The 57,671-nt window shown below is 71.8% G+C and carries 45 protein-coding genes and 1 pseudogene (2 of these 46 running past the window's edge); 25 read left to right on the top strand and 21 right to left on the bottom strand.

All coding sequences use genetic code 11. From position 1 onward, the window contains the following. Positions 1 to 92: the 3' portion of a hypothetical protein gene (locus ACFYMU_RS05000; RefSeq protein WP_388367896.1), read on the top strand. It extends 1,879 nt beyond the left edge of the window; only the last 92 of its 1,971 coding nucleotides appear in the window; its start codon lies off the left edge, out of view; it ends in the stop codon at positions 90 to 92. A gap of 48 nt (positions 93 to 140) precedes the next feature. On the opposite strand, the gene ACFYMU_RS04995 is transcribed toward ACFYMU_RS05000, so the two are convergent. Continuing rightward, complete coding sequence (locus ACFYMU_RS04995) at positions 141 to 488, bottom strand: hypothetical protein (protein WP_388367894.1); 348 nt, start codon at positions 486 to 488, stop codon at positions 141 to 143. An 801-nt stretch (positions 489 to 1,289) separates the two neighbouring features. On the opposite strand from ACFYMU_RS04995, the gene ACFYMU_RS04990 reads away from it, so the two are divergent. After that, on the top strand, positions 1,290 to 4,562 hold the full coding sequence (locus ACFYMU_RS04990) for a GH92 family glycosyl hydrolase (RefSeq protein WP_388367891.1): 3,273 nt from the start codon (positions 1,290 to 1,292) through the stop codon (positions 4,560 to 4,562). Between the two features lie 81 nt (positions 4,563 to 4,643). Here ACFYMU_RS04990 and ACFYMU_RS04985 read toward each other — a convergent pair whose 3' ends face one another. Then, a complete protein-coding gene (locus ACFYMU_RS04985) occupies positions 4,644 to 8,447 on the bottom strand; it encodes a GH92 family glycosyl hydrolase (RefSeq protein WP_388367888.1) in 3,804 nt (1,267 codons plus the stop codon). A gap of 462 nt (positions 8,448 to 8,909) precedes the next feature. On the opposite strand from ACFYMU_RS04985, the gene ngcE reads away from it, so the two are divergent. From ngcE to ACFYMU_RS04935, 10 genes are all read left to right on the top strand, one after another. Then, positions 8,910 to 10,358, top strand: a complete 1,449-nt coding sequence (gene ngcE / locus ACFYMU_RS04980) for an N-acetylglucosamine/diacetylchitobiose ABC transporter substrate-binding protein (protein WP_388367885.1) — start codon at positions 8,910 to 8,912, stop codon at positions 10,356 to 10,358. 76 nt (positions 10,359 to 10,434) lie between these two features. Continuing rightward, positions 10,435 to 11,370, top strand: a complete 936-nt coding sequence (locus ACFYMU_RS04975) for a carbohydrate ABC transporter permease (protein ID WP_388367882.1) — start codon at positions 10,435 to 10,437, stop codon at positions 11,368 to 11,370. A gap of 15 nt (positions 11,371 to 11,385) precedes the next feature. After that, a complete protein-coding gene (locus tag ACFYMU_RS04970; RefSeq protein ID WP_388367879.1) occupies positions 11,386 to 12,321 on the top strand; it encodes a carbohydrate ABC transporter permease in 936 nt (311 codons plus the stop codon). Positions 12,322 to 12,416: 95 nt separating this feature from the next. Further along, a complete protein-coding gene (locus ACFYMU_RS04965; RefSeq protein WP_388367876.1) occupies positions 12,417 to 12,710 on the top strand; it encodes a hypothetical protein in 294 nt (97 codons plus the stop codon). Between the two features lie 435 nt (positions 12,711 to 13,145). Beyond that, on the top strand, positions 13,146 to 14,345 hold the full coding sequence (locus ACFYMU_RS04960; RefSeq protein WP_388367873.1) for an ROK family protein: 1,200 nt from the start codon (positions 13,146 to 13,148) through the stop codon (positions 14,343 to 14,345). 133 nt (positions 14,346 to 14,478) lie between these two features. After that, a complete protein-coding gene (locus ACFYMU_RS04955; protein ID WP_388368008.1) occupies positions 14,479 to 15,576 on the top strand; it encodes a substrate-binding domain-containing protein in 1,098 nt (365 codons plus the stop codon). Positions 15,577 to 15,754: 178 nt separating this feature from the next. Beyond that, the gene (locus tag ACFYMU_RS04950; protein WP_388367870.1) at positions 15,755 to 16,546 is read left to right on the top strand and encodes an ATP-binding cassette domain-containing protein; all 792 of its coding nucleotides are present in this window, start codon (positions 15,755 to 15,757) and stop codon (positions 16,544 to 16,546) included. Then, on the top strand, positions 16,543 to 17,838 hold the full coding sequence (locus tag ACFYMU_RS04945) for a sugar ABC transporter permease (RefSeq protein ID WP_388367868.1): 1,296 nt from the start codon (positions 16,543 to 16,545) through the stop codon (positions 17,836 to 17,838). The genes ACFYMU_RS04950 and ACFYMU_RS04945 overlap by 4 nt, the downstream gene beginning before the upstream one ends. 384 nt (positions 17,839 to 18,222) lie before the next feature. Further along, positions 18,223 to 20,145 carry a 1-deoxy-D-xylulose-5-phosphate synthase gene (dxs, locus tag ACFYMU_RS04940; protein WP_388367865.1) on the top strand — a complete coding sequence of 641 codons (1,923 nt, stop codon included), beginning with the start codon at positions 18,223 to 18,225 and terminating at the stop codon, positions 20,143 to 20,145. A 149-nt stretch (positions 20,146 to 20,294) separates the two neighbouring features. Next, the gene (locus tag ACFYMU_RS04935; protein WP_388367863.1) at positions 20,295 to 21,818 is read left to right on the top strand and encodes an amino acid permease; all 1,524 of its coding nucleotides are present in this window, start codon (positions 20,295 to 20,297) and stop codon (positions 21,816 to 21,818) included. Between the two features lie 75 nt (positions 21,819 to 21,893). On the opposite strand, the gene ACFYMU_RS04930 is transcribed toward ACFYMU_RS04935, so the two are convergent. Next, positions 21,894 to 22,265 (bottom strand): NTP pyrophosphohydrolase, encoded by a 372-nt coding sequence (locus ACFYMU_RS04930; protein ID WP_388367860.1) that lies wholly within the window; start codon positions 22,263 to 22,265, stop codon positions 21,894 to 21,896. Between the two features lie 65 nt (positions 22,266 to 22,330). On the opposite strand from ACFYMU_RS04930, the gene ACFYMU_RS04925 reads away from it, so the two are divergent. Beyond that, positions 22,331 to 23,344 carry a hypothetical protein gene (locus ACFYMU_RS04925; protein ID WP_388367858.1) on the top strand — a complete coding sequence of 338 codons (1,014 nt, stop codon included), beginning with the start codon at positions 22,331 to 22,333 and terminating at the stop codon, positions 23,342 to 23,344. A gap of 89 nt (positions 23,345 to 23,433) precedes the next feature. On the opposite strand, the gene ACFYMU_RS04920 is transcribed toward ACFYMU_RS04925, so the two are convergent. From ACFYMU_RS04920 to ACFYMU_RS04900, 5 genes are all read right to left on the bottom strand, one after another. After that, positions 23,434 to 25,563 (bottom strand): 3-hydroxyacyl-CoA dehydrogenase NAD-binding domain-containing protein, encoded by a 2,130-nt coding sequence (locus tag ACFYMU_RS04920; RefSeq protein ID WP_388367855.1) that lies wholly within the window; start codon positions 25,561 to 25,563, stop codon positions 23,434 to 23,436. Further along, a complete protein-coding gene (locus ACFYMU_RS04915) occupies positions 25,560 to 26,777 on the bottom strand; it encodes a thiolase family protein (protein WP_388367853.1) in 1,218 nt (405 codons plus the stop codon). Before ACFYMU_RS04915 ends, ACFYMU_RS04920 begins: the two co-directional genes overlap by 4 nt. Positions 26,778 to 27,082: 305 nt before the next feature. Further along, a complete protein-coding gene (locus ACFYMU_RS04910) occupies positions 27,083 to 28,351 on the bottom strand; it encodes an HRDC domain-containing protein (protein ID WP_388367849.1) in 1,269 nt (422 codons plus the stop codon). A gap of 268 nt (positions 28,352 to 28,619) precedes the next feature. Beyond that, complete coding sequence (locus ACFYMU_RS04905; RefSeq protein ID WP_388367846.1) at positions 28,620 to 29,282, bottom strand: LuxR C-terminal-related transcriptional regulator; 663 nt, start codon at positions 29,280 to 29,282, stop codon at positions 28,620 to 28,622. Between the two features lie 265 nt (positions 29,283 to 29,547). Further along, a complete protein-coding gene (locus ACFYMU_RS04900) occupies positions 29,548 to 30,216 on the bottom strand; it encodes a DUF3000 domain-containing protein (protein ID WP_388367844.1) in 669 nt (222 codons plus the stop codon). 198 nt (positions 30,217 to 30,414) lie between these two features. On the opposite strand from ACFYMU_RS04900, the gene hemE reads away from it, so the two are divergent. Beyond that, positions 30,415 to 31,482: a uroporphyrinogen decarboxylase gene (hemE, locus tag ACFYMU_RS04895; RefSeq protein WP_388367841.1), complete on the top strand. Its 1,068-nt coding sequence runs from the start codon at positions 30,415 to 30,417 to the stop codon at positions 31,480 to 31,482. 82 nt (positions 31,483 to 31,564) lie between these two features. Here the strand turns inward: hemE and ACFYMU_RS04890 are convergent, their stop codons facing one another. Continuing rightward, positions 31,565 to 32,383, bottom strand: coding sequence for a rhomboid family intramembrane serine protease (locus tag ACFYMU_RS04890; RefSeq protein WP_388367838.1), 819 nt, complete (start codon positions 32,381 to 32,383; stop codon positions 31,565 to 31,567). 125 nt (positions 32,384 to 32,508) lie between these two features. On the opposite strand from ACFYMU_RS04890, the gene ACFYMU_RS04885 reads away from it, so the two are divergent. Then, positions 32,509 to 32,850, top strand: a complete 342-nt coding sequence (locus ACFYMU_RS04885) for a hypothetical protein (protein WP_388367835.1) — start codon at positions 32,509 to 32,511, stop codon at positions 32,848 to 32,850. Positions 32,851 to 32,903: 53 nt separating this feature from the next. Here the strand turns inward: ACFYMU_RS04885 and ACFYMU_RS04880 are convergent, their stop codons facing one another. Together ACFYMU_RS04880 and ACFYMU_RS04875 are read right to left on the bottom strand one after the other, a co-directional pair. Then, positions 32,904 to 34,304 carry an FAD-dependent oxidoreductase gene (locus ACFYMU_RS04880; RefSeq protein ID WP_388367832.1) on the bottom strand — a complete coding sequence of 467 codons (1,401 nt, stop codon included), beginning with the start codon at positions 34,302 to 34,304 and terminating at the stop codon, positions 32,904 to 32,906. Positions 34,305 to 34,331: 27 nt separating this feature from the next. After that, positions 34,332 to 35,305, bottom strand: a pseudogene (locus ACFYMU_RS04875) (DUF4349 domain-containing protein). Positions 35,306 to 35,463: 158 nt separating this feature from the next. On the opposite strand from ACFYMU_RS04875, the gene hemG reads away from it, so the two are divergent. Continuing rightward, the gene (gene hemG / locus ACFYMU_RS04870) at positions 35,464 to 36,921 is read left to right on the top strand and encodes a protoporphyrinogen oxidase (RefSeq protein WP_388367829.1); all 1,458 of its coding nucleotides are present in this window, start codon (positions 35,464 to 35,466) and stop codon (positions 36,919 to 36,921) included. Between the two features lie 4 nt (positions 36,922 to 36,925). After that, entirely contained in the window at positions 36,926 to 37,657 is a 732-nt protein-coding gene (gene hemQ / locus ACFYMU_RS04865; protein WP_388367825.1) for a hydrogen peroxide-dependent heme synthase, read from the top strand. 128 nt (positions 37,658 to 37,785) lie between these two features. Here hemQ and ACFYMU_RS04860 read toward each other — a convergent pair whose 3' ends face one another. The 3 genes from ACFYMU_RS04860 to ACFYMU_RS04850 form a co-directional block, all read right to left on the bottom strand. Next, positions 37,786 to 39,102, bottom strand: a complete 1,317-nt coding sequence (locus ACFYMU_RS04860; RefSeq protein ID WP_388367823.1) for a DUF692 domain-containing protein — start codon at positions 39,100 to 39,102, stop codon at positions 37,786 to 37,788. 254 nt (positions 39,103 to 39,356) lie between these two features. Continuing rightward, on the bottom strand, positions 39,357 to 40,097 hold the full coding sequence (locus ACFYMU_RS04855; RefSeq protein WP_388367821.1) for a peptidyl-tRNA hydrolase: 741 nt from the start codon (positions 40,095 to 40,097) through the stop codon (positions 39,357 to 39,359). A gap of 103 nt (positions 40,098 to 40,200) precedes the next feature. After that, complete coding sequence (locus ACFYMU_RS04850) at positions 40,201 to 41,031, bottom strand: polysaccharide deacetylase family protein (RefSeq protein ID WP_388367818.1); 831 nt, start codon at positions 41,029 to 41,031, stop codon at positions 40,201 to 40,203. 252 nt (positions 41,032 to 41,283) lie between these two features. Here ACFYMU_RS04850 and ACFYMU_RS04845 point away from each other — a divergent pair, with 252 nt between their 5' ends. Beyond that, positions 41,284 to 41,895, top strand: coding sequence for a hypothetical protein (locus tag ACFYMU_RS04845; protein ID WP_388367815.1), 612 nt, complete (start codon positions 41,284 to 41,286; stop codon positions 41,893 to 41,895). A gap of 67 nt (positions 41,896 to 41,962) precedes the next feature. Here ACFYMU_RS04845 and ACFYMU_RS04840 read toward each other — a convergent pair whose 3' ends face one another. The 5 genes from ACFYMU_RS04840 to zapE form a co-directional block, all read right to left on the bottom strand. Continuing rightward, the gene (locus ACFYMU_RS04840) at positions 41,963 to 42,823 is read right to left on the bottom strand and encodes a PPK2 family polyphosphate kinase (RefSeq protein WP_388367812.1); all 861 of its coding nucleotides are present in this window, start codon (positions 42,821 to 42,823) and stop codon (positions 41,963 to 41,965) included. Between the two features lie 180 nt (positions 42,824 to 43,003). Further along, a complete protein-coding gene (gene thrS / locus ACFYMU_RS04835) occupies positions 43,004 to 44,278 on the bottom strand; it encodes a threonine--tRNA ligase (RefSeq protein WP_388368005.1) in 1,275 nt (424 codons plus the stop codon). 196 nt (positions 44,279 to 44,474) lie between these two features. Further along, a complete protein-coding gene (locus ACFYMU_RS04830) occupies positions 44,475 to 45,380 on the bottom strand; it encodes a slipin family protein (protein WP_388367810.1) in 906 nt (301 codons plus the stop codon). 143 nt (positions 45,381 to 45,523) lie between these two features. Beyond that, positions 45,524 to 47,008 (bottom strand): SulP family inorganic anion transporter, encoded by a 1,485-nt coding sequence (locus tag ACFYMU_RS04825; RefSeq protein WP_388367807.1) that lies wholly within the window; start codon positions 47,006 to 47,008, stop codon positions 45,524 to 45,526. A gap of 527 nt (positions 47,009 to 47,535) precedes the next feature. Continuing rightward, on the bottom strand, positions 47,536 to 48,636 hold the full coding sequence (zapE, locus tag ACFYMU_RS04820; protein ID WP_388367804.1) for a cell division protein ZapE: 1,101 nt from the start codon (positions 48,634 to 48,636) through the stop codon (positions 47,536 to 47,538). A gap of 37 nt (positions 48,637 to 48,673) precedes the next feature. Between zapE and ACFYMU_RS04815 the strand changes: the two genes are divergently transcribed. The 5 genes from ACFYMU_RS04815 (at position 48,674) to ACFYMU_RS04795 (ending at position 53,778) form a co-directional block, all read left to right on the top strand. Beyond that, entirely contained in the window at positions 48,674 to 49,477 is an 804-nt protein-coding gene (locus ACFYMU_RS04815) for a pyrimidine reductase family protein (RefSeq protein ID WP_388367801.1), read from the top strand. 230 nt (positions 49,478 to 49,707) lie between these two features. Further along, positions 49,708 to 50,181, top strand: a complete 474-nt coding sequence (locus ACFYMU_RS04810; protein WP_388367798.1) for an indole-3-glycerol phosphate synthase — start codon at positions 49,708 to 49,710, stop codon at positions 50,179 to 50,181. 84 nt (positions 50,182 to 50,265) lie between these two features. Beyond that, positions 50,266 to 51,651, top strand: coding sequence for a UDP-N-acetylmuramate--L-alanine ligase (gene murC, locus ACFYMU_RS04805; RefSeq protein ID WP_388367795.1), 1,386 nt, complete (start codon positions 50,266 to 50,268; stop codon positions 51,649 to 51,651). Between the two features lie 13 nt (positions 51,652 to 51,664). Beyond that, on the top strand, positions 51,665 to 52,072 hold the full coding sequence (msrB, locus tag ACFYMU_RS04800; RefSeq protein ID WP_388367792.1) for a peptide-methionine (R)-S-oxide reductase MsrB: 408 nt from the start codon (positions 51,665 to 51,667) through the stop codon (positions 52,070 to 52,072). Between the two features lie 1,508 nt (positions 52,073 to 53,580). Continuing rightward, entirely contained in the window at positions 53,581 to 53,778 is a 198-nt protein-coding gene (locus tag ACFYMU_RS04795; protein ID WP_388367790.1) for a hypothetical protein, read from the top strand. A 28-nt stretch (positions 53,779 to 53,806) separates the two neighbouring features. On the opposite strand, the gene ACFYMU_RS04790 is transcribed toward ACFYMU_RS04795, so the two are convergent. Both ACFYMU_RS04790 and ACFYMU_RS04785 read right to left on the bottom strand, forming a co-directional pair. Continuing rightward, on the bottom strand, positions 53,807 to 54,805 hold the full coding sequence (locus tag ACFYMU_RS04790; protein ID WP_388367787.1) for an IPT/TIG domain-containing protein: 999 nt from the start codon (positions 54,803 to 54,805) through the stop codon (positions 53,807 to 53,809). Positions 54,806 to 54,951: 146 nt separating this feature from the next. Next, positions 54,952 to 55,737: an IPT/TIG domain-containing protein gene (locus ACFYMU_RS04785; protein WP_388367785.1), complete on the bottom strand. Its 786-nt coding sequence runs from the start codon at positions 55,735 to 55,737 to the stop codon at positions 54,952 to 54,954. 571 nt (positions 55,738 to 56,308) lie between these two features. On the opposite strand from ACFYMU_RS04785, the gene ACFYMU_RS04780 reads away from it, so the two are divergent. After that, positions 56,309 to 57,496 (top strand): sugar ABC transporter substrate-binding protein, encoded by a 1,188-nt coding sequence (locus tag ACFYMU_RS04780; RefSeq protein WP_388367782.1) that lies wholly within the window; start codon positions 56,309 to 56,311, stop codon positions 57,494 to 57,496. A gap of 20 nt (positions 57,497 to 57,516) precedes the next feature. Then, positions 57,517 to 57,671 carry the 5' portion of a sugar ABC transporter ATP-binding protein gene (locus ACFYMU_RS04775; RefSeq protein WP_388367779.1) on the top strand. The gene runs 1,408 nt beyond the window's last position, so the window shows 155 of its 1,563 coding nt (coding positions 1-155); its start codon is at positions 57,517 to 57,519; the stop codon falls past the right edge of the window.

Raw genomic sequence — 57,671 nt, 5'->3', positions numbered from 1 at the left:
ACTCACCTCTGGTCGACGAGCTCTACGACCATCTCGACGACTACGAGCACGAGTACTACGAGGAGGACAAGGACGGGGACGCCGAGAGGTAGGCGGACACCGAGGGCGAGGGGAGTGCAGGGACGGCGTCCCGGCACTCCTCAGATCCACCCGGCCGCCTGAGCGATCGCGAACGGCGCGGGGATCAGGGGCGTCAGACGGAGGTACTGGCCCAGCGGCCTGCCCTCCTGCCAGGGCACGAGGACATTCACCACCAGCGCCATCCCGAGGACGAACGCGCCGCCCAGCACCGCGCCCAGCGCCATGCCGACCGTGTTGTCGGGCGACCCCTTGGCACAGCCGGCCAGTACGTAGCGGCTCAGCAGCCACCGGGCACACACGCCCGGGACGATCGCGACCGCCCCGATCAGCAGGTTCGCCACCGCGCCCGCCCACCGGGAAGCGGCGGTGCCCTTGTCGTGGCCGCCGTCCGCGCCGGAACCGTGCACAGCCCGCCCTCTCACCGGTCGTTGCGTTCGTACGGGTAGATGACCACGAGAGCACTCGGGTTGCCCCGTGCGCCGCAGCGGGCGGCCGACACCGCCCCCACGGGTGACGTCCCGTGACCCTCCCCCTGCGCGTGCCTCGGGTGGGGGCGAACACGACGCCTCCGCCGCTCTCTTGTGCGGCAGGCGTTTACAGGGAGGGCGGTGCGCGCTAGCTTCACACAGCGGATGGGAGCGCTCCCATTGGCTCGCGGTCCCGGTGGACCGGAACCTGCCCGGATCGCGCGGGCGCGCTCCCGTCCGGCACCCCTTCTCGCGGAGCACGGGAACGGAGCGCTGGAGCCGGGGCGGGAGCGCGACGTCCGGACGGGTCGTCCGGGATGCGGGTGACCGTCCGGCCACCGGCCTTCCCGGCCAGGCGGGTCGGGGCGCTCGGGGCGCTCGGGGCGGACCGGGTGGCGGTGTGGTGCCACCCGGTCCGCGAGTCGTTCCGGCCCACGGGGGAGGGGGCCGGAACGGATGGAACATGGCTTGTGGGCGACCGGTGGGACGCGACAACGTTGTCGGACCGTGGTCTGTGGATGACTGTACCCCTTCAACGGACAACGATGTCAAGGGTGTTCGCCCGCACGGCTGACCCACCGCACGGTTTCCCGGACCGCCGGGTACGGGCCGGGCCGCCGGGTACGGGCCGGGCCGCCCGCAGGCCGGAGGTCTTCCGCGCCGCGGGGGGCGCACGCTACTGTCCCTGCGGCTTGTGCGACCCGTGGCGCGCGACCCGTCCGAAGGAGGAGGGGCCGCGTCATGCGCTTCCGTCCGACGTCCCTGCTGCTGGCCGCCGCCCTGGCGGTCGGCGGCGCCACTCCCGCGCTCGCCGCGGGCACCGCTCCGCCCGGCCTGGTCCGGGATCCCACCGTCTACGTCGACCCGCTCATCGGCACCAGGAACGGCGGCAACGTCTTCCCGGGCGCCGTCGTCCCGTTCGGCATGCTCTCCTGGAGCCCCGAGAACACCCGGGGCGACGCGACGAGAACGGCGGCGCCGGGCGGCTACCAGTACGACGCCACCCGCATCCGCGGCTTCAGCCTCACCCACATGTCCGGCACCGGCTGCGCGGGCGGCAGCGGCGACATCCCGTTCTTCCCGTACGCGGGCGAGGTGACCTCCTCCCCGGCGAGCGACACCAAGGACGCCGTGTACGCGGCCGACTTCACGCACGCCGACGAGACCGCCGAACCCGGCCACTACAAGGTGGGCCTGTCCTCCGGGGTCACGGCCGACCTGACGGCGACCGCGCGCACGGGGTCGGGCCGCTTCACCTTTCCCGACGACAAGCCCGCCTCGCTGCTCATCCGCACCGCCAACTCCGAGGTGGGGTCGACGGATTCCACCCTCACCATCGACCCGGCCTCCCGCACGGTCTCCGGGTCGGTCACGTCCGGCAACTTCTGCGGCTACCTCGATCCCGAGGGCCGGCGCAGCTACTACACCCTCCACTTCACGGCCCGCTTCGACCGCGCCTTCGCGGCCACCGGCACCTGGCAGGACGACAGGCTGAGCCCGGGGTCGACCCGGGCGAGCGGTGACACCGGCGGCTTCTCGCACGGCGGCATGCCCGTCGCGGGCAAGGGAGCGGGCGGCTACGTCCGGTTCGCGCCGGGCGCGGGCCCCGTGAACGTCAAGGTCGGCATCTCCTACGTCAGCCAGGCGGCCGCGGAGGCCAATCTCAGGGCCGAGAACCCGGACGGACGGTCCTTCGCGTCCGTCCGGGACGCCGCCCGTCGCGCCTGGCGCCACCGGCTGGCCGCGATCCGGGTGGGCGGCGGCACCGACGAGGAGCGCACCACCTTCTACACCGCCCTCTACCACGCCCTGCTGCACCCGAACGTGATCAGCGACGCGGACGGCCGCTACCGCGGCAGCGACGGCCGGGTCCACCGCGTGCGCCGCGGCCACCGGGCCCAGTACGGCACCGTCTCCGGCTGGGACGTCTATCGCGACCAGGTGCAGCTGCTGACCCTGCTGAGCCCGGACACCGGCTCCGACATCGCGCAGTCGCTGTACGAGCTGGCCCGGCAGAACGGGGGAGCCTGGGACCGCTGGCTGCACGGCGCGAGCGGCACGCACGTCATGAACGGCGACCCCTCGCCCACCGTCCTCGCCGGCATCCGCGCCTTCGGCGGCACCGGCTTCGACCTGCGCGGCGCGCTGGCGTCGCTGGTGAAGGCGGCGACCGTCCCCACGCAGCAGGACCTGTCGGCGGCCGGCAAACCGGTGCTGTCGGTGGGTCAGCGCCCGTCCCTGGACAGGTACCTGGCGCACCACTACATGCCGTCGGTCTCCAACGCCTGGGGCGGCGCCGCCGAGACCCTGGAGATGTCCGCGGCCGACTTCTCGCTCGCCCAGCTGGCCTCGGCGGCGGGGGAGAGGGACACCGCGGCGGCCTTCGTCCGCCGCTCCCAGTGGTGGCAGAACAACTTCGACCTCGCGGCCGATCCCGGCGGCGGCTACATCGCCAACCGCAAGGCGGACGGCAGCTGGGTCACGGGCTTCACCCCGGCGACCGGCAACGGCTTCGTGGAGGGGACGGCCGCCCAGTACACCTGGATGGTGCAGCACAACCCCGCGGGCCTGTTCGCGGCGATGGGGGGCAGGGACCGGGCACGGGCCCGCCTCGACGCCTTCTTCCACGACGCCGACGGCGGCTGGGCGTTCACCGGCAGCGGCGGCGACAAGTCGGAGCTGGACAACGAACCGTCGATCAACGTGCCCTACCTGTACGACTACGCGGGCGCGCCCCACAAGGCGCAGGAGACGGTACGGGCGGCGATGACCGCGCTCTGGTCGACGAAGCCCGAGGGCATCCCGGGCAACGACGACCTCGGTGCCATGTCGTCCTGGTACGTCTTCTCCGCGCTGGGCATGTACCCGCAGGTGCCGTCCCGGGCCGAACTCGTGCTGGGCTCCCCGCTCTTCCCGCGCGTGACGATCGACCGCCCGCACGGCAACGACATCGAGATACGGGCCGAGGGCGCCGGGACGGCGTCCCCGTACGTGCGGTCGCTGACGGTCGACGGCCGTCCCAGCCGTCGCCCCTGGCTGCCCGCCTCCTTCGTGCGGGACGGCGGACGGCTGGACTACGTCCTGTCCGCGGCCCCGGACCGCGGCTGGGGCACGGACCCCGCCGACGCGCCCCCGTCGTTCCGGGAGGGTGAGCAGCCGTACCAGATCGGCGTGGGACCGACCACGGCGACCCTCGCGCCCGGCGGCAGCACCGAGATCGACATCCGCGCGCTGGCGTTGAGCGGCGGCACGGGCCCCGAGGTGCGGTACACGGTCCGTACCCCCGACGGGGTGACGGCGAGCCCCGCGGCGGGCACCGTCACGGACGGCGCCCAGAAGATCACCCTGACCGCCGGCCGGGCCGCCCCGCAGGGCTTCTACGCGGCGGAGGTCACCGTGACCTCGGGCGACAGTTCGTACACACAGCCGGTGGCGCTGACCGTCGCGGCCCCCGGCACGCTCCTGGCCGCGTACAACAACACGGGCGTCTCGGACGACGAGGGGGACCACGACGAGGCCGACTACGACGGCGGCGGCTGGAGCTACTCGCGCCAGGCCCTGGCGGACGCGGGCCTGACGGCGGGCGGCCAGGGCACCGTGTCCGGACTGGCCTTCACCTGGCCCGGCTCCCCGCCGGCCCGCCCGGACAATGTGTCGGCGGCGGGTCAGACCATCGAACTGCCCACGCCCGCAGCGAGATTGAGCTTCATCGGCAGCGCGGTCAACGGCAACCAGCGGACGAAGGCGACCGTGACATACACCGACGGCACGACGGACACGGTCGACCTCTCCTTCACCGACTGGACGGTCGGCGGCGGCTCCGGCACGGTCCAGTACGGCAACGAGGTCGTCGCCAGGACGGCGTACCGCAATGTCGCGGGCGCCGACAAGGACCCGGTGGCGACCTACGTCTTCGCCACGAAGCCGTACGAGGCGCCGTCCGGAAGGACGATCAGGAGCGTGACGCTGCCGGACGACGCGGACCTGCACGTGTTCACCGTCGCGGTGGGCTGAGCGGCGGCCCGGGCGGCGGGCGCGCACAAGCGGGCGGGCGCGGAGGGATCTCCGCGCCCGCCCTTGTCGTCCGCCGGGCCGTCAGGCCAGCAACTCCACCTCCGCCAGGGTCGACTCCGCGTTCAGGACCAGGCGGTAGTGCGCGTACGCGCCGGGGTGCGGGACGGAGAACACCCGTGTCTGCCGGTCCCAGGTGAAGGGTTCGTCCGAGCGGCGGTCCACGGTCCTCCAGTGCGTGCCGTCCTGGGACGCCTCGAGGGTCCAGCCGGTCGGTGCCTTCGTGTGGTCCGCCGAGGACGTCAGGGTGTACTGCACGGCCTTCGTGCGGTCCGTGACCGGCAGGTCCACGCTCGTCACGGTCGCGTCCGTCGCCGACGTGTCGTCGACGAGGGGGCCGTCACCCCGGAGCACGTCGGCGCGCGGCGAGGGCACCTTGTCGTCCCGCGTGATCGACGTCGGTGCCGCGTTCTTCCCCGTGCCCCAGGCGGACGGCCGCGGACCCATGTCGAACTCCAGCACCCCGCCACGGGCGAGCAGCGCGTGCGGCAGCGCCGTCGACGTCCACCGGTGGCCGTCGACCTTCAGGCCCTGGACGTAGACGTTGCGCGCGCTGTTCCGCGGGGCCTTGATCACCAGGTCCCTGCCGTTCTCCAGGTGCACCGTCGCCTTGGTGAACAGCGGCGATCCGACGGCGTACTCGCCACTGCCCATCACCAGCGGGTAGAAGCCCAGCGCCGAGAACACGTACCAGGCCGACTGCTCGCCGTTGTCCTCGTCGCCGTGGTAGCCCTGTCCGATCTCGCTGCCGGTGTACAGACGGGAGAGGGCCTCGCGGACCGTCGCCTGGGCCTTCCACGGCTGACCGGCGGCGTCGTACATGTAGATCACATGGTGGGCGACCTGGTTGGAGTGCCCGTACATGCCCAGCCGGACGTCACGCGCCTCCGTCATCTCGTGGATGACGCCGCCGTAGGAGCCCACGAACTCCGGCGAGGCCGTCTCCGGCGTCGCGAAGTACCGGTCGAGCTTGTCCGCCAGCCCGGCGCGGCCGCCGTACAGGTTGGCCAGGCCCCGGCTGTCCTGCGGGGCCGTGAAGGCGTAGCCCCAGCCGTTCGTCTCCGTGTAGTCGTAGCCCCACACGCGCGGGTCGTACGCCGACGAGTCCACCCGCCAGTCGCCCCGGCCGTCACGGCCCTGGAAGAAGCCGGCCTTCGCGTCGAAGAGGTTGACGTAGTCCCGGGCGCGGTTGAGGAAGTACGCCGACTCCTCCTTGTAGCGCTGCGCGCCGGTCTTCTCGTACAGCGCCTGCCCCATCCTGGCGATGCCGTAGTCGTTGACGTAGCCCTCCATCGCCCAGGACAGGCCCTCGCCGGTGTCGGTGCTCGTGTAGCCGAGGAACGGCGAGGAGGCCATGCCCTTGCGGCCTACCCCGGACGACGGCGGGTCGACCGTCGCGTTCTTCACCGCCGCGTCGTAGGCGGCCTCGGCGTCGAACTTCACGCCCTTCACATAGGCGTCCGCGAACGCCACGTCCGACGAGGTGCCCGTCATCAGGTCCGCGTAGCCGGGCGAGGACCAGCGCGAGGTCCAGCCGCCGTCCTTGTACTGCTGCACGAACCCGTCGACCATCTCCCCCGCCTGCCCGGGGGTGAGGAAGGAGTAGGCGGGCCAGGTCGTGCGGTAGGTGTCCCAGAACCCGTTGTTGACGTACACCTTGCCGTCGACGATCTTCGCCCCGGTGTGGGTCGGTGTGTCCGGGCCCGTCATCGGGGAGAAGGGGGACGCGTACCGGTACGCCGATCCCACCTTCTCGAAGCCCGAGTTGGGGTACAGGTACAGCCGGTAGAGCGAGGAGTACAGCGTGGTGAGCTGGTCGGCCGTGGCGCCCTCCACCTCGATCCGCCCCAGCAGCCGGTCCCAGGCGCGCTGAGCGTGCGCCCTGACCGTGTCGAAGGACGTCCCCTCCGGGATCTCCTGGCGCAGATTGTCCTCGGCCTGGTCGATGCCGATGAGCGAGGTGGCGAGCCGGAGGGTCACGGTGTGGTCGGCGCCCGGCCGGAACCGCAGATACCCCTTGACCCCCGAGGACGCGCCGTCCGTCACGGGGGCGTCGAAGACGCCGTAGACGAACAGCCGGGTCGCCCCGGTCGACAGCCCGGACTTCACGTCCGAGAAGCCGGTGACGATCCCGTGCTCCTTGTCGAGGGTGAGCCCGGCCTGCTCCGTGACATTGTCGAACAGGACGCTCGCGTCGTCGCCGGGATAGGTGAAGCGCAGCACCGCCGCGTGGTCCGTCGGCGTCATCTCCGCCTTGAGGCCGTTCTCGAAGGTCACGCCGTAGTAGTACGGGCGCGCGGTCTCGTTCTCGTGCCGGAACGGCAGCGCTCGCGCGGCTCGGCCGGTGTCCGGGGTGCCGGTCGCGGCCGACGGCATCAGCTGGAACGTCTGCCGGTCACCCATCCACGGGCTCGGCTCATGGCTCGCGCTGAACGCCTGTATGGTGGGCAGATTGTCCGAGTTGTTGGCCCGTGCGTACTCGTACAGCCAGTTCAGCGAGCCCGCGTTGGTCACCGGTGTCCAGAAGTTGAAGCCATGCGGCAGCGCCGTGGCCGGGAAGGTGTTGCCGCGCGAGAAGGAGCCGCTGGAGTTGGTGCCGCGGGTCGTCAGCGCGTAGTCGGACAGATGCGCCGCGGGCCGCTCCGGCGGCACGGCCTTCAGGGAGATGTCGTCGAGCCAGCCCCGGAACCGCGCCGGCCCCTTCGGCGAGTCGTACGCCACCAGGATCCGGTCCACGGTCTTGCCGGCCGCGACCGAGCCGATCCGCGAGACCACGTTGTTCCACTGGTTGGTGTACAGCGCCTTCGACGCGCCCTGCCCCCGCGGGTTCAGCGGGAAGCCGTGCTGGTCCAGCGCTCCGAGGCCGCTGAGATAGGTGCCGTCGGTGAAGGCCAGGTCCACGGAGACGTTCGTGGCGTCGTAGTCGCGGTCCCCGTCCGCCATCGACGGGAAGACCCGGTACGACAGCCGGGTGTCCCGCGTGACCCCCACGTTCACGTCGAAGATCTTGTTGTACGAGTAGGCCCGTCCGTCCGCCTGGTGCGTTCCCGCGTACCGCAGCGCCCGCCTGCCGGTGAAACCGGCGCCCGCCTTGGCGGTGGGGGAACCGCTCGGTCCGCGGTCCACCAGTGAGCGCATGTCCTTGGGCGCGGGCTCGGAGCTGTCGCCCGTGGAGAACTGCACGTCGGCGAGCTGGAGTATGTCCGCGCCGTGGTTCTTGGTGAAATCGATCCGGAAGTGGGCGTACTGGGCTGGTTCGGCTAGATCATAAGTTTTCGTCTGGAAACGCTCCCCGAACGAGTCGCCGGAGCGCGTGTCGAGCGTCTTCCAGTCCTTGCCGTCCGTCGAGCCCTGGAGCGTCCAGTCGGCCGGGTCCCGCTCCGCGTAGTCGTTGGCCGACGTGAGCGCGTACCTCACGATCCTGACCGACGTGTCCAGGTCGAACTCCACCCAGCCCGTGGGTGCGAAGGTCAGCCACTTGGTGCCGGGCTCGCCGTCGACCAGGTTCTCCTTGACCTCGCCGGCGCCCGTGTTCTCCGAGCTGGCCCGGACGTCGGTGACCTCGTCGGTCACATTGCCCGGAATGCCCGTGGTGTACCCTCCGTCCACGCCGGATGCCCGCTTCGTGCCGTCCGCGGTCGTGTCCACCGTGTTCAGCCATGTCGGGGCCGGATCGTCCGGCTCGAACGAGGAAGCGAACTCCCGGTCGGCGGCCGCCGCTTGGGCGGGCAGCCCCACTGCCGCGCCCTGCCCGGCCGCCAGCAATGCGAAGGCGGCCGTTGCCACGACCGCCGCAGGAGACCATCTGTGCCGAGTTCTGTGCTGCATGCGCGAGCACCCTCCCTGCGCCGTAAGAGAAAATGGACAACGTTGTCAGTTCGTCGCGCAAGGACCAGTAGGTGCTCAAGTGGCCAGGGATGTCAAGGGTGTTGAGCGTGGCATTCGGGCTCTATGCGGTGGATATCCCGTTCGGGGGTCGTACTGGCATCCCGTATTTCCGCGAGGTCTCAACTCGGAAAAGCAAACCGCCAACCTTGCGTTCGATCTTGCTCCGTTGGCGGGAAGTGGACTATACCTGTCGGCGTCCGGACAGCCGTCACCAAGTCGTACGACGGCTGCGGACAAGGCACGACCGGGGGGAATTCGGGAGGCGGCGCACCGTTTCGGGCACGACCGGCTGCCGTTGCCGTACCACCGAATCCCTCGTGCACGACCCCAGCTTCACCATCACCGCGGTGCCGGGAGGATCCGGTTCACCGCCTGAGTCCTGGAGAAGGCGAGGACTTGAGCATGGGATCCACTTCCGGAGCGAACACCACCCCCGAGGGCGTAGGCCGCCGCGATCTGATCAAGCGGTCCGCGGCGCTCGGTCTGATCTCCGTCCCCACGATGAGCTTCCTGTCGGCGTGTGCCAGCGGGGGCGGGGACGACGGCTCGAGCACCAACGGGACCCAGGGGAAGACGTCGAAGACGAACCCCTTCGGTGTGGTGAAGGGGGGCAAGCTCGACGTCGTCATCTTCAAGGGCGGTTACGGCGACGACTACGCCAAGGCGTGGGAGGGCGACTACCAGAAGAAGCTCGGTATCACCTCGACCCACACCGGCACCCAGGAGATCACCGGCAAGCTGCAGCCGCGCTTCAACGCCGGCAACCCGCCGGACATCGTGGACGACTCCGGCGCCCAGCAGATCAAGGTCGACGTGCTGTACAAGAACGGCCAGCTGCTGGACCTCGCCGACGTCCTCGACGCGCCGTCCGTCGACGACCCGGCCAAGAAGGTCCGCGACACCCTCATCCCCGGCACCCTCGACCCGGGCGTCCAGGAGGGCAAGGTCGTCGCCCTGAACTACATCTACACGGTGTGGGGGCTGTGGTACTCCGGCAAGCTCTTCAAGGAGAAGGGCTGGACGGCGCCCAAGACCTGGGACGACTTCCTCGCCATCTGCAAGGACGCCAAGTCGCAGGGCATCGGCGGCCTCGCCCACCAGGGCAAGTACCCGTACTACATCAACGTCGCCATCATGGACCTGATCGCCAAGAAGGGCGGCATGGACGCCGTCAAGGCGATCGACAACCTCGACCCGAAGGCGTTCGTCGGATCCGACGCCGCGCAGGCGGCCGCCGAGGCGATCTACGAGGTGGTGGAGAAGGGCCTGTTGATGCCCGGCACCAACGGCCTCACCCACACCGAGTCGCAGACCCGCTGGAACCAGTACAAGGCCGCCTTCATCACCTGCGGCTCCTGGCTGGAGAACGAGCAGCTCAAGCAGACGCCGTCCGACTTCGACATGACGTTCCTGCCGATGCCGCTGCTGTCCGGCAGCACGATGCCCTTCGAGGCGATCCGCGCCGGCTCCGGCGAGCCCTTCATCATCCCCGCGAAGGCGAAGAACCTCCCCGCGGCCAAGGAGTTCATGCGCCACATGCTCTCCAAGGAGTGGTCGACGCTGTTCGCCAAGCAGGCCAACTCGCTGACCATCCTCAAGGACGGCGTCGACTCCAGCGTGACACTGCGCCCGGGCACGCAGTCCACGGTCGTGGCGTCCAAGGCCGCGGGTTCCCACACCTTCCGCTACCTCTACCCCGACTGGTACAGCGAGATGGACACCGCTCTCCAGAACGCGTCCAACGAGCTGATGGCCAAGCGCATCCAGCCCAAGGAGTGGCTGAAGCGCTGCCAGGCCGCGGTCGACAAGCAGGCCAAGGACCCGGCCAGCAAGAAGAACCACCACGACTGAGGCTCGCTCGACCGACCGCGTTCCGGGCCGGACGTGAGCGTCCGGCCCGGAAGGGCACACCAGGGGCAGGAACGCCATGCGCAAAGGGCAGTACAGGTTCGTCGCGGGATTTCTCTTCGTGCCCGTGGCGCTCTACCTGATCTTCGTCATCTGGCCGTACATCCAGACGTTCGGCTATTCGCTGACCGACTGGAAGGGGCAGTCGCAGACCTTCAAGTTCGTGGGCCTGGACAACTATCGGGCGCTCTTCCAGGACGATGTCTTCCTCCAGGCCATCTGGCACAACATCCTGTTCCTGATCTTCATCCCGGTGATCACCATTCTGCTCGCCCTGTTCTTCGCCTTCATGGTGAACGCGGGCGGGCGCAGCCGGGCCGGCGGTGTCCAGGGCGTCGCCGGATCCAAGCTCTACAAGATCATCTACTTTTTTCCGCAGGTCCTGTCGCTGGCGATTCTGGCCGTGCTGTTCAACGCGGTCTACCGCAGTGACGGCGGGGGCCTGCTCAACGGCTTTCTGATCAAACTCGGCCTGGTCGACGCGAACAGTCCCGTCGAATGGCTCAACGAGCCGAACATGGTGCTGTGGGCGCTGATCCTGGTCGTGGTGTGGCACGGCGTCGGCTTCTACCTGGTGCTGTTCTCGGCCGCCATGCAGTCCATCCCCAGGGACGTCTACGAGGCGGCCCTCATCGACGGCGCGAGCCGCTCCCAGTCCTTCTTCCGCATCACCCTGCCGCTGCTGTGGGACACCGTGCAGACGGCGTGGGTGTACCTGGGCATCGTGGCGATGGACATGTTCGTCCTGGTCTCCTCCATGACCCAGAACATGGGTGCCTACGGAGGCGGACCCGATCACCACAGCGATGTCATGTCCACCGTGATGATGCGCAACTTCCTCTACTTCGGGAAGAGCGGCTACGCCTGCGCCATGGGCGTCGTCATGCTGCTGCTCACCCTGATCCTGTCCGTGGTCACGCTGCGCGCCACCCGCCGCGAGCGCATCGAGTTCTGAGCGGGAGAGACGACGATGAGCGCACCCCTGAAGGAAACGCCCGCCACCGGCGGCACCGTCCCCCGCCGGCCCTCGGCCGGCAAGGCCCCCGTCCGCCCCGGTGACCGGCGCAGCGAGGGCGTCGTCCTGAACGCCTTCTCGCACGGCTTCCTCGCCCTGTGGGCCCTGCTGATCGTGCTGCCGCTGCTGTGGCTGGTGATCAGCTCGTTCAAGACCGACGCGCAGATCGGCGGCTCGGCCTTCGGCTGGCCGCACGCCTGGTCCTTCGACGTGTTCCGGCGCGCCTGGGACAAGGGCATCGGTGACTACTTCTTGAACACAGTCATCGTGCTGGCGTTCTCCGTGCCGCTGACCATGCTGTTCGGCTCGATGGCCGCGTACGTGCTCGCCCGCTACCGGTTCTGGGGCAACCGGCTCCTTTACTACTTCTTCGTCGCGGGCGCGATGTTCCCCGTGTTCCTCGCCCTGGTCCCGCTGTTCTTCATGGTCAAGCGGCTGGACATGCTGAACACCTACCAGGGGCTGATCCTGGTCTACGTCGCGTACTCGATGCCGTTCACGGTGTTCTTCATGCACGCCTTCTTCCGGACGCTGCCGACGGCGGTCTTCGAGGCGGCCGTCCTGGACGGGGCCTCGCACACCCGGACCTTCTTCCAGGTGATGCTACCGATGGCGAAGCCGGGTCTCATCAGCGTCGGGATCTTCAACACGCTGGGTCAGTGGAACCAGTTCATCCTGCCGACGGTCCTGATGCAGCCGCAGAGCGGCTCGGACCCGGAGCGCTATGTCCTCACCCAGGGCCTCATCCAGCTCCAGCAGCAGCAGGGATACGCCTCCGACCTGCCCGTGCTGTTTGCGGGCGTGACCATCGCGATGATCCCGATGCTGGTGGTCTACCTGTCCTTCCAGCGCCAGGTGCAGGCCGGTCTGACCTCGGCGACACTGAAGTAGCCGCGCGTTCGCTCTCTCCGGTTGCCGCCGGGAGGCGTTCGGCGCTTTCTGGAAGAGCGGGCGCAACGGGCCCGCTCGTCCAGGAGGAGCACGCCATGGGGCAACCGGTGGGCCGGCCGACGATCAGCCCTGAGCAGCTGAGCCGCGTGTGCGACGAGATCAGGGGCACGGCGGCGCCCGGCACGGACTCCCAGTCCGTCCGGGACTGTGCGCTGCGCATCGTGCAGACGCTGGGCCTGGCGCTCTCCACGGACGACCTGAACGGGCTCCTCACCGAGCTCATGGCCCCCGGGGCGGCCCCGCCGCCGGGGCATCCTCGGTACACCCGAGAGGCCATCCTGGACATGCCCGAGGAGCAGCCGGGAGAGGACGAAGGCCCGGTCAGATAGACCGGCCTTGTGGCCTTGGGGCCTTGTGGCCTTGTGGCCTTGTGGCCTTGGGGCCTTCGGACCTTCGGACCTTGAGATCTTCGGGCCTTCGGGCCTTCAAGCCTTGGGGGCGTCGGGCCTTCGGACCTTGGGGTCGACGGCCGGCGCAGGAGTCGGCGCGACGGCGCCCCCGCCAGCCCCCGGCGAGCTCGGACGACCATGCGATCCCCCCGCCGGTGTCCTTTCGGCGCACGCGGCGATGAACGGGGCCGGCGCCGACATTCGCGTGATCGCGTCCCGGTTCCTCCTCGATTTCCGTCAAGGACTTGACTGTGGTAACCCGTTCAGCGGAGCTTGGAGTTCATAACTTGTAAGTGACCCGGGTTCGTTGCCGTGATCCGGGTCACACGGGCGGCATCGAGGCCGCCGGTGCTGGAGGCAGGAGTGGATGGGTCGATGGAGACTCCGGGGTCGCAGTCGTCGCTGCACCGAGCAAATCTGGAGCGCGTCGTGCGTGCGGTGCGGCTCGCCGGGTCGCTCACACAGGCGGAGATCGCGAGGGCGACGGGCCTGTCCGCGGCCACGGTCTCCAACATCGTGCGGGAACTGAAGGAAGGCGGGACCGTCGAGGTCACGCCCACGTCGGCGGGCGGCCGCAGGGCGCGCAGCGTCTCCCTCAGCGGCGACGCCGGCATCGTCATCGGTGTCGACTTCGGCCACACCCATTTGCGCGTCGCGATCGGGAACCTCGCGCATCAGGTGCTCGCCGAGGAGTCCGAGCCGCTGGATGTGGACGCCTCCGCGGCGCAGGGCTTCGACCGGGCGGAAGAACTGGTCAGCAGGCTGATCGAGGCCACCGGCGTGGATCGGTCGAAGATCGCGGGTGTGGGTCTCGGTGTGCCCGGTCCGATCGACGTGGAGTCGGGCACCCTGGGCTCCACCGCCATCCTGCCGGGCTGGACCGGCGCCAAGCCCGCCGAGGAGCTGCGGGGGCGGCTCGGCGTGCCGGTGTACGTGGACAACGACGCCAACCTGGGTGCCCTCGGCGAACTGGTCTGGGGCAGCGGCCGCGGGGTCAAGGACCTGGCGTACATCAAGGTCGCGAGCGGTGTCGGCGCCGGACTGGTGATCGACGGCAAGATCTACCGCGGGCCCGGTGGCACCGCGGGAGAAATCGGGCATATTACTCTTGATGAATCGGGCCCCGTGTGCCGCTGCGGCAACCGGGGCTGTCTGGAGACCTTCGCGGCCGCGCGCTACGTCCTGCCCTTGCTCCAGTCCAGCCACGGCACGGATCTGACCATGGAGGGCGTGGTCAGGCTGGCGCGGGACGGTGATCCGGGCTGCCGTCGGGTGATCGCCGACGTCGGCCGTCACATCGGCAGTGGAGTCGCCAACCTCTGCAATCTGCTGAACCCCAGCCGAGTGGTCCTGGGCGGTGATCTCGCCGAGGCCGGGGAACTGGTTCTGGGGCCCATCAGGGAGTCGGTCGGCCGGTACGCGATCCCCAGTGCCGCACGTCAGCTCTCGGTGTTGCCAGGGGCGCTCGGAGGCCGTGCGGAGGTGCTCGGAGCGCTTGCTCTCGCACTCAGCGAGATGGGCGATTCGACCCTTTTGGACGGCACGCTTCCCGTGGCGGCCCCTGTCTTCACTTAGAGAACGGATGGCACCGTTGCCATCTCGTTAAGGATTTACTTCTTGACGTCGCACGTGTGGCCGAGTTGACTTCCAGCCACCTCGGCCGCAACGACGCGGCCTCGTCAGGGAGGTTTGTGAAGTGAACAAGCGCATGCGTCGTGCCGCCGTTGCCGTTGCCGCGGGCGCGATGGCCGTCACGCTGGCTGCCTGTGGCAGCGCCAAGGAGTCCGGTGGGGACTCCCCGTCCTCGGGCGCCAAGAAGAAGGGCGACGACATCAAGGTCGGTCTGCTCCTTCCCGAGAACCAGACGGCCCGCTACGAGAAGTTCGACCGCCCGCTGATCGAGAAGAAGATCAAGGAGCTGACGAACAACAAGGGCGAGGTCGTCTACGCCAACGCCAAGCAGGACGCGACCACGCAGAGCCAGCAGGTCGAATCCATGATCACGAACAAGGTGGACGTTCTGATCGTGGACGCGGTCGACGCCGCGGCCATCAGGGGCTCGGTGCAGAAGGCCAAGGACGCCGGCATCCCGGTCGTCGCCTACGACCGCCTCGCCCAGGGCCCGATCGACGCCTACACCTCGTTCGACAACGTCACCGTCGGCAAGACGCAGGGCGAGGCCCTCCTCACGGCCCTCGGCTCCAAGGCCAAGTCCGGCAAGATCGTGATGATGAACGGGTCCTCCACCGACCCGAACGCCGCCCAGTTCAAGCAGGGCGCCCACGCCGTGCTCGACGGCAAGGTCAACGTCGGCAAGGAGTACGACACCAAGGAGTGGAAGCCGGAGAACGCCAACGCCAACATGGAAGGCGCCATCTCCGCCCTCGGCAAGAACAACATCGTCGGCGTCTACTCCGCCAACGACGGCATGGCCGGCGGTATCATCACCGCCCTGAAGGCCGCGGGCATCAAGGTCCCGGTCACCGGCCAGGACGCGGAGCTCGCGGGTGTGCAGCGCATCGTCACCGGCGACCAGTACATGAGCGTCTACAAGCCGTACATCCCGGAGGCGGACGCCGCCGCCGAGATGGCCGTCGCGCTCGCCCAGGGCAAGTCCCTCGACTCGATAGCGAAGGACAAGGTCGACAGCCCGACCAACAAGCAGATCCCGTCGGTCCTGGTCCCGGTCCAGTCGCTGACCAAGGACAACATCAAGGACACCGTCATCAAGGACGGCGTCTACACGATCCCCGACATCTGCACCGCCCAGTACAAGGCGGCCTGCGACAAGATCGGCCTCAAGTAATCCGCTACGCGTCCTTTCCCCGTACGTGAATTCGCCCTTGAATCTCCGTACGGGGCCGACGCGCGAAGGCTCGTCCGGCGCCCCGTGTTCACCAGCCCCGCAAGCTCGTGCGGGGCGCCGGACGGAACACTCCCAAACTTCTTGTCACAACCTTCCGCCGGGTCAGGCGGCGAAGGAGATGGTTCACGTGTCCGCTACGCCCGTGCTGGCGTTGCGCGGGGTCTCCAAGCGTTTCGGTGCCGTCCAGGCGCTCACCGACGTAGAGCTTGAGGTCCACGCCGGTGAGGTGGTCGCCCTCGTGGGCGACAACGGCGCCGGAAAGTCCACGCTGGTCAAGACGATCGCCGGCGTGCATCCCATCGATGAGGGCGTCATCGAGTGGGAGGGCAGGCCCGTACAGATCGGCAAGCCGAACGACGCCCAGCACCTGGGTATCGCGACGGTCTACCAGGACCTCGCGCTGTGCGACAACATCGACGTGGTCGGCAACCTCTTCCTGGGCCGTGAGATCCGCAAGCGCGGTGTCCTGGACGAGGTGGAGATGGAACGCCGCTCCCGCGAGCTGCTCCAGACGCTGTCGATCCGCATCCCGAGCGTCCGCATCCCGATCGCCTCGCTCTCCGGCGGTCAGCGCCAGACCGTGGCCATCGCCCGTTCCATGCTCGGCGAGCCCAAGCTGGTCATCCTCGACGAGCCCACCGCGGCGCTCGGCGTGGAGCAGACCGCCCAGGTCCTCGACCTGGTCGAGCGGCTGCGCGAACGCGGTCACGCCGTGATCCTCATCAGCCACAACATGGCCGACGTGAAGGCCGTCGCCGACCAGGTGGCGGTGCTGCGTCTGGGACGCAACAACGGCGTCTTCGAGGTCAAGTCGACCTCCCAGGAAGAGATCATCTCCGCCATCACCGGCGCCACGGACAACGCCGTGACCCGTCGTGCGGCGCGCAGCAATGGGGAGATCAAGAAGTGAGCAGCATCGACAAGACCTCCACGCCCCCCGAGAAGCACATCGTGGAGAACCCGGAGGCGGCCAGCGGCGCCGACGTCGCCGTCGACCCGCGGCTGCTGGTGCGCGAGCGGGGCTTCGCGGGCTACCTCACCGAGTTCAAGCGCAAGATGAAGGCCGGTGACCTGGGGTCGATCCCGGTCGTCATCGGTCTGGCCGTCATCTGGATCATCTTCCAGAGCCTGAACTCCAACTTCCTCACCGCGGGCAACCTCTCCGACATCTCCGTCGCCATGGTCGGCACGGGCATGATCGCCGTCGGTATCGTCTTCGTGCTGCTGCTCGGCGAGATCGACCTGTCGGTCGGCTCGGTCTCCGGTGTCGCGGGTGCCACCTTCGCCGTCCTGAACATCACCCACGGCATGACCGAGTGGATGGCCTTCGTGCTGGCCATCCTCACGGGCACGGCCGCGGGCGCGATCCACGGCTTCTTCTTCGCGAAGATCGGCGTGCCGGCGTTCGCGGTCACCCTGGCCGGTCTGCTGTTCTGGAACGGCTTCATGCTCAAGATCCTGGGCGACAACGGCACGATCAACCTGAACAGCGACGGCCTGGTGGCCAAGCTGACCAGCTACTACTTCTCCGACGTGGCCGCCGCCTACGGGCTGGCCGTCGCGGTGACCGTGCTGTACTTCGTCAGCTCCTTCCTCGGCAACAGGCGCCGCGAGGCCGCCGGTGTGCCGTCCCGGCCGCTGAGCGAAACCATCCTGCGCACCGTGCTGCTCGCGATCGTCGCCTTCGCCGTCGCGGCGGTCTACAACCAGTACAAGGGTCTGCCGCTGGCCGTGGTGGTCTTCATCGGCATCCTGCTGATCACCGACTTCGTGCTCCGCCGCACTCCGTACGGGCGGAAGATCTTCGCGCTGGGCGGCAGCGTGGAGGCGTCGCGGCGTGCCGGTATCAACGTGGAGACGGTGCGGATCTCGGTCTTCGCGATCTCCGGCACCTTCGCCGCGGTCGGCGGTCTCTTCATCGCCTCGAAGATCGCGTCCGCCAACCAGGGCGCGGGCGGCGGCGACCTGCTGATGAACGCCATCGCGGCGGCGGTCATCGGCGGCACCAGCCTGTTCGGTGGCCGTGGGCGCACCTGGAACGCGCTGCTGGGCGTGCTGGTCATCGTGTCGATCCAGTACGGCCTCGCCCTGGAGGGCATCGCCTCGCCGGTGCAGTACATGATCACCGGTGGTGTTCTGCTGGCGACCGTGGTCATCGACGCCATCACCCGCAAGACGCAGAAGACGGCCGGCCGCGCGTAACGCTCCGCTGCCGGGCGCGTGCGGGGGAGGGCGCGGGTGCCCGCAGGCCGTCGGGCCCGCGCGGGAGTCCCCCACGGGGAGCGGCGCGGCCCGGATCCACGGCCAGGCGGCCGCGGGTCCGGGCCGCGCCTCGTGCGTCGGCCGCGTGCGGACCGGGCCCGCGGCGGGAGTCGGCTCCCGCCGCGGACCGGAGTGGGGAACGCCGCGGCGCGGCCGCGTCCGTCCGAGCCGTGCCCGGCACCGACGAAGGTGCCGGGCACGGGTTCGTCCGCGGCCGAAAGTGTCGCCCCGAAGGCGAGGGCCGTCCATGATCGGTGGGGACGGAACATTAGACTCGACGGGCCCGGCAAAAGCTCGACACAGCCCTACTGCAAGGAGGCACGGGTGCCGCTGCTGACCCGCATCAGGGGACCGCGCGATCTGGACCGGCTCAGCCTGGAGCAGCTTGACCGGCTGGCAGAGGAGATCCGGACCTTCCTCGTGGACGCGGTCTCCAAGACCGGCGGCCACCTCGGCCCCAACCTCGGCGTGGTCGAGCTCACCATCGCCCTGCACCGTGTCTTCGACTCGCCCCGGGACAAGGTCCTCTTCGACACCGGCCACCAGGCGTACGTCCACAAGCTCCTCACCGGCCGCCAGGACTTCTCGAAGCTGCGCAGCAAGGGCGGTCTGTCCGGCTACCCGTCGCGCGCCGAGTCCGAGCACGACATCATCGAGAACTCGCACGCCTCGACGGTCCTCGGCTGGGCCGACGGTCTGGCCAAGGCCAACCAGGTGCTCAAGCGCGACAGCCACGTCGTCGCCGTCATCGGCGACGGCGCCCTCACCGGCGGCATGGCGTGGGAGGCGCTCAACAACATCGCGGACGCCAAGGACCGCCCGCTGGTCATCGTCGTCAATGACAACGAGCGCTCGTACTCCCCGACGATCGGCGGTCTCGCCAACCACCTGGCCACCCTGCGCACCACCGACGGCTACGAGAAGTTCCTGGCCCGCACCAGGGAGGTGCTGGAGCGCACGCCCGTCGTCGGCAAGCCCCTCTACGAGACCCTGCACGGCGCCAAGAAGGGCCTGAAGGACTTCATCGCCCCGCAGGGCATGTTCGAGGACCTGGGCCTCAAGTACGTCGGTCCCATCGACGGCCACGACATCGAGGCCCTGGAGTCGGCCCTCGCCCGCGCCAAGCGGTTCGGCGGCCCGGTCATCGTGCACTGCCTCACGGAGAAGGGCCGCGGCTACAAGCCCGCCGTCGAGGACGAGGCCGACCGCTTCCACGCCGTCGGCGTGATCCACCCCGACACCGGCCTGCCCATCAAGGCAGCCGCCGCCAGCTGGACCTCCGTCTTCGCCGACGAGATGGTCAAGCTCGGCCGGGAGCGCGAGGACATCGTCGCCATCACCGCGGCGATGCTCCACCCGGTGGGGCTGAAGAAGTTCGCGGACGCCTTCCCGAACCGCACCTACGACGTCGGCATCGCCGAGCAGCACGGCGCGGTCTCCGCGGCCGGCCTCGCCACCGGCGGACTGCACCCGGTCTTCGCGGTGTACGCCACCTTCCTCAACCGCGCCTTCGACCAGGTGCTCATGGACGTCGCCCTGCACCGGTGCGGGGTGACCTTCGTGCTGGACCGGGCCGGCGTCACGGGCGACGACGGCGCCTCCCACAACGGCATGTGGGACATGTCGATGCTGCAGGTCGTGCCGGGCCTCAGGATCGCCGCCCCGCGCGACGCCGAGCAGCTGCGCGCCCAGCTGCGCGAGGCCGTCGACGTCGACGACGCGCCCACCGTGCTGCGCTACTCCAAGGGCGTCGTCGGACCGGCCGTCCCCGCGGTCGGCACGGTCGGCCGCATGGACGTCCTGCGCAAGGCCGATGCCCCCGTACCGGACGTGCTGCTGGTGTCGGTCGGCGCGCTCGCGCCCATGTGCCTGGAGATCGCCGATCTCCTCGACAAGCAGGGCATCTCCACCACCGTCGTCGACCCGCGCTGGGTCAAGCCCGTCGACGAGGCGCTCGCCCCGCTCGCCGAGCGGCACCGCGTGGTCGTCACGGTCGAGGACAACTCCCGCGTGGGAGGGGTCGGTTCGGCGGTCGCGCAGGCACTGCGCGACGCGGGCGTCGACGTCCCGCTGCGCGACTTCGGCATCCCGCCGCGCTTCCTCGACCACGCCTCCCGCAAGGAGGTCCTGGCGGAGATCGGCCTGACCGCGCCGGACATCGCCCGCCAGGTCACCGGACTCGTCGCGAAGCTCGACGGCCGGTTCGACCGTACGGCGGTGGACTCGGTGGAGCCCGCCCGCGACTGACGCGGCCGACGGACAGGTCTTCCCGGGCCGGTTCCGCCATCCATTGCGGTGGCGGAACCGGCCCGCTCGCGTGAATCCGCCCATGGCGGGGCACACGGTCCACACCCCCTTCCGATCATGTCGGGGACGACGAACGTGGGAGGCAGGCCGTGGGCAGCACCCTCTTCAGGACGAAGAAGATCGAACAGTCGATCCTGGACGCCGAGGAACCCGAGCACGCGCTCAGGAAGACGCTGTCGGCGCTGGACCTGACCGTGTTCGGCGTCGGCGTCATCATCGGCACCGGCATCTTCGTCCTGACCGGCAAGGTCGCCAAGGAGAACGCGGGCCCCGCCGTCTCCCTCGCCTTCGTCGTGGCCGCCGTCGTCTGCGCGCTGGCCGCGCTCTGCTACGCGGAGTTCGCCTCGACGGTCCCGGTCGCGGGCTCCGCGTACACGTTCTCGTACGCCACGCTCGGCGAGCTGCCGGCCTGGATCATCGGCTGGGACCTGGTCCTCGAGTTCGCGCTGGGCACGGCGGTGGTCGCCGTCGGCTGGTCCGGCTACATCCGGTCGCTGCTGGACAACGTGGGCTGGCACCTGCCCGCGTCGCTCGGCGGCCGGGACGGGGCCACCGGTTTCGGCTTCGACGTCCTCGCCGCCGGGCTGGTCCTGGTGCTGACCGCGATCCTCGTCGTCGGCATGAAACTCTCCGCCCGGCTCACCGCGGTCGTCGTCGCCGTCAAGGTGACCGTGGTGCTGATCGTGATCGTCGCGGGCGCCTTCTTCGTCACGGGCGCCAACTACCGGCCGTTCGTGCCGAAGGCCCAGGCGGTGGAGGCGGGCGGCACGCTCAAGGCGCCGCTGATCCAGCTGATGGCCGGCTGGGCGCCGGCCAACTTCGGTGTGATGGGCGTCTTCACGGCCGCGTCCGTCGTCTTCTTCGCCTTCATCGGCTTCGACATCGTGGCCACGACGGCCGAGGAGACCAGGAATCCGCAGCGCGACATGCCGCGCGGCATCCTGGGCTCCCTCTTCGTCTGCACGGCGCTGTACGTGGCGGTGTCCGTCGTCCTCACCGGCATGGAGCACTACAGCAAGCTGACCGTGGACGCCCCGCTCGCCGACGCGTTCAAGGCCGTCGGGCACCCCTGGTACGCGGGTGTGATCAGCTTCGGCGCCGCCGTGGGCCTCACGGTCGTCTGCATGATCCTGCTGCTCGGCCAGTCCCGGGTCTTCTTCGCGATGAGCCGGGACGGGCTGCTGCCCCGCTTCTTCTCCCGCGTCCACCCGCGCTTCAGGACCCCGCACCGGCCGACCGTCCTGCTCGGCACGGTCATCGCCGTCGTCGCCGGCTTCACCAGCCTCAGCGAACTCGCCGAACTGGTCAACATCGGCACGCTCTTCGCGTTCGTCGTCGTCGCGATCGGCGTGATCATCCTCCGCCGTACCCGCCCCGACCTGCACCGCGCCTTCCGCACCCCGTTCGTGCCCGTGGTGCCGGTGCTGTCGGTGTGCGCCTCGCTGTGGCTGATGCTGAACCTGCCCGCCGAGACCTGGCTGCGATTCGTGGTGTGGCTGGTCATCGGCTTCGCCGTGTACTTCCTCTACGGGCGCCCGCACAGCCTGCTGGGCCGCAGCGAGGAGCCCCGGGCGGGCGAGGCGGCGGGCCCGCCGGGCGGCCGGGCGCCGTGACGGCCGCCGCACGCGCGACCCCGGCGCGAGCCGGGCGCGGGCGGTGGCTGCTCAGCCGCTCAGCCGCTCAGCCGCTCAGCCGCGCACCGCGCGCGGCCCGGCGACCTGTGCGCCCAGCTCCGTCACCCTGCGCCGCAGCTCGCGGTCGGCCGTGACGACCAGACAGAGGCGGTGGCCGGCCGCGGCGACCAGCTCGACGATGCGGTCGTCCCCGCTGCCGGGCGCCGTCTCCACCCGGACCCCCGGCACGGAGGCCACACCGCGGGCAGCGCCCTCCACCACGAGGACGATCTCCACGGGGTCCCGGCGGCCGGGGACGCCGTCCGCCGCCAGCCGGTCCCGCAGCCGCTCCGCGGCCCCCTTCCTGTCCCGCCACCATCCGTCGGGCACCGATCCGACGACGTTGGCCGCGTCGACGATCGTGAGCAGGGGCGTGTCCTCGTCCATGGGGCAAGGGTGGCACGAGCCGGGCGGCAGCTCGGCGCGCGGTCCGTGACGCTTACAGTGATCCGGTGAACGGTGAATGGTTCATGCGCGGCTGTGACGGCCGGCTCAGTGTCTACATCCCCTCGGACGGGGCCGTCCTCTGCCGGGCCGAGCAGCACCCCGGCGGCCCCTGGGACGCCCCTCGCCGCGTGGGCGGCGAGCAGAGGCTGCACCCCGGGCCGGCCGTCGGCCGGGGCGCGGACGGCTACGCCCACCTGGTGTCCTGGCGGCCCACGGTGCCGGGCGAGTCCGGCCTGGTGCACTCCACGCACTTCCGCCCCCATCTGGCGGCGCTGGACTGGCTCCCCGTCGGTCACCCCAACAAGAAGGGCGACCGCACCGGCACGCCGGCCGTCGCGGTCGACGCCGAGGGGCGCGCCCACGTCTTCGTGCGCAACAAGGGCGGCGGGGTGAGCATGGTCGCCCAGAAGGAGAAGGGCGGCTGGGACCCGTGGCGTGATCTGAAGGGCAAGGACCTCCACGAGGACCTGGCGGCCGTGACGGGGGAGTCCGGGCGCGTGGAGCTGTACGCGGCCGCGTCCGACGGCATCCTGCACTGGCGGCAGGGGGAACCGGGGGCCCGGCCGGTCCTGGACGAGGAGATGGAGGTGCACGTACGCCCGGGCACGCTGTGCGCGCTCGCCACGTCCCCGGAGCGCACCACCCTCTTCTACACCGACGGATCGGGCGACCTGTGCGCATGGCGCCCCGGCGGCAAGCCGGTCGCCCTGCTCCCCGCCGCCGGTCCCGGCCCGGTCTCCGCCGTGCGCTGCACACTCGACGGCCACGACTGCACGCTGCTCGCCCAGCGCTCGGCCGGCGGACGCGTCGCCTTCGCCGCCTACCCCACCGAACAGGAGTCGTCCGGCGCCTGGTGGACCGATTCGGGCCCGCACCTGCCGACGGGCGCCCGGGTGGCGGTGGCCGAGGACGCCGAGGGGCGCGTCGTGGCGGCGTCGCTGACCCAGGACGGCGTACTCCGCCTGGCCCGTCAGAAGGACGAGCCGGGACTGGCGTTGGCCGCCTGGCAGACCGTCTGAGGGCGCGCCGGGCCGAGGCCGGCTCCGTCGGGACCCGCACAGCACGGAGCCCCCGCCACGGCGGGGGCTCCGCTCCTTGCGTGCGCTGCCTACGCGGGAACCGACGCCAGGCCCGGCGCCAGGAACCTCTTGCCGGTCACGCGCTCGGAGACGCCCTCGCGGTCCAGGTACGGCGTGATGCCGCCCAGGTGGAAGGGCCAGCCGGCGCCCGTGATCAGGCAGAGGTCGACGTCCTGGGCCTCGGCGACGACGCCCTCGTCGAGCATCAGGCCGATCTCCTGGGCCACCGCGTCCAGCACCCGGGCGCGGACCTGCTCCTCGGTGAGGACGGTGTCGCCCTGCTTCAGCAGCGCGGCGACCTCCGGGTCCAGTTCCGGCTTGCCGCTGTCGTAGACGTAGAAGCCGCGCTTGCCCGCCTCGACGACCGCCTTGAGGTTCGGGGAGACCGTGAAGCGGTCCGGGAAGGCGCCGTGCAGCGTCTGCGACACGTGCAGGCCGATCGCCGGACCGACCAGCTCCAGCAGCACCAGCGGGGACATCGGCAGACCGAGGGGCTCGACGGCCTTCTCGGCGACCTCGACCGGGGTGCCCTCGTCGATGACGTTCTGGATCTCGCCCATGAAGCGGGTGAGGATGCGGTTGACGACGAACGCCGGGGCGTCCTTCACCAGGACCGCCGTCTTCTTCAGCTTCTTGGCGACGGCGAACGCCGTGGCCAGCGACGCGTCGTCGGTCCGCTCGCCGCGGACGATCTCCAGCAGCGGCAGCACCGCGACCGGGTTGAAGAAGTGGAAGCCGACGACCCGCTCGGGGTTCTTCAGCTTCGACGCCATCTCCGTCACCGAGAGGGAGGAGGTGTTGGTCGCCAGGATCGCGTGCGCCGGGGCGACCGCCTCGACCTCGGCGAACACCTGCTGCTTGACCCCCATCTCCTCGAACACGGCCTCGATGACGAAGTCCGCGTCGGAGAAGCCCTCGGCCTTGTCCAGCACGCCCGAGACCAGCGCCTTGAGGCGGTTGGCCTTGTCCTGGTCGATACGGCCCTTGCCGAGCAGCTTGTCGATCTCGGCGTGGACGTAGCCCACGCCCTTGTCGACGCGCTCCTGGTCGATGTCCGTGAGGACGACCGGGACCTCCAGGCGGCGCAGGAAGAGCAGCGCCAGCTGAGAGGCCATCAGGCCGGCGCCGACGACACCGACCTTGGTCACGGGGCGGGCCAGGTTCTTGTCCGGGGCGCCCGCCGGGCGCTTGCCGCGCTTCTGCACGAGGTTGAACGCGTAGATGCCGGCCCGCAGCTCGCCGCCCATGATCAGGTCGGCGAGGGCCTGGTCCTCGGCGTCGTAGCCCTGCTGCAGGTCGCCGTTCTTCGCCGCGGCGATGATGTCCAGCGCGCGGTACGCGGCCGGGGCCGCACCGTGCACCTTGCCGTCGGCGATGAGGCGGCCGCGCTCGACGGCCTGGTCCCACGCCTCGCCGCGGTCGATCACCGGGCGCTCGACCTCGATGTCGCCCTTGAGGACCTGCGCGGTCCACAGCAGCGACTGCTCGAGGAAGTCGGCGCCCTCGAAGAGGGCGTCGGCGATGCCCAGCTCGTACACCTGCCGGCCCTTGAGCTGCTTGTTCTGGTTGAGCGAGTTCTCGATGACGACCGAGACGGCCTTGTCCGCGCCGATGAGGTTCGGCAGCAGGGTGCAGCCGCCCCAGCCGGGGACGAGGCCCAGGAACACCTCGGGGAGCGAGAAGGCCGGGAGCGCCTGCGAGACCGTGCGGTACGTGCAGTGCAGGCCGACCTCGACGCCGCCGCCCATCGCCGCGCCGTTGTAGTACGCGAACGTCGGGACCGCGAGGGCCGACAGCCGCTTGAAGACCTCGTGGCCGCCCTTGCCGATGGCCAGCGCGTCCTCGTGCCGCTTCAGCAGTTCGACGCCCTTGAGATCGGCGCCGACCGCGAAGATGAACGGCTTGCCGGTGATGCCGGCACCGACGATCTCGCCGGCCGCGGCCTCCTTCTCGACCTGGTCGATCGCGGTGTTGAGGTTCGCGAGCGACTGCGGGCCGAAGGTGGTCGGCTTGGTGTGGTCGAGACCGTTGTCCAGGGTGATCAGCGCGAATCGCCCGGCCCCGAGCGGCAGGTCGAAGTGGCGTACATGCGCCTGGGTGACGACCTCGTCCGGGAACAGCTCGGCCGCGCCCTTCAACAGCTCAGCGGTGGTGCTCACTTGTCCCCCTCGAAGTGCGGGTTCTCCCAGATGACCGTCGCGCCCATGCCGAAGCCGACGCACATGGTGGTCAGGCCGTAGCGGACCTGCGGCTGCTCCTCGAACTGGCGGGCCAGCTGGGTCATCAGGCGGACACCGGAGGAGGCGAGCGGGTGACCGAAGGCGATGGCGCCGCCGTACTGGTTGACGCGCTCGTCGTCGTCGGCGATGCCGTAGTGGTCGAGGAAGGCCAGGACCTGGACGGCGAACGCCTCGTTGATCTCGAACAGGCCGATGTCGGAGATGGACAGGCCCGCCTTGGCGAGGGCCTTCTCCGTCGCCGGGATCGGGCCGTAGCCCATGACCTCGGGCTCGACGCCCACGAAGGCGTAGGAGACCAGGCGCATCCTGACCGGCAGGCCGTTCTCCCGCGCGAAGTCCTCGGAGGCGATGATCGAGGCGGTGGCACCGTCGTTGAGACCGGCCGCGTTGCCCGCCGTGACCCGGCCGTGGACGCGGAACGGCGTCTTCAGGCCGGTCAGGTTCTCCAGGGTCGTGCCCGGGCGCATCGGCTCGTCCGCGGTGACCAGGCCCCAGCCGGTCTCGCCGGCCTCGGGGCTGGTGCGGCGCACGGAGATCGGCACCAGGTCCTGCTGGATCTTGCCGTTGGCGTACGCCTTGGCGGCCTTCTCCTGCGAGCGCACGGCGTACTCGTCGGCGCGCCGCTTGGTCAGCTGCGGGAAGCGGTCGTGCAGGTTCTCCGCGGTCATGCCCATGAACAGGGCGGACTCGTCGACCAGCTTCTCGCTGACGAACCGCGGGTTCGGGTCGACGGACTCACCCATCGGGTGGCGGCCCATGTGCTCCACACCACCGGCGATGACGGCGTCGTACGCGCCGAACGCGATGGAACCGGCCGTGGTCGTCACGGCCGTCAGCGCGCCCGCGCACATGCGGTCGATCGCGTAGCCCGGCACGGACTTGGGCAGGCCCGCGAGGATGCCCGCGGTGCGCCCGATGGTCAGGCCCTGGTCACCGATCTGGGTGGTCGCCGCGATGGCGACCTCGTCGATCTTCTGCGGGTCGAGACCCGGGTTGCGGCGCAGCAGCTCCCGGATGGCCTTCACGACGAGGTCGTCGGCGCGGGTCTCGTGGTAGATGCCCTTCGGGCCCGCCTTGCCGAACGGGGTGCGGACGCCGTCGACGAAGACGACGTCCCTGACGGTACGAGGCACGATGGCTCTCCTCCAGGTGCGGGATGGCACAGCTGCCACGCGCTGAGCGCGTGCTCAGCCCCATGCTACTAATGAGTAACCAGGCTGCCCAGTCCAGAGGGCCCAAGCGGTGAAGGTCACATCTCCGGTCTGCGCACCGGACGGCGTCCCTGCCACCGCGGCCCCGCACGTCGCCCCCTCGCGGACGGCCCCGGTCGCGCGGCGGAACCTGACGCGATCTCGACGCCGCCGCTCCGCTTGTGGCCGGCCCGCTGCCGGGGGAGGCGCGGTGGTGCGCCCCCTCGGGGGCGCACCCGCCGTCAGCCCTACCCGGACAGCGCCGCCACCAGGACCGGGGTGACCAGCTCGATCTGCCACTGCCGGGCGCCGTGGCCGAGCAGCGCGGCGGTCACCGTGTCGGGGTCGGCCGGCTTCGGCGGCTCCCAGCACACGCGCCGCACGGTGTCCGGAGCGATCAGATTCTCCTGCGGCATGTTGACCTGCTCGGCCAGTGCCGAGACCCCGGCGCGGGCGGCGGACAGCCGCGCCGCGGCGGCCGGGTCCTTGTCGGCCCACGCACGCGGCGGAGGGGGTCCGGTCACCGTCTGGCCGGGCTGCGGCAGCGCCGCGTCGGGCAGTTCCCTCGCACGGTCGATCGCGGTCTGCCACTGCTCCAGCTGCCGGCGGCTCATGCGGTGCCCGAAGCCGTTCACCGAGGCCAGGGCGTGCACGTTCGGCGGCAGGGCCAGCGCGGCCTCGACGATCGCGCTGTCCCCGAGCACCTTGCCCGGCGAGACGTCCCGGCGCTGCGCGATCAGGTCGCGGGTCTGCCACATCTCCCGGACGACGGCCATCTGCCGACGGCGGCGCACCTTGTGCATGCCCGACGTGCGGCGCCAGGGGTCCTTGCGCGGCTCCGGCGGCGGCGCACCGGCGATCGCCTCGAACTCCTGCTGGGCCCACTCCAGCTTGCCCTGCCGGTCCAGCTCCTTCTCCAGGGCGTCCCGCAGGTCGACGAGCAGTTCCACGTCGAGGGCGGCATAACGCAGCCACGGTTCGGGCAGGGGGCGCGACGACCAGTCGACGGCCGAGTGCCCCTTCTCCAGGACGAAGCCCAGTACGTTCTCCACCATCGCGCCCAGCCCCACGCGCGGGAACCCGGCCAGGCGGCCGGCCAGCTCGCTGTCGAACAGCAGCGTCGGCACCATGCCTATCTCGCGCAGACAGGGCAGGTCCTGGGTGGCGGCGTGCAGCACCCACTCCGCACCCGAGATCGCCCTGCCGAGGCCGGACAGATCGGGGCAGGCCGTGGGGTCGATCAGCGCCGTGCCCGCGCCCTCGCGGCGCAGCTGCACCAGATAGGCGCGCTGGCCGTATCGGTACCCGGACGCGCGTTCGGCGTCCACGGCGACGGGGCCGGTGCCGGCGGCGAAGGCGGTGATCACCTGGGTCAGCGAGGCATGGTCGGCGATCACGGGGGGAACGCCGTCCCGCGGCTCGAGCAAGGGGATCGGCGCCGCTTCGACATCGTCCGGAGGGGCGCCTCCGGTGGCTCGCAGTGGGATCTCTGCTGCGGTCTCTTGGGCGTCGGTCACCTGTCAAGGGTATCCGTGTATGGACCGCACCCGCCGACGGAACGTTCCGTCGGCGGGTGCCGGAGGGTCGTAAACCGGTCATGTGCCGGGCGTGTTGACGAGGGGCTGCAGGGGTCGACGTGACCTGCGAGACGCAGGGGACGACGGGGGCGGGAAGGACGGGCGGCGGGGGAGGAGCGGAGCGAGGTGCGGGGAGACGTCCTGGACTCGGGTCGGCGGCGGTTCGATGCGGACGCGGGCCGGGGCGTGCGGCGGGGGCGGGGGCGGGTCAGTGGATGATGCCGGTGCGCAGGGCCACGGCCACCATTCCGGCGCGGTCGCCCGTGCCGAGCTTGCGGGCGATGCGGGCGAGATGGCTCTTGACGGTCAGCGCGGACAGGCCCATGGAGACGCCGATCGCCTTGTTGGACTGGCCCTCCGCGACCAGGCGCAGCACCTCCACCTCGCGGCCGGACAGCTCGCGGTACCCGCCCGGGTGGCTCGGGGCACCCGGGGGGCGGCGGTGCATGCGGGCGGCGGCGGCGCCGATGGGGGCGGCACCGGGGCGGTTGGGGAGCCCGAGGTTGGTGCGGGTGCCGGTCACGACGTAGCCCTTGACGCCGCCCGCGAGGGCATTGCGGACGGCGCCGATGTCGTCGGCGGCGGACAGGGCGAGCCCGTTGGGCCAGCCCGCGGCTCGGGTCTCCGACAGGAGGGTGAGCCCCGAGCCGTCGGGGAGGTGGACGTCGGCGACGCAGATGTCGCGCGGGTTGCCGATGCGAGGACGGGCCTCCGCGATGGACGACGCCTCGATGACGTCGCGCACTCCGAGCGCCCACAGGTGGCGGGTGACGGTGGAACGGACCCGGGGGTCGGCCACGACCACCATGGCGGTCGGCTTGTTCGGGCGGTAGGCGACCAGGCTTGCGGGCTGCTCGAGGAGAACGGACACCAGGCCTCCTGGGGTGCGGGACGGGGCCGGCTCTGGGGATGAAGCCGGGACGAACCGTGCTTTCAAGGTCACAGTCGTCTTCGGCACCAAACGCGTGCTCCTTTAGAGAATGATCACGATTTGGTGAGTAACAATCCGTGCAATTCGGACGGGCGAGCGATCGACTGAGACCGATTCGGTTCGCTCCTTTATCGATGGGAAGCGGAAAGTGGCCGTATCGACAAAGAGATGGCAAGGATCGTCGCCTGTGGGTTGACGCGGGGCGTCAGCGGGACTGCGGCCCCCGTCGCTGCGGCAGCGTCACCACCGAGGCGTCGCCCGGGCCCGCCGGGGGCAGGCCCGCCACCTGGGACAGCAGATCGCACCAGGACGCCAGGTGGGCGGCCGTGTCCGGGACGCCGCCGATGCCCTCCCGGGGCGTCCAGGAGGCGCGGATCTCGATCTGCGAGGCGGCCGGGCGCGCGGCGAGCCCGCCGAAGTAGTGGGAGCTCGCGCGCGTGACGGTGCCGCTGGGCTCGCCGTACGCCAGCCCGCGGGACTGGAGCGCCCCGGTCAGCCACGACCAGCACACATCGGGCAGCAGGGGGTCCGCGGCCATCTCCGGTTCGAGTTCCGCGCGCACCAGCGTCACCAGGCGGAAGGAGCCCTGCCACGCCTCGTGCCCCGCCGGCTCGTGCAGGAGGACGAGACGGCCGTCGGCCAGGTCGTCGTCGCCCTCGATCACCGACGCCTCCAGTGCGTACGTGAACGGGGCGAGGCGCTGCGGCGGGCGCGTCGGCTCGACCTGGATCTCCTGCCGCAGCCGCGCGGCCCTCAGCGCGTCGACCGCGGCGCGGAAGGGCAGCGGAGCCGTGTCCATCCCGTTCCGGTCACCCTCCTTCGCGTCGTCCGTTCCGTCAGCGCCGTCCGTCAGTCGTCCCTGAGCCGCAGCCATGCGGGGAAGAGTAAGGGCAGGACTGCGCGTTCGCAGGGAGAGACACCCGTTGCCCGGGGCGGTTGGCCGGGAACGGCGGGAAGCCGTCGCGGGCTCGGCCGCCGGAGCCACCACCGGGCCGCCGGGCGGTTCCCCGGCCCCTCCGGGGCCCGCCGCCCCCGGCATCCGTCGCCCGCGTGGCGTGCGAGACTTTCTGACGTGAGTGTCAACGACCGCCCCGCGACGGGCCAGCCCACAGCGACGTACGACTCCGCCTTCCTCAGGGCGTGCCGGCGCGAGCCGGTGCCGCACACGCCGGTGTGGTTCATGCGGCAGGCCGGGCGCTCCCTGCCCGAGTACCGCAAGGTGCGCGAGGGCATCCCCATGCTGGAGTCCTGCATGCGGCCCGAGCTGGTCACCGAGATCACCCTCCAGCCGGTGCGCCGGCACGGCGTGGACGCCGCGATCTACTTCAGCGACATCGTCGTCCCCCTCAAGGCCATCGGCCTCGATCTCGACATCAAGCCCGGCGTCGGCCCGGTGGTCGCCCAGCCGATCCGCTCCCGCGCCGACCTCGACCGGCTGCGCGACCTCACCCCCGAGGACGTCTCCTACGTCACGGACGCCGTTCGGCTGCTCACCGCCGAGCTGGGCGCCACGCCGCTGATCGGTTTCGCGGGCGCGCCCTTCACGCTGGCGAGCTACCTCATCGAGGGCGGCCCCTCGCGGACGTACGAGCACACCAAGGCGCTCATGCACGGCGACCCGCGGCTGTGGGCGGACCTCGTGGACCGGCTCGCCGACATCACCGCCGCCTTCCTGAAGGTGCAGATCGAGGCGGGCGCCTCCGCGATCCAGCTCTTCGACTCGTGGGCCGGCGCCCTCGCCCCCGCCGACTACCGCCGCTCGGTGCTGCCCGCGTCGGCCAAGGTCTTCCGCGCGGTCGAGGGGTACGGGGTCCCCCGCATCCACTTCGGCGTCGGCACCGGCGAACTGCTCGGCCTGATGGGCGAGGCCGGCGCGGACGTCGTCGGCGTCGACTGGCGCGTCCCGCTGGACGAGGCGGCCCGCCGGGTCGGCCCCGGCAAGGCCCTGCAGGGCAACCTCGACCCGGCGGTCCTCTTCGCCCCGACGGAGGCCGTCGAGGCCAAGACGCGCGAGGTGCTCGACGCCGCCGCCGGTCTGGAAGGCCATGTCTTCAACCTCGGCCACGGTGTGCTGCCGTCGACCGACCCCGACGCCCTCACCCGTCTCGTCGAGCACGTCCACGCGCAGACCGCGCGCTGACCCGCCCGCCGCACCCGCCGCGCGCATCCCGCCGGCCGGTTCACGGGCGTGGCCGCCCGCCCCACGCACCCCGCCGGCCGGTTCACCAGCCGGGCCGCGCCTGCCTGCCCCACAGCAGGCCGCGCGGCTCGGGCGGCGGCGGGGTGCCGGGGCGCAGCGGCCAGGCCAGGGCCATGCCCACCACGAAGCCGACGACGTGGGCCGCGTAGGCCACGGTCCCGGCCGAGGAGACACCGCCCCCGGACGAGTAGACCGCCTGCAGCACGAACCAGGAGCCGAGCACCATCCACGCGGGCAGCCGCAGCGGCAGGAAGATCAGGAACGGCACCAGGACCCAGACCCTGGCCCTGGGGTAGAGGACCAGATAGGCGCCCAGCACGCCCGCGATGGCGCCCGACGCGCCGATCAGCGGGTCGCCCGAGGTGGCGTTGGCGAACGCGAAGCCGTACGCCGCCGCGTATCCGCAGACGAGGTAGAACAGCGTGAAGCGGACGTGACCCAGGCGGTCCTCGACGTTGTTGCCGAAGATCAGCAGGAACAGCATGTTGCCCAGCAGGTGCAGCCAGCCGCCGTGCAGGAACATCGCCGTGAAGACCGACACCGGTGGTGACTTGTGGTAGTCCGGCGGCGCCACCACACAGCCGGCGCCGTGCGGGCCGACGCCGGTCTCGCCCGTGGGGACGAGCCGCGGCAGCTGGTCGTGGATCAACTCCCTCGGCACCGCCGCGTAGTGCTCCAGGAACGCCTGCAGGTGGCACAGCTGCGACAGGTCGCCCTGGCCCGCCACCGAACCCGCTATGCCCGGGGTGAGCAGGAAGACGACGAAGTTGGCCGCGATCAGCGCGTACGTCACATAGGGCGTACGGCGCACCGGGTTCACGTCTCGGACGGGGATGACCACAAGGAAGTAGTGCCCTGGACGGGCCCGGCGAATCGGTGAACGCGGCGGCGCGCGCGGCCGTATGTCTCCTCAACCGCCCGCGGTGCGGGGAAGGCGTGTCGCGGGGCCGACGTGAGGAACAGGCGATGAACGACCGAGTTACTCCTCCGATCCACGCTCTGCCCGACGGCGAGGCCGAGGTCGCCCTGGTGATCCATCTGCCCTGGGAGGACATCGCCCGGCTCGGTCAGGAGGCCGGGCGGCTCGCTGCCCAGATGCAGCGTCCCGTGACCCTCGACGAGGCCGTCAGCCACCGCTTGCGCTCCACGCGGCCGGCCGCCCACGCCAAGCCGGCCGGGGCCCAGCCGCAGCCGGCCGCCATGACGTCCAGCGCCTCCGTGTCGTCGCTGCCCGCCCGGCCGCCGGCCGAGCAGGCCCGGCAGGCGATCGAGCGCATCAACGGGGGCGGTCAGCACGAGACGGCCTGACCGGGTCCGTGCCCCGTGACGTCGCGACGTCGCGCCCTCACGGGGCGCCCCGGTCACCCGGGGTTCTTCCGCACCGCCGCGGCCGCCTTCCGCGCCGCCACCAGAACCGGGTCCCACACCGGTGAGAACGGCGGTGCGTAGCCGAGGTCCAGGGCCGTCATCCCCTCGACCGTCATCCGCGCGGTCAACGCGACCGCCGCGATGTCGACGCGCTTGGCCGCGCCCTCCCGGCCGACGATCTGAACGCCCAGCAGTCGCCCCGTGCCGCGCTCGGCGAGCATCTTCACCGTCATGCGCGCCGCGTCGGGGTAGTAGCCCGCGCGGCTGGTCGACTCGATGGTGACCGTCTCGTACTCAAGTCCCGCCCTTCGCGCGTCCTTCTCCCGCAGGCCGGTGCGGGCGATCTCCAGGTCGCAGACCTTGCTGACGGCCGTGCCGACGACGCCGGGGAACGTGGCGTAGCCGCCGCCCGCGTTGGTGCCGATGACCTGACCGTGCTTGTTGGCGTGCGTGCCCAGGGCGATGTGCCGCTCGCGCCCGGAGACCAGGTCGAGGACCTCCACGCAGTCGCCGCCCGCCCAGATGTCCTCATGACCGCGCACCCGCATCGCGAGGTCGGTGAGCAGCCCGCCGTGCTCGCCGAGCGGCAGCCCCGCCGCCTTCGCGAGCGCCGTCTCCGGGCGTACGCCGATGCCGAGGACGACCACGTCCGCCGGGTACTCGGCGGCCCGGGTGCCGACCGCACGGACCCGCCCGTCGTCCCCGGTGAGGATCTCGGTGACCTCCGCGTCGTTCACCATGGTGATGCCGAGGCCCTCCATGGCGCGGTGCACGAGCCGGCCCATGTCCGGGTCGAGCGTGGCCATGGGTTCGCTGCCGCGGTTGACGACGGTGACCTCGTAGCCGCGTTTGATCAGCGCCTCGGCCATCTCCACACCGATGTAGCCGGCGCCGACGACCACCGCGCGGCGCACCCGCGTGGCGGCCAGCGTGTCCAGCAGCGCCTGACCGTCGTCCAGGGTCTGCACCCCGTGCACCCCCGGTGCGTCGGCGCCGGGCAGGTCGGGGCGGATCGGCCGGGCGCCCGTCGCGATCACAAGCTTGTCGTACTCCGTCCACGCCTCGGCCCCGGCATCGACGTCCCGCGCGCGCACCCGCCGCCCCGCGACGTCGATCTCCACGACCTCGGTGCGCATCCGCAGGTCGATGCCGCGCGCCCGGTGCTCCTCGGGCGTCCGGGCGATCAGTTCGTCCCGCGTGGCGACGTCACCGCCCACCCAGTACGGGATGCCGCACGCCGAGAAGGACGAGAAGTGACCGCGTTCGAACGCCACGATCTCCAGCGCGTCGGGGCCCTTGAGGCGGCGCGCCTGCGACGCGGCGGACATGCCCGCCGCGTCGCCGCCGATGACGACCAGGCGCTCCCGCGGACGGCTCGTACGGCTCATGCTCATACGGACACGCTACGGGGACGGGTCACTTCAGGGCCGCCCACCCTGCTCCTCCCGCCGCTGGACGGTCCCGGGTTCCGCACCGGCCACCGGAAACGGGCCGGGCGCGGGCGCCGGGCGGCGCGGCAGCCTGGGGCGCACCCACCGCACCCACACCAGCGCCAGCAGGACCGCGACCACCGCGAACGGGAGGGTCGCGCCGATCGCGAGGGCGATCCACCGCAACACCGTCACGAAGACGCTCCAGCCACCGGCCAGCGCGTCCAGGAAGCCCGGCCGGTCGTCCTCCGAGGCCTTCTTCACCGGCGTCTGCGACAGCGAGAGCGTGACGGTGGCCAGGCTGGTGCGGTCCTTCAGGGACGCCTGCTGGGCCAGCAGCGCCTCGAGATCGGCCTCACGCGAGCTCAACTCCCCTTCCAGCGCGACCACGTCACTGAGTTTCGTCGCCCTGTCCATGAGCTCGCGCACCCGCGCCACACTGGCACGCTGCGACGCGATGCGGCTGCCCACGTCGACGACCTGGCCGGTGACGTCCTCGGCCCTGGCGGTGCGGTCGACGAGCCTGCCCGAGCCCTGCAGCCCGGTGAGCACCTCGTCGTACTTCGCGGTGGGCACCCGCAGGACGAGCCGGGTGCGCTCATGGCCCTCGGCGTCGCGGCTGGTGCTCTCGCTGCCGACGAACCCGCCGGCGTCTCGACGATCGTCCGCGCCTCGTCGAGCGCCGTGGGCACGTCCTTCACCCGCACGGTCAGGGACGCCGTACGGATGATGTCGCTCGCGGGCGGCCGGGGCGCCGCGGTGCGCGCCCGGGCGGCGCCGTCCGCGGGGCTGTCGGCGGCACCCTGCCGCCGGCCGTCCGGCGCGGCGGCCTTGGCCTCGCCACCACCGGCGGCGCTCTTGTCGTCGGCGCCGCCGGCGCTGCAGCCCGCGACCGCCAGCGCGGCGGCGAGCAGCGTCGCGGCCAGCATCCTGACCGGTCGTACGGAACGTGGAGGAATGTGCATGCGGTCCTACCCCCGAGGGTCGTCGTGACGGACGTTCCTTCGACGCCCGGTCCGGGCGGAACGTTGGCCGGATCCGGTCCCAATGGGGTCACGGTCGGGACTCGGCAGGGACACCTGGCCCATGTGGAAGGGCCGATCGGTTCTGAGAGGCTGGGGGCATGAGCGCTACGGAACACCGCGCGGGAGCGCGGCATGTCGTCGTCGTAGGAGGCGGGATCGCGGGCCTGACCGCCGCCCACCGGCTGCTGGAGCGCGGTGCGCGCGTGACGGTGCTGGAGGCGTCGGACCGGGTCGGCGGGAAGCTGCTGCCGGGCGAGATCGCGGGCGTGCGGGTCGATCTCGGCGCCGAGTCGATGCTGGCGCGGCGGCCCGAGGCGGTGGCGCTCGCCCGCGAGGTGGGCCTCGCGGACAGCCTCCAGGCGCCGGCCACGGCCGCCGCCTCCCTCTGGACCCGCGGCGCGCTGCGCCCCATGCCCAAGGGCCACGTCATGGGCGTCCCCGGTTCCGCGTCCGCCCTGGCCGGCGTGCTGTCCGAGGAGGGAGTGCGCCGCATCGAGCGGGAGAGCGAGCTGCCGCGCACGGAGGTCGGCGACGACGTGGCGGTGGGGGAGTACGTGGCGGAGCGCCTCGGCCGCGAGGTCGTCGACCGCCTGGTGGAGCCCCTGCTGGGCGGGGTGTACGCGGGTGACGCGTACCGCATCTCGATGCGCTCGGCGGTACCGCAGCTCTTCCAGGCGGCCCGCACCCACGACTCGCTGACCGAAGCGGTCCGCGAGATGCAGGAGAAGGCGGCCGCGGCCCCGCAGACGGGTCCGGTGTTCATGGGCATCGAGGGCGGCGTCGGCCTGCTGCCGCTCGCCGTCGCCGAGTCGGTGGCGGCACGGGGCGGCGACATCCAGCTCAAGACCACGGCGGACCGGCTCGACCGCACCCCCGACGGCTGGGAGGTGCTGGTCGGGAAGGACTCGCTGCGGGCGGACGCGGTGGTCCTCGCGGTTCCCGCTCCCGAGGCCGCCCGCCTGCTGAGCACCGTGTCGCCCGGGGCCGCCGCGGAACTGCGCGCCGTCGAGTACGCCTCCATGGCCCTCGTCAGCCTGGCCTACGACCGCGCCGACGTCACCCTGCCGCAGGGCAGCGGCTTCCTCGTGCCACCGGTCGACGGGCACACGATCAAGGCGTCGACCTTCGCCTCCCAGAAGTGGGGCTGGCTCGCCGACGAGGACCCGAACGTGGTCGTGCTGCGGACGTCCCTCGGCCGCTACGGCGAGACGGAGATCCTGGAGCACGAGGACGCCGACCTCGTGGCCGTCTCGCGCAGCGACCTGCGCGAGGCGACCGGCCTGGACGCCACCCCGCTGGAAACCCGCGTGACCCGCTGGCACGACGGCCTGCCGCAGTACCCGGTCGGCCACCACGCGCGCGTGGCCCGCATCCGCGAGCACATCGCCGGGCTCTCGGGACTCGTCGTGTGCGGCGCGGCCTACGACGGGGTCGGCATCCCCGCCTGCATCGCGAGCGCGAACGCCGCCGTGGACCGGCTCGACGGCGACCTGGGCGGAGTGCAGGAGCTCACCGCCCACCCGGTGCAGAGCCTTCACGGCGGAGCAGGAGAATAGGCGCATGAGTGACGACGCCCCCACCACCGAGTCCGGCAGGATCCCCAACAAGGGCAAGCTGGCCAAGGACCTCAACGAGGTCATCCGCTACACCCTGTGGTCCGTCTTCCAGCTGAAGGACGTGCTGCCCGAGGACCGCGCCGGTTACGCGGACGAGGTCCAGGAGCTGTTCGACCAGCTCGCCGCGAAGGACGTGACCGTTCGCGGCACGTACGACGTGTCCGGCCTGCGCGCCGACGCCGACCTCATGATCTGGTGGCACGCGGAGAGCAGCGACCAGCTGCAGGAGGCGTACAACCTCTTCCGTCGTACGAAGCTGGGCCGCGCGCTGACGCCGGTCTGGTCGAACATGGCACTGCACCGCCCCGCCGAGTTCAACCGCTCGCACATCCCGGCGTTCCTCGCCGACGAGACGCCGCGCAACTACGTCAGCGTCTACCCGTTCGTGCGGTCGTACGACTGGTACCTGCTGCCGGAGGAGGACCGCCGCCGCATGCTCGCCGACCACGGCAAGATGGCCCGCGGCTACCCGGACGTGCGGGCCAACACGGTCGCCTCGTTCTCCCTCGGCGACTACGAGTGGCTGCTGGCGTTCGAGGCCGACGAACTGCACCGCATCGTCGACCTCATGCGTCATCTGCGCGGTGCGGAGGCACGCCGGCACGTCCGTGAGGAGATCCCGTTCTTCACGGGCCGCCGCAAGTCCGTCGCGGACCTCGTCGCCGGGCTCGCCTGACCACGCACCCCCGGGGCCCGGGCACCGTCCTGTGCCCGGGCCTGTCCTGAGCCACCCCGCCCGTCCGGCGCGGACGCACCGTGCCTCCGGCTCGCGGCACCCCGTGCCGCTGCGGAGCGGCGGTCCGCTCAGCGCCGCAGCAGGGCCCGGCGGGTGGCCCGGGCCAGCCGGGCCACGGGGTGCCGGGACGGCGGGGTCGGGCCCGAGCGGTCCAGCCACCAGCTACGCAGCCGGCGCCGCGCCTCCGCGTCCTCGGGCCGCCCGGCGAGCAGCAGGTGCTCGGCGAAGTCGAGGGCGTCGCGGCGGTAGCCGCCGTTCATCGGGTGGCCCTGGGCGTACGCGAGGAAGGCGGCCCGGTACGCCTCCCCGAGAATCCCGGGCAGCTCCGGGGCGACCTTCGCCACCACGCCGGCCCGCTTGGCGGCGAGGGCCCGCGCCTGCACCCCGAGCCGCACCCGGTCGAACCCCTCGGGCCCGGGCGTGCCGGCGACGAGGGAGGACAGCAGTGCGGCCTGGGCCAGCGCGATCCGCTGCCGGGCGGGGCCGGTGTCGCCGCCCGCGGCCCGGGCCGACGCGCCGTCCGCCGTCCCCGGCGCGGCAGGCCGCCGTCGCGGCGTCACCACCGCCGTGCCCACCGTCTCCCGGATGGCGGCCAACTCCCGTTCCAGTTCGGCTGCTTCGGGGAAGTTGTCGTCGCGCTCCAGGAGCACACCCGGCGGCGTGGCGCGGGAGGCGAGGTCGGCCAGGATGTCGAGGACCGGCGGGGGCACGGGGTGGGCGTGGCTGTCGTGCCAGACGCCGTCGCGTTCGACACCGCCCGCGACATGGACGTACGCGATGGCCTCGACGGGCAGCTCGTCCAGCGCCCTGGCCGGGTCCTCGCCCCGGTTGACGTGGTTGGTGTGGAGGTTCGCGACATCGATCAGCAGCCGTACGCCGGTGCGGTCGGCCAGCTCGTACAGGAACTGCCCCTCCGTCATCTCCTCGCCCGGCCAGGAGATCAGCGCCGCGATGTTCTCCACGGCGAGCGGCACGGGGAGTGCGTCCTGGGCGATGCGTATGTTCGCGCACAGGACGTCCAGCGCGTCGCGGGTGCGCGGGACGGGAAGCAGGTGCCCGGCCTCCATCGACGGCGACGCGGTCAGCGGACCGCCCGCCCGTACGAACGCGATGTGCTCGGTGACCAGCGGCGAACCCAGCGCCTCGGCCCGCTCCGCGAGGGCGGCCAGTCGCGCCTCGTCGGGGTGGTCGGCGCCGCCGAGGCCGAGGGAGACCCCGTGCGGGACGACCGTGACACCGCGCTCGCGCAGGCGCCGCAGCGACTCGGGCAGGTGCCCGGCGCACACGTTCTCGGCCACGGTCTCGACCCAGTCGATGCCCGGCATGCGCTCCACGGCGTCGGCGATCTCGGGCCGCCATCCGATGCCCGTTCCCAGCCGTTTCATCGTCCCCTCCTCCACCACTGATCCACCGGGACGGGCGGCGTGGCCCTCGGCCGCACCGCGGTGGCCCGACGTCCCCGTCGACGGGCTGCCGCTGCCGGTGTGACCGAGTCATGGCCCCGGTCGCCCGCGCCGAACCCCTCTGCGGGGACGTTCAGAGCAACATTTGAGGTTGCCTTCGCGTTTCCCGCCGCCGCGAGGGCGCCCGCGGGGCGCCGGTGGGCGACGACGTGCGCCGCGGGCGCGCGTGGTGCCCGTCAGGCCCGGCGGAGGGCCGGGTGGTCCGCCACCACCGTGCAACTGCCGGGAGCGATCTCGGTGAACCCCGCGTCCGTCACCAACGGCAGCCCCGAGCCGATGAGTCCGCGCCACCGCCCGGGGGCGGCGGTGCGGACGGCGAGGGGGAAGCCCGCGTCGCGCCAGGACGCGCGCTCCTCGTCGGGCAGGGCCCACCAGGCGAGTTGGGCGCCGTGGCCGGCCTGGGCCATCGCCTTGCCCGCCGACATCTCCAGGTCCGGGTTCAGCCACAGCACGGGGTCCTCGGGGCCGGCCTCGGCCGGTGGTTCCGGGTCGTCCAGGTCCGTGCCCGACACCTGCAGCCGGGCCAGGTCCTTCGGCCAGCCGTCCAGCGGGACGGGCGGGAAGACGCGCACCTCCGCCGTCTCGCCCGTGACGGTGATGCCCGGCAGCGCGGCGGCGCGCCGCCACTCCGCGCCGCGGGCCCGGCGCACCACCTTGCGGATCCGCGCGTCCTGCCAGTCCCGCATCGCCCGGGCCCACTCGCCCGCACCCAGCGAGCGCTCGTCGCCCAGGATCACGAGCACGGCGCGCGCCGCGGTCTCCAGCGCGTCCGTGCGCCCCGGGGGAGCGGCGCGCTCGATGCGCACGACGAGCGGCAGCACGAACTGCGGTGCCGCCTCGCGCGCGCTGCGCTCCGCGCCGGCGGAGCCGTCCTGGGAGGAGGCCGTCGGGGCGGCCGGGGTGCGGTCACTGCTCACCGGGCCCAGTCTGCCAGGCGCAAGATCGGGTCCGGGCGCGGGCGCCGCCGTCCGCCGTCCGGGCGCGGGCGCCGCCGTCCGCCGTCCGGCGCGGGCGCCGCGGTCACCCGGAGGCCTCGATGAGCGTGGAGACCTTGACGAAGCGGTAGCCCCGCCCGCGCAGTTCGGGCACGAGCGCGCGGACCACGTCCTCGGTCACCGGGGCGGCGCTGCGCGTGCAGTGCAGGACGACCACGGATCCGGGCCGAACTCCGTCCAGCACCTGTCGCACGACGGCGTCCGCCTGCGTCGCGAACGCGTCCCCGCCGACCACGTCCCACTGCACCGCGGTGACACCGAGCGCACCGATCGTCCGCAGCGCCTGGTCGTCGTAGCAGCCGCCGGGGAAGCGGAAGTACGGCATCGGGCGGGTCACGCCCGCGGCGCGCAGGGCCGTGAAGGCGCGCTCCACGTCCGAGCGCATCCGCTGCCGCGGCAGGACCGGGAGCCCGTAGCAGCTCGTGGTGAAGGAGTAGTGGCTGTAGGAGTGGTTGCCGACCTCGAAGAGCGGGTCCGCCGCGATCGCCCGGGCCTCGTCGGGGTACTGCTCGGCCCACCGTCCCGTCATGAACACCGTCGCCGGTACCTTCAGCGACCGCAGCGCGCCGATCAGCCCGGGGTTGTCGAAGTGCTCCCCGGCCGCCGCGCGGGGGCCCTGGTCCGCCGTCATGTCCGCGTCGAAGGTGAGGGCGACCGCCTTGTCGCGTCGCGGCGCGTTCGTGAACACGGGCGTCAGCCCACCGGGTCCGGGCGCGAGCGTGGCCGTCCTGGGGACGGCCGCCGGGGACGCCGCGGACGGCGGCGCGGTGTGCTGCGGGGTGCCGGACGCCCCGCAGGCGGTGAGTGCCGCGCCGAGGACGCACACGGCGGCCGTACGTCGTACATGTGTGATCACCGGGTGAACGTAACCAAAGAAGATCCGATCGGTCTCCCGCCCCCATGGGTGCCGGAGGGGAACGGCCGGGAAGTCACCCGCCCGGCCGAGCCCGGGACGGACGCCGCCCGCCCTGGTGCCACGCTCCGGTCCGGTCGCCCGACCGTCCCGGACACGGGTCTCCGGGTGGCGTACCGGTCCGCCCCGGTACCCAATGGTGACGGGGTCCGTTCGCGTGCCGGTGCCAGCACCGGCGGAGAGGAGATCCCGCCCATGACCGCAGAGGATCCGAGGACGCCGGCGGAGGGTACGGGGGAGCCCGGCCGCGGGGCGGTCGTCACCACCGCCGCGCAGGGTGCCGTGATGACTCCGGCCGGGAGCCGGGCCCTGGCACTGCTGCGGCTCGCACTCGGCTTCGTCTTCCTGTGGGCCTTCGCCGACAAGACCTTCGGCTGGGGGTACGCCACCCCCGCCGAGAGGGCCTGGATCAGGGGCGGGTCCCCCACCAAGGGCTATCTCGGCCGGGTCGAGGTGGGCCCCTTGGAGTCCACGTTCCATGCCTGGGCCGGGGCCGCCTGGGCCGACTGGCTGTTCATGCTCGGGCTGGTCGCCGTCGGCGTGGCCTTCGTCGCGGGAGTGGCGCTGCTGCCCGCGGCCGTCGCGGGCGCCGTGATGCTGGCCCTCATGTGGATGGCCGAGTGGCCACCGGCGCGGCACACCTCCGGCGGGGCGCCGAGCATGTCGACCAACCCGGTCGTCGACTACCACGCGGTCTACGCCCTGGCCCTCATCGCCCTGGCCCTGACCTGTTCCGGCGACACCTGGGGCCTGGGGCGGGCCTGGGCCCGGCTGCCGTTCGTCCGGGGCAGACGCTGGCTGCGGTGAGCCGTCGGCCGCCGGGCCCGCGTCCCGCCGCCGGGCCCCGAGTCCCACCGCCGGGCCCGCGCGCCGCTCACGACTCCCTCAGCAGCCGCGTCCGGCACTCCGCCACGTCGAAGTCGGCCTCGGGGTACCGGGGGTCCAGCTCCCGCAGGTGTTCCAGCAGCAGCCTGCTGATGGCCCAGTTGCGGTACCACTTGTGGTCGGCGGGGACCAGGTACCAGGGGGCCGCGGGGGTGACGCAGCGCGTGAGGGCGGCCTCGTACGCCTGCCGGTACGCCGGCCACAGGGCCCGTTCCTCGATGTCGCGCGGGTCGAACTTCCAGTGCTTGTCCGGTCTGTCGAGGCGCCGCAGCAGCCGGCGGCGCTGCTCGTCGCGGGAGATGTGCAGGAAACACTTGACGAGCGTGACACCGTCGTCCGCCAGCGCCTTCTCGAAGGTGTTGATCCGTGCGTAGCGGCTCTCGATCTCGTCCTGCGGGGCCAGGGAGCGGACCTTGGCGATCAGCACGTCCTCGTAGTGCGAGCGGTCGAAGATGCCGATCTCGCCGGGCCGCGGCAGCGCCTGCTCCACGCGCCACAGGAAGTCGTGCCGCCGCTCCTCGGGCGTCGGGGCCTTGAAGGCGCGGATACGGCAGCCCGCCGGGTCGAACAGACCGATGACGTGCTTGACCGTGCCGCCCTTGCCGCTGGTGTCCATGCCCTGGAGCACCAGCAGCAGTCGGCGGCGGTCCCCGGCGGTCGCCGCGGCCCACAGGCGTTCCTGCAGGCCGGCGAGCTCCTTGCCGAGCCGGGCGGTGGCCGCGTGCCCGGCGGACTTGCCGCCGGGCCCGCCCGGGGTGGCGCCGGCGTCGTGCGCGGACAGGTCGACGGACTCGCCGACGGGAAGGCGGAGCAGGCCACGCAGGGGAGTCTCGTCGTGCTTCTTCGCCATGGGGATCTCTTCCGTCGGTTCCCCCCGATGGTGCGCCGGGCGGGCGGGCTCGCGCCAGCGGTACCGGAGGCGGGGGTCGGGCCCGGCGGGCTCGCGTCAGCGGTACCGGAGGCGGGGGTCGGGCCCGGCGGGCTCGCGTCAGCGGTACCGGAGGCGGGGGTCGGGCCCGGCGGGCTCGCGTCAGCGGTCCCAGAGGCGGGTGTCCCGCCGGGCGACGAGGGCCTCGATGCGGCCCAGCACCTCCCCGGCGGGCCGCGGCGCCAGGCGACGGCCGTCGCGCAGCCGCAGCGCGACACGGTCGTCGGCGGCCTCCTCGGGACCGATCACCATCTGGTACGGAACCAGACGCGCCGCCCGTACGCGCGCGCCCAGAGTGCCCTCCCCGGGAGCGGCCGGCCGGGCCCGCAGCCCCCGGTCGGTGCAGCGGCGCGCCAGTCGCACGGATTGCTCCGACTCGGCGTCCGAGACGGGCAGGATCACCACCTGGGTGGGCGCCAGCCAGGCCGGGAAGGCTCCGCCGTGCACCTCGAGGAGATGGGCGACGGCCCGTTCCAGGCTGCCGATGACGCTGCGGTGGACCATCACCGGGCGGTGCCGGGCGCCGTCGGCGCCGATGTAGTGCAGGCCGAAGCGTTCCGGCTGGTGGAAGTCGATCTGCACGGTGGAGAGGGTGGACTCGCGGCCCGCCGGATCGGCGATCTGCACATCGATCTTGGGGCCGTAGAACGCGGCCTCACCCTCCACGGCGTCGTAGGCGACGCCGCCGCGGTCGAGGACCTCGCGCAGCATCGCCGACGCCCGGCGCCACAACCCGGGGTCCGCGACGTACTTGCCGCCGGGGCCGGGCAGCGACAGACGGTGGCGGGCCGCACGGATGCCGAGTGCCGCGTACGCCTCGCCGATCATCCGCAGCGCGCTCTCCGCCTCCTCGACCGCCTGCTCCAGGGTGCAGAAGACATGCGCGTCGTTCAGCTGGATGGCCCGTACGCGGGTCAGCCCGCCGAGCACACCGGACGGCTCCGAGCGGTACATGCCACCCAACTCAGCGATACGGAGCGGTAGTTCACGGTAGCTGCGGGTGCGGGACCGGTAGATCAGCGCGTGGTGCGGGCACAGGCTGGGGCGCAGCACGACCTGCTCGCCGCCCAGCCGCATGGGCGGGAACATGTCCTCGCTGTAGTGCGCCCAGTGCCCGGACAGCTCGTACAGCTCGCGCTTGCCGAGCACCGGCGAGTACACGTGCCGGTAGCCCGCGCGGCGCTCGGCGTCCCGGACGTACTCCTCCAGGGCGTGCCGGACGACGGCGCCGTCGGGCAGCCAGTACGGCAGGCCCGCGCCCATCAGCGGGTCGGTGTCGAACAGGTCGAGCTCGCGGCCGAGGCGGCGGTGGTCGTGCATGGCTCGGGTCTCCTCTCGAAGGCGGGGTACCTCGCTGCTCGGGCGAAGCCGGGAGATCGGGAGATCGAGGGAGAGTGCGACCACACGCCGAAGCCCCGGGGCACTCGCCCCGGGGCTTCGGACCAGATCAGCAGTCAGCGCGCCGGGACACTCTCCGGCGTCGTCGTGCACAGGGGGGCGCGCTGCATGCGGCGACGCTAGCAGCCGGCGCCCCGACGGCGCGCGGGATTTCTCCACGGGCGCCGTGGGCGGGTCAGTCGTCGTCGGCAGGGTCGGTCGTGAGGGACACGGGGGCGGCCTCGGAGGCCGTTCCCGGTGCCGGGGCCTCCTCCACCGAGGCCTCCACCGAGGGCGTCGGTGCCGGGCGCGTCTCGTCGCGCGCGGGGGCCGCCTCGTGCTCATGCGTCGACCGCTCCAGGAACCGCAGCAGCTCCACCGGGAACGGCAGGACGAGCGTGGAGTTCTTCTCGGCGGCGACGGCCACCACCGTCTGCAGCAGCCGCAGCTGGAGCGCCGCGGGCTGGCCGGACATCACCCCGGCCGCCTCCGCCAGCTTCTTCGACGCCTGGAGCTCCGCGTCCGCGTTGATCACGCGGGCCCGGCGCTCGCGGTCCGCCTCCGCCTGCCGGGCCATCGACCGCTTCATCGTGTCCGGCAGCGACACGTCCTTGATCTCGACCCGGTCGATCTGCACGCCCCATCCCACGGCGGGGCTGTCGATCATCAGCTCCAGGCCCTGGTTGAGCTTCTCCCGATTGGACAGCAGATCGTCCAGATCGCTCTTGCCGATGATCGAGCGCAGTGAGGTCTGCGCCATCTGCGACACCGCGAACCGGTAGTCCTCGACCGTGATCAGCGCGCTCGCCGCGTCGATCACCTTGAAGTACACGACGGCATCCACCCGCACGGTCACGTTGTCCCGCGTGATGCCCTCCTGTGCGGGGATCGGCAGCGTCACGATCTGCATGTTGACCTTCTGCAGCCGGTCGACCACGGGGATCACCGTGGTGAAGCCGGGCGGCCGGGGGTCGCCGAGGAGCCTGCCGAGCCGGAAGACCACTCCGCGCTCGTACTGCTTGACGACCCGTGCCGCCGCCCAGAGGTACACGAGCCCGACGGCAGCGGCCGCCACGAGGGCACCCACCAGGTCCTGGAGCATGACGACCCCCTCGTCGAGAGGTCTGGTTACTGTTCGTCCCTTATGTCTGCCCTTGCCACGATATTCCCCCGGGTCCGGGGAAGCGAGGGCCGGAGGTGCCACCCGTAGGCGGCCGAGCCACCCGACAGGAGCCGGGCCACCCCTCAGCCGCCGGGCGTGAGCCGTACGGGCTCCGTGCCGTCCCCGCTGTGCCGGTGCGCCCAGTCCTCCAGGGCCCGGTGGAAGGCATGGTCCAGGTGGTGCAGCCCGGACAGGTCCAGTTCGACCGGCCGGTCCTGCGGCAGCGCCTCCAGGCCGGCGAGGATCTTCGGGAGCCGCAGGAAGGTCGCGTTGCCCGACAGATACGCCCGCACCAGGCCCGCTCCCTTGTCGATGACCTCCAGCTTCACGTGCGAGGCCTGCCACGCGGTCTTCACCACGGACAGCGCGAGGCCGATGAGTACGCCCTCGAACATGCCGACGGCGACGATCGACACCGCCGTGACCACGAGGATCAGCGCCTCGCCCCGGTACCCGCGCCACAGCGCGAGGAGCTCCCGGACGGGGATGAGCTTGGCGCCGGAGTACACCAGGACGCCCGCGAGAGCCGGGACCGGCAGGCAGGCCAGCGCGGACGGAAGCAGCGCCGCGAACAGCAGCAGCCACACGCCGTGCAGCACCCGGCTCGCCCGGGTCCTGGCGCCCGCGTGCACATTGGCCGCGCTGCGTACGATCACCGCCGTCATCGGCAGCGCGCCGAGCAGCCCGCAGACCGCGTTGCCCGCGCCCTGCGCCATCAGCTCCCTGTCGTACTCGGTGCGCGGACCGTCGTGCATCCGGTCCACCGCGGCCGCGCTGAAGAGCGATTCGGCGGACGCGATCAGGGTGAACGCGACGACCGTGCCGAACAGGCCCACGCCCGCCGATCCGCCGAAGGCGTCCAGCGGCGGCGGCTGGATCGCACCCAGCAGGCCCCGCACCTCGACGGTGGCCACCGGCAGGCCGGACACCGCGGCGACGAGCGTGGCGAGACCGACGGCGGCGAGCGGCCCGGGAACCGAGCGCACCCGCCGCGGCAGGCGCCGCCACAGCACGAGGACGGCGACGGTGCCCGCGCCGAGTGCCAGGGAGGCGAGCGCGCGGGAGCTCCCCGCGGCGTCGACGAGCGCTCCGGGCAGCCCCGCCAGTTTCTGCAGGCCCGAGGCGGGGGCCCGGGACCCGGCCAGGGAGTACAGCTGTCCGGCGATCAGGACAAGACCGATGCCGGCCAGCATGCCCTCCACGACGGAGACCGAGATGGCCCTGAACCAGCGCCCGAGTTTCAGGCCGCCCAGCAGGAGCTGGAGCACTCCGGTGGCGAGCACGATCCCGCCGAGGGCCGGCAGCCCGAGCTCCCGCACCGCCTCGAAGACGAGCACGGTCAGCCCGGCCGCCGGCCCGGAGACCTGGAGGCTGCTGCCGGGCATGAGCCCGGTGACGATGCCGCCCACGACGCCGGTGACGAGCCCGAGTTCGGCGGGTACGCCGGAGGCGACAGCGACGCCCACGCACAGCGGGAGCGCGACCAGGAACACGACCAGGGAGGCGGCGATGTCCTGCCTGAGATGGGGAAACCGTTGGGCACGGGTGTGATCGACGAGGGGCTGCATGTGTCAGTTCCTCCTGGCGCGTCTCGACGGCGCGTCGGTGTACGAGAACGTGGCAGATGCGGGTACGACGGCATGACCCCGCGTCGGCGCGCTCGGCCGACGGGGCGTGGGGGAGGGAGGGGGCGGTCAGCCCGTACCCGGTGAACCGCTCAGTGGCGGGACACCCGAAGTGCCGCGGGAGCGGCCGGGGGTCTGGACATCGGCGGGGACACGGGCCGGGCGGCACGCGGGGCGGGGGTGGGGCCGGGGTCGGGGAGCGGCAGGGCGGGAAGGGCGGCGGAGGGGATCGTCGGTGCGAGCCGGACCGTCGTGCCTCGTGCCATGCGCCTCCCTCCCCGCTCGGGGCGTCCGCCGGTGTGCCTCGGGGGTTCCGCCATGGGTGACGGCGTCCGCCGATGGGCCACGGCATCACGGTATCCCGGCCGGTCCCTTTGCAGGGCCGACTTCGCGCTTCAGGTAAAGAAGAGCCCAAAAACCGAGGTGAGAATGACCGGAACTCGTCGATGGCGTACGAGTGTTTGACTCTGCTACGGCGTGACGAGGCCCTTGGCGTCACGGGCGAGGGCGGTGAGGCGGGAGATGGCCCGGAAGTACTTCTTGCGGTAGCCGCCCTTCAGCATCTCCTCGCCGAACAGCCGGTCGAACGGCACTCCGGCGGCGAGCACCGGGACCTCGCGGTCGTAGAGCCGGTCGGCGAGCACGACGAGCCGCAGGGCCGTCGACTGGTCCGGCACCGGCCGGACGCCGGTCAGGCAGACGGCCCGCACCCCGTCGGTCAGCGCCCCGTACCGGCTCGGGTGGACCCGGGCGAGGTGCTCAAGGAGCTGCGTGAAGTCGTCGAGCGAGGCGCCCTCGGCGGCGTACGCCGCCTTCGTCACCTGCTCCTCGTCGTACGGTGCCGGCGCCTCGGGCAGTCCGCGGTGGCGGTAGTCCTCGCCGTCGATGCGCAGCGCGCGGAAGTGGGCGGACAGCCCCTGGATCTCCCGCAGGAAGTCGGCGGCGGCGAAGCGCCCCTCACCGAGCTTGCCCGGCAGGGTGTTGGAGGTGGCGGCGAGCGCGACCCCCGCGTCCACGAGCTTCCCGAGCAGAGTGGAGACGAGGACGGTGTCGCCGGGGTCGTCGAGCTCGAACTCGTCGATGCACAGCAGGCGGTGGCCGGAGAGCGTCCGGACCGTCTGCTGGAAGCCGAGTGCCCCCACCAGGTTCGTCAGCTCCACGAAGGTGCCGAACGCCTTGAGGGCCGGCTCGGCGGGGGCCGCGTGCCAGAGGGAGGCGAGGAGGTGGGTCTTGCCGACGCCGTAGCCGCCGTCGAGGTACACGCCGCGGGGGCCGGCGGGCGTCCTGCCGGCCTTCGCCTTCCCGAAGCCGAGGAACGACCGCCGGGCGGGCGTCGCCCGCGCGTCGCCGAGACCGGCGGCGAAGCCGTCGAGGACGCGCACCGCCTCGCTCTGGCTGGGCTGGTTCGGGTCCGGGATGTACGTCGCGAAGCGGACCGAGTCGAAGCGCGGCGGCGGCACCATCTCGGCCACGAGCCGGTCGGCGGGGACGTGCGGCTCGCGGGCGCACAGGGACAGCGGAGCCGCTTCGGCTATCGGTGCGGTCCGGGAGGCGGTGGTGGAAGACGACACGGTTCACCACTCTAAAGGCCGTGACACACTGCACGGCATGCGACGCCTGTTCCCTGTGACCGACGAAACAGCGGCCCTGTCGGCCGCACGTCCCGGAGGCGATCTCGTCGACCGCGAGTGGACGCTGGAGGAACTGGCGGCGGCGTACGCCTATCCCGAGCCCGCTCCCGGCGGCCGGGAGCCCTGGCTGCGCGCCAACATGGTCTCCACGCTCGACGGCGCCGCCCAGCACGAGGGGCGTTCCCAGCCCATCTCCGGCGCCACCGACATGCGGATCTTCGGCACCCTGCGGGGGCTCGCCGACGTCGTGATCGTGGGAGCCGAGACGGTGCGGCAGGAGAAGTACCGTCCGGCCCGCGCGCGTGAGGGCTTCGCGGAGCTGCGGAAGGCGGCCGGGCAGGGCCCCGCGCCCGCGATCGCCGTGGTGAGCGCGAGCCTGGAGCTGGACTTCTCGCTGCCGCTGTTCACCTCGCCGCTGGTGCCCACGCTCCTGCTCACCGGGGCCGCGGCCGCGCCGGACCGGGTCGCGGCGGCCGAGCGGGCGGGCGCCCGGGTGCTGATCGCCGGCGACGGCATGGGGGTGGAGCCGGCCCGGGCGGTCCGTGCTCTGGCGGAGCTCGGCATGACCCGGCTGCTGACCGAGGGCGGCCCCCGCCTGCTGGGGCAGCTGGTCGCCGCCGGGGTGCTGGACGAGCTGTGCCTGACCGTGTCCCCGATGCTGACGGCGGGCGACGCGCAGCGGATCGCCGGAGGGCCCTCGGTCGCCGTGCCCAAGAGGTTCACGCTGGCGGCGTTGCTGGAAGAAGAGGGGTTCCTGTTCGGCCGCTACCGCCGGACCTGACGTCCGCCATCGCCTCAGCGGCGACCCGGGTGCGGCCGTCATCCCTTCCGTCCCGGTATCCACCCGTGCATCCGTGACATTGTGGAATTACCCATTCCGTTCGGTCCCGGCGGGCACACTGAATGCCGCAGATCCCGTGCACTCACGGGGCAGGATGGTTTCCGCAGGGCCTCGACGGCCCACGGAGGAGAGAGGCCCCCGAGGGCCTCGAAGGAGAAGGGGCGCCTGTCGTGTTCACGAGCGTACTGATGATCGAGAAGGCCCTCACGTCCGCTGACGTGGAGTTCGTCACCACGTTGCACGGCGAGGAAGCGGTCTCCTTCCACGTCCTGCTGCAGCCCCGCGGCGACCAGGCGGACCGCCTGCTGCGGGCCATCGACGACATCGCCCTGGGAGAGCTGGACGAGGCGGCGCGGGAGCGGGAGACCCCCGAGGGCGAGCAGGCCGCGGCCCTGGGGCAGCAGGCCCTGGAGGTGTCGCTGTCCGCGCTGCGCGCTGCGGGCAGTGCGGCGGAGGGCCGCCTCGTGGAGGACCACCCGCTGGACGCGCTCAGGTCGCTGGTCGAGGAGGTCGAGGCGGACGAGGTGCTCGTGCTGACCGACCCGCACTACGTGGAGGAGTTCTTCCACCGGGACTGGGCGTCGAGAGCCCGGCACAAGGTGGGCGTGCCGGTGCTGAAGCTGTTCTCGCACCGCAAGGCGTAGCCGGCGGTCGGTGTACGTGGTCCCGGGCGCCACGGCATAGGCTGGGCCGCTGAACCTCGCCGTACCAGCACTCAGGAGACATGCATGGCACCCGGCCTCCCCACCGCCATGGACCGACCGCACTTCATCGGCATCGGCGGCGCCGGAATGTCGGGCATTGCGAAGATCCTCGCGCAGCGCGGGGCCCAGGTGGCGGGCAGCGACGCGAAGGACTCGCCGACCGCCGAGGCCCTGCGCGCGCTGGGCGTGACGGTGCACATCGGGCACGCGGCGGGGAACCTCGCCGACGACGCCACCTGCGTCGTGGTCTCCTCGGCGATCCGTGCGGACAACCCGGAGCTGGCACGCGCGGCCGAACGGGACATCCCCGTGGTCCACCGCTCGGACGCCCTCGCCCGGCTGATGGACGGGCTGCGCCCGATCGCGGTCGCCGGCACCCACGGCAAGACGACCACGACGTCGATGCTCGCGGTGTCCCTGACCGAGCTGGGCCTGAACCCGTCGTACGCGATCGGCGGCGACCTGGACGCGCCCGGCTCGAACGCCCTGCACGGCGACGGCGAGATCTTCGTCGCGGAGGCCGACGAGAGCGACCGCAGCTTCCACACGTACGCCCCCGAGGTCGCGATCGTCCTCAACGTCGAGCTGGACCACCACGCGAACTACGCGTCCATGGAGGAGATCTACGAGTCCTTCCAGACCTTCGCGGCGCGGATCGTGCCCGGCGGCACGCTGGTGATCTCCGCGGACCACGAGGGCGCGCGCGAGCTGACGCGGCGACTGGACGGGTCGGTGCGGACGGTGACGTACGGCGAGTCGGACTCCGCGGACGTGCGCATCCGCTCGATCGTCCCGCAGGGGATGACGAGCCGGGTGACGGTGGACCTGGACGGCTCGGAGCTGACCTTCACGGTCTCCGTCCCCGGCCGTCACTACGCGCAGAACGCCGTGGCGGCGCTGGCGGCGGGCGTGGCGCTGGGCGTGCCGGCGGCGGAGCTGGCCCCGGCCCTGGCCGCGTACACCGGGGTGAAGCGCCGTCTGCAGCTCAAGGGCGAGGCGGCCGGCGTGCGGGTCGTCGACTCCTACGCGCACCACCCCACCGAGATGACAGCGGACCTGGAGGCGATGCGGGCGGGCACCCGGGGCCGCATCCTCGTGGTCTTCCAGCCCCACCTCTTCTCCCGCACCCAGGAGCTGGGCAAGGAGATGGGCGAGGCGCTGGCCCTGGCCGACGCGTCGGTCGTCATGGACATCTACCCGGCCCGTGAGGACCCGATCCCGGGCGTGACGAGCGAGCTGATCATCGAGGCGGCCCGGGCGGCCGGCGCGGACGTGCAGGCGGTCCACGCCCGTGAGGAGGTCCCGGCCGCGGTGGCGGGAATGGTCAAGCCCGGTGACCTGGTTCTCACCATGGGCGCGGGTGACGTCACGGACCTGGGCCCGCGGATCCTGGACCGTCTGTCGAAGTGAGGGGCTGACACGCATGGCGTACGACGTCGAGAAGCCGGACGAGCAGTGGCGCGCGGAGCTGACCCCGGCCGAGTACGCGGTCCTGCGCCGGGCCGGCACGGAGCCCGCGTTCACCGGTGAGTACACGGACACCAAGGCCAAGGGCGTCTACTCCTGCCGCGCCTGCGGCGCGGAACTCTTCACCTCGGACACCAAGTTCGAGTCCCACTGCGGCTGGCCGAGCTTCTACGACCCGCGCGACACGGAAGCCGTGGAACTCGTGCCCGACGATTCGCACGGGATGGTGCGCACGGAGGTGCGGTGCGCGCGGTGCGGGTCGCACCTCGGGCACGTGTTCGAAGGAGAGGGCTACCCGACGCCCACGGACCAGCGGTACTGCATCAACTCGATTTCCCTGCGCCTGATCCCTGAAGAGAGCTGACCGAAGCGGTCGACACCGTCTCCACCGAGAGTGAGCCCGGGGCGAAGGCTGCCGGGACGCGCCGTGCGCGGCACGGTCCTTGCCGGTGAGAGAGTGTGACATACGGTTATATGCGTCTCGTCATCAGACCTTTGGTCCTTTGGTGGTGCCTCTGCGTCTGTCTCCTCCCGTCTCCCTTGAACGCACCCGCGCGACGGAAGCTGTGGTGGTTTGTGATGCGAAGGATTGTTGTTTCATCGCTTGCGCTGGGAGCGGTGAGTCTCGGTCTGGCGTGTGAGGTGTCGGCGCCCGTGGCCGCAGCTCAGGGGACAACGGGCGCCGCACTGTCAGGAACCACGTCCGCGAAAGTACAGCGGGGCGTGCCCCCGGCCGGGGCTCGCGGGATTGTCAGGGCGAGGAACGGCTTGAGCATCCGCGCACAACCGACGAGCCGCTCCGCCCCGTTGGGCCGTTACCCGGGGGACGCCCGGATCGGTGTGTGGTGCAAGGCGCGAGGCGAGAGCGTCGACGGCGATGCAGCGTGGTACAGGCTTGCGAACCGGTCGGGCTGGGTGGCTGCCCGCTACGTCCGGGTCTCGGGTCCCGTACCGGAGTGCCGCGAGCCGGGTATCCAGGGTCCACCAGGTCCCCCGGGCCCTCAGGGCGCCACCGGGGCGACCGGTCCTGCGGGTCCTGCGGGTCCTCAGGGCGGTACGGGGGCCGCCGGGCCCGCGGGTCCTCAGGGCGGGACGGGGGCTGCCGGCCCTGCGGGTCCTCAAGGTGGGGTGGGGGCTGCGGGTCCTGCGGGTCCTCAGGGTGGGGTGGGGGCTGCGGGTCCTGCGGGTCCTCAAGGTGGGACAGGGGCTGCTGGTCCTGCCGGTCCTCAGGGCGGGACAGGGGCCACCGGGCCCGCCGGTCCGCAAGGTGATGCCGGGGCCATCGGTCCTGCCGGTCCTGCCGGTCCCCAGGGTGGGACGGGAGCCACTGGGCCTGCCGGTCCCCAGGGTGGGACGGGAGCCACTGGGCCTGCGGGTCCTCAGGGTGATATCGGGGCTATGGGTCCTGCGGGTCCTCAGGGCGGGACGGGGGCTGCCGGCCCTGCCGGTCCTCAGGGCGATGCCGGGGCTATGGGTCCTGCGGGTCCTCAGGGCGACGCCGGGGCTATGGGACCTGCGGGTCCTCAGGGTGGGGTGGGGGCCGCCGGCCCTGCGGGTCCGCAAGGTGATGCCGGGGCCACCGGACCCGCCGGCCCTGCCGGTCCGCAGGGTGATGCCGGGGCCATCGGTCCTGCCGGTCCTGCCGGTCCTCAGGGCGGGACGGGAGCCACCGGGCCCGCCGGTCCGCAAGGTGATGCCGGGGCGACCGGTCCTGCCGGTCCTCAGGGTGGGACGGGGGCCACCGGTCCTGCGGGTCCGCAGGGCGATGCCGGGGCCACCGGACCCGCCGGGCCTCAAGGTCCTTCCGGTACCGCCGTCGTCTCTACCGTTTTCGGAGATCAGACGCCGATCGCACCGGGGGAGACCGTGGCCGTGGTCGCCGTCTGCCCCGTCGGGCAGAAGGCGATCTCGGGCGGTTGGGTGGGGGGCAACGAGGTCGTCCCCGTGCTCAATTTCCGCAGTACGAGCCCGGGCTCGGATCCCGACGGCAGTTGGACCGTCAGTTTCCACAACCTCTCGACCACGCAGACGTACTTCGTCCGAGCCGCCGTCTATTGCGTGCCGTCGTGACGGTTCGCGCCACCGGAAGCCGTACCCCTCAGGCGACGTACTGGTACGGGATGCCCGAGGTGGTGCCCGCCGGGGTGCGCACGACAACCGTCACCGTGCCCGGTGTCCCTCCGGGAGTCACGGCGACGACCTTGGTGTCGGAGACGGCCGCGAAGGGCACCGGAACGCCCCCGAACAGCACTTCGTCGGTGTAGGTCAGGCCGCTGCCGGTGAGGGTGACGGTGGTCCCGCCGAGGGTGGGGCCCGACGCGGGGGCGAGACTGCTGACGACCGGAGCCGGGAGGTAGGTGTAGTACGCGGTGCCCGACCCGGAGGCGCTGGTGCCACCCGGTGTGGTGGCGCTGACGGTCACGGTGCCCGAGCCGCTGGGGGCCTTCGCGGTGATCACACTGTCCGAGTCGACCACGATGCCGGTGGCCGGGCTGGTTCCGAACTGGACGGCACTGGTGAGCGTCAGATTGGTCCCGGTGATGGTGACGGTGTTTCCGCCGGAGAGCGGGCCCCGCCAGGGATCGAGTCGGCTGATGGTCGGGGCCGGGACGTAGAAGTAGGGCAGCGGACCGCTGACGCCGCCCACCGTGGTCACGGTGACGTCGGCGGGGGCGGGCGGCGCCGCCGGCGCCACCACGGTGATCTGGGTGGCGGTGTTGCCGGTGATGACAGCGGGACGCGTGTCGAAGCGCACGGCGGTGGCCGACGACAGACCGGTGCCGGTCAGGGTGACCGTGTTCCCTCCGGAGGTCGGCCCTTGATGGGGCGCCAGGGAGGTGAGCGCAGGGGCCGCGATGTAGGTGTAGGGCACGCTGTTGCTCGTGCCCGATGTCGCGATGACCGTGACGCCGACCGTCCCGGAGCCCGGCGGTGAGGTGGCGACGATCAGGGTGGTACTGATCACGGTGTACGAGGCCGAGAAGGTGCCGAACCGCACCGCGCTGACCCCGGTGAAGCCGCTGCCGTTGACCGTCACCGAGGTCCCGCCCGAGGCCCGTCCCTGGTTGGGATCGAGACTGGTCACTACAGGGGCCATGGCCTGTTCCTTCCTGCACTGCTCGGGTGCCGCGCCCCGGCCGACGGGTGCCGGCCGGGGCGCGGCGGCTCCACGCTCGCCGGGCGGTACCCGTCGGCCGACCGTGGAGGCGCCGACGGCGCTTCGGGCCCGGGCGGGTCCGCGGATCAGGTGACGGTGAACACGTCGCCGGCGACGACCGCGGTCTGGCCGCCCGGAGTCGTGGCCTGGACGTCGTACGTGCCCGCGGCGAGCCCCGACGGGACGGTGGCGACCACGCTGGTGGCGGAGAAGCTCGAGAAGTTGGCCTCGACGGAGGCGCCTCCGCCGGTAGGTGTGAACGTCACGCTGCTGACGCTCACGAGATTGGTGCCGGTGACGGTGGTGTCGGTGCCGACCCCTCCCGAGGTGGGGGACAGCGAAGTGACGGTCGGGACGTCGTAGTAGGTGTACTGGGTGGGGGCGCCGAGCGGGATGCTGGTGCCTCCGGCGGTGGTGCAGGTGACGTCCACCGTGTCGGTGGGTGTGGTGAACGCGCCGTGCGCAGGGCAGGTGACGGTGAGCTCGCTGTCGGAGACGACGGCCAGCGCGGTGCCGGCGCCCACGGCGCCGAAGGTCACCCCGGTCGCGGTGAGCAGACCGCTGCCGAAGACGCTGAGCGTGGTGGCGGCCGCCGGGCCGGTACCGGAGCTGAGGGCCGTGGGCTGCGGGGGATCGATGTAGTAGAACGCGAGGGAGTTGCTCGTCGTGGTTCCCGCGGTGACGCTCACGGGGATCTGGCCACCGCACAGCACGGGGATGACGACGGTGACGGTGGTGGCGGTGGCGGTGGCGGGAGTGACGCTCTTCGTTCCGAAGTTCACCTTGGTCGTGCCCGACAGCCCCGTGCCGGTCAGAGTGAGGGTGATCCCGTTGTGGCTCTGGGCGGGTGTCAGCGAGGTGAGGGTTGGCATGGCAAGGTCTCCTTGCGCTCGTTGTGCCGCCCTTGGCAGGCGAGTCCTGCGGCTGACCGTGAGCGGTGCGCGCGTGCGGCGCGACCGGCCGACGGTGGGCGGGTGGGGGGTCACGAAAAAACCTGAGATGCCGCACGGGGAACAGCCCGGCGGTTTGTCTCGCCTGATGCCATTGAAGCGAGACGGAGAGGGGCCAGGCAGAGCGCATATAGGGGCATCAGTTGCTTACGTGATTGTCATATTGATGTCCTGTTCAGCCTTTTGTGTGCTGGGCGCACTACTTGTCGATTCCCTACGGCAGGCATGCCGCGTCCGGCCGGCGCGCTCGCCGGTGGCCGGTTCCCGATGCGACGAATGTCGTAGCGCGCCCTGCCGAAGCATTCGGGTCCCGCCACCGAAACAGCCGTTTCAGGCGCGTCGAGTGGACGATGCCGTGGCTCTCCGGTGCGGCCAAGCTGGCCGTCACACCCCGTCGGCAGGGACGACGACGCGGTCGGCGGTTCCGGGCGACTCGCTCGAGGCATCGGCGGCTGCTCCCGCCGCGGAACTCAGCCACCGGCGAGAAGAGGCCATGATGTCCATCTCCAGCGATGCCCGTACGTCCCGGGCGGCAAGAGCCCTCCCGCGCCCCTGGGGCATTCGCGCCCTGGCGGCTCTGGCCTCCGCGGCATGCCTGACAGTGACGGGCTGTACAGCCACGGACGGCGACGGCGGCTCGCACGCGTCGAAGGGCAAGGCGAACATGGCCGCGGCCAAGCAGGTCGTCGAGACCTACTCCGAGCCCACGCCCTTCCCGGTCGACCAGCCCCTCGCCCGAGGACTGGCGTCCGGCCGGCGCATCTCCTTCATGCAGTGCGCCTCCCCGTTCTGCGCCCTGCTCGCCCAGCTCTACGGCATGGGGACCAAGACCATGGGCACGGCGCCCGTCGACACCGTCAAGAGCGGTGCCTCGGCCGACGGCGTGCAGACCGCCCTGTCCTCGATCACCGCCGACGACCCGGCCGCGCTGCTGCTTCCCGCGGTCAACCTCGGCTCGGTCGGCGCGAGCATCAAGAAGGCCCACCAAGCGGGCATCCCCATCGTCGGTGCCGGCGTGATGGGAGGTCCCGAGCAGGGCATCGACGCGCCGGTCAACGGACCGCTCAGCTACGAGCGGCAGGGCAGGATCCTCGCCGACTGGGCCGTCGTCACCGCGGGCGGCGACGCGAACATCGCCTGGTACCGCAATCCCGAACTCGACTTCACCAAGGTCGAGACGGACGCGTTCACGGCGGAGCTGAAGACGAACTGCCCGGGATGCACGGTGCGCTACGTCGACATTCCCCTCTCCGACATCGGCACGAGGGCGCCCAGCCGAGTGGTGAGCGACCTCCAGGCGCATCCGGACACCGACGTCGCCCTCTTCAGCAGCCTGGAGACGGCTACCGGCCTGCCGCCCGCGCTGCGCAGCGCGGGCATCACCAAGGTGAAGATCGCCGGCTCCGCACCCGTGCCGTCCAACCTGCAGGACATGAAGAACGGAGGCATCGACGCCGCCGTGGGCCTGGACGCCGGTGTGCTCGCCTTCACCCAGCTCGACGCGGCCGTGCGCCTGGCCACCGGGCAGCCCCTCACCGCCGCGGAGAAGACCGGCGAGATCCCCCTGCAGCTGATCACCAAGGACGATCTCCCGGCCGACGTGAGCAAGGGCTTCTCGGCCTACCCGGACTTCGTGCAGCGCTTCTCCAAGCTCTGGGCCAAGGCGAGAAAGGCCGGCTGATGGGCGACTCCGCTTCTCAGGTGCCCCGCACGGCCGATCTGCCCGACGCGCCGGCACCCGCCCGCACGCCGGCGAGCGAGGGTGATCGCGGCGGTGCGCGTCCGCTGCTGCGCGTCCACGGTCTGTCGAAGTCCTTCGCCGGGACCAAAGCCCTGGACGGCGTCGGCTTCCAGGT

This window comes from Streptomyces sp. NPDC007264 (genome assembly GCF_042869095.1).
Taxonomy (GTDB): Bacteria; Actinomycetota; Actinomycetes; order Streptomycetales; family Streptomycetaceae; genus Streptomyces.
The sequence above is the reverse complement of the archived record's forward strand: the minus strand, read 5'-3'. Positions and strand labels throughout refer to the sequence as shown.

Coding starts and splice junctions, on each gene's coding strand:
- ACFYMU_RS04990 (WP_388367891.1), top strand. CDS start 1,290: ATGCGCTTCCGTCCGACGTCCCTGCTGCTGGCCGCCGCCCTGGCGGTC.
- ACFYMU_RS04985 (WP_388367888.1), bottom strand. CDS start 8,447: ATGCAGCACAGAACTCGGCACAGATGGTCTCCTGCGGCGGTCGTGGCA.
- ngcE (WP_388367885.1), top strand. CDS start 8,910: ATGGGATCCACTTCCGGAGCGAACACCACCCCCGAGGGCGTAGGCCGC.
- ACFYMU_RS04975 (WP_388367882.1), top strand. CDS start 10,435: ATGCGCAAAGGGCAGTACAGGTTCGTCGCGGGATTTCTCTTCGTGCCC.
- ACFYMU_RS04970 (WP_388367879.1), top strand. CDS start 11,386: ATGAGCGCACCCCTGAAGGAAACGCCCGCCACCGGCGGCACCGTCCCC.
- ACFYMU_RS04965 (WP_388367876.1), top strand. CDS start 12,417: ATGGGGCAACCGGTGGGCCGGCCGACGATCAGCCCTGAGCAGCTGAGC.
- ACFYMU_RS04960 (WP_388367873.1), top strand. CDS start 13,146: ATGGAGACTCCGGGGTCGCAGTCGTCGCTGCACCGAGCAAATCTGGAG.
- ACFYMU_RS04955 (WP_388368008.1), top strand. CDS start 14,479: ATGCGTCGTGCCGCCGTTGCCGTTGCCGCGGGCGCGATGGCCGTCACG.
- ACFYMU_RS04950 (WP_388367870.1), top strand. CDS start 15,755: ATGGTTCACGTGTCCGCTACGCCCGTGCTGGCGTTGCGCGGGGTCTCC.
- ACFYMU_RS04930 (WP_388367860.1), bottom strand. CDS start 22,265: ATGGACGAGGACACGCCCCTGCTCACGATCGTCGACGCGGCCAACGTC.
- ACFYMU_RS04900 (WP_388367844.1), bottom strand. CDS start 30,216: ATGGCTGCGGCTCAGGGACGACTGACGGACGGCGCTGACGGAACGGAC.
- ACFYMU_RS04885 (WP_388367835.1), top strand. CDS start 32,509: ATGAACGACCGAGTTACTCCTCCGATCCACGCTCTGCCCGACGGCGAG.
- ACFYMU_RS04880 (WP_388367832.1), bottom strand. CDS start 34,304: ATGAGCATGAGCCGTACGAGCCGTCCGCGGGAGCGCCTGGTCGTCATC.
- hemG (WP_388367829.1), top strand. CDS start 35,464: ATGAGCGCTACGGAACACCGCGCGGGAGCGCGGCATGTCGTCGTCGTA.
- hemQ (WP_388367825.1), top strand. CDS start 36,926: ATGAGTGACGACGCCCCCACCACCGAGTCCGGCAGGATCCCCAACAAG.
- ACFYMU_RS04860 (WP_388367823.1), bottom strand. CDS start 39,102: ATGAAACGGCTGGGAACGGGCATCGGATGGCGGCCCGAGATCGCCGAC.
- ACFYMU_RS04845 (WP_388367815.1), top strand. CDS start 41,284: ATGACCGCAGAGGATCCGAGGACGCCGGCGGAGGGTACGGGGGAGCCC.
- ACFYMU_RS04840 (WP_388367812.1), bottom strand. CDS start 42,823: ATGGCGAAGAAGCACGACGAGACTCCCCTGCGTGGCCTGCTCCGCCTT.
- ACFYMU_RS04830 (WP_388367810.1), bottom strand. CDS start 45,380: ATGCTCCAGGACCTGGTGGGTGCCCTCGTGGCGGCCGCTGCCGTCGGG.
- ACFYMU_RS04825 (WP_388367807.1), bottom strand. CDS start 47,008: ATGCAGCCCCTCGTCGATCACACCCGTGCCCAACGGTTTCCCCATCTC.
- ACFYMU_RS04815 (WP_388367801.1), top strand. CDS start 48,674: ATGCGACGCCTGTTCCCTGTGACCGACGAAACAGCGGCCCTGTCGGCC.
- murC (WP_388367795.1), top strand. CDS start 50,266: ATGGCACCCGGCCTCCCCACCGCCATGGACCGACCGCACTTCATCGGC.
- msrB (WP_388367792.1), top strand. CDS start 51,665: ATGGCGTACGACGTCGAGAAGCCGGACGAGCAGTGGCGCGCGGAGCTG.
- ACFYMU_RS04790 (WP_388367787.1), bottom strand. CDS start 54,805: ATGGCCCCTGTAGTGACCAGTCTCGATCCCAACCAGGGACGGGCCTCG.
- ACFYMU_RS04785 (WP_388367785.1), bottom strand. CDS start 55,737: ATGCCAACCCTCACCTCGCTGACACCCGCCCAGAGCCACAACGGGATC.
- ACFYMU_RS04780 (WP_388367782.1), top strand. CDS start 56,309: ATGATGTCCATCTCCAGCGATGCCCGTACGTCCCGGGCGGCAAGAGCC.